Consider the following 56502-nt stretch of genomic DNA (forward strand, 5'->3'; position numbering starts at 1 on the left):
CTCTATATGCTGGCAATGGCAGGTCGAAGTTTCAGTGAGACCTGACAAGGGAGAAGTGCGCCCATTTCCGCAAAAGTGGAAATAAATTCAGGAGTATAGCGTCGAAATTCGACGTAATCATTCAGTTTGGAACGCCTCTTGAATCCCTTTTCGCTGAATTCCTCTTCCTGCGCCATTTGTTCAGAGGTTCCCTAATATTATGCACCGGCGGCATGAGCGTGGACCCGGATGACAAAACGCCGCTCGCTATTAAAAACAGCGGCGCGAAGGTCGTCAGCTACGGCGCGCCGGTGCTGCCGGGGGCCATGTTCCTTGCGGCGTACATGCCGGACGGTCGGCCTGTGTGCGGCCTGCCGGGCTGCGTCATGTACGCGAGAAGAACCGTATTCGACCTTGTCCTGCCCCGCCTGCTCGCGGATGTGCCCGTTACGGCGGACTGGCTGGCGGGTCTTGGAAACGGCGGACTGTGCCTGAACTGCGAGGAGTGCCGTTACCCGAACTGCAGCTTCGGCAAAGGAACCTGAAACGGAGGGCGAAAAGACATGGATTTTACACATATTGATTCAGGCGGGAATGCGGTAATGGTGGATGTTAGCGGAAAGACCGCGACGAAGCGGCGGGCCGTGGCGGCGGGACGCATCCGCATGAGCGGGGAGTGCTTTTTGGCCGTTCGGAACGGAACGGCCAAAAAAGGTAATGTTCTGGGCGTAGCGCAGGTGGCCGGCATTATGGCCGCGAAGCGCACAGCCGACCTGATTCCGCTGTGCCACCGGCTCAACCTGACCAACTGCCGGGTGGAGTTCACCCTGCATCCGGAAAGCAGTGAAATCGAGGCGGTATGCACCGTCTTCTGCGAAGGTCGGACAGGCGTGGAGATGGAGGCGCTTACCGGCGTAAGTGTTTCCCTGCTCACCGTCTACGACATGTGCAAAGCCGTTGACAAGCGGATGGAAATGGGAAATATTCATCTGGTGGAGAAGCACGGCGGCAAAAGCGGAGAGTTTTATTTTGGAAACGAGGAGCGCCCATGACGGACCGGCTCGGGAGAACCATCGATTATATGCGGGTTTCCGTTACCGACCGGTGCAACCTGCGCTGCAAATACTGTATGCCGCACGGCGTCCGGCTGGCGCGGCACCGCGATCTGCTTACCTATGAGGAGCTGCTGCGCGTATGCCGTACGGCGGTCGGGCTGGGGATTGTAAAATATAAGCTGACGGGCGGCGAACCGCTGCTGCGGCGCGGTTTCCCGGAGTTTGCCGCGCGTGTCAAGGGGTTGAACGGCGTGGAACAAGTGACCCTGACCACAAACGGACTGCTGCTTGCCCCGCAGCTGGACGCGCTTTGCAGTGCGGGACTGGATGGCGTCAACATCAGTCTGGACACCCTGCGCAATGAGGAATACAGCGCCGTTACCGGAACGGACGGCGTCTGTGCGGATGCCGCTCGGCAGGCAGTCGAGCTCTGTGTTCGTCGGGGGATGCGGGTAAAGGTGAATGCGGTTCTGCTGGCGGAGACCTGCGCGGACATCGTGCCGTTGGCCGCTCTGGCACGGCAGATGCCGGTGGACGTCCGGTTTATCGAGCCGATGCCGATCGGCGAAGGCGCGGCGGTGAAAGGAATTTCAGCGGAGATTGCCCTGAGCCTTTTGCGCCGTCAATGGCCGGATCTTTCCCCCACGGAAGAAAAACGGGTCAACGGTCCGGCGCGGTATTATGCCAGCCGGGAGCTGACGGGGCGTATCGGCTTTATCAACGCGGTCAGCCATTGCTTCTGCGCAAGCTGCAACCGGGTGCGCTTGACAAGCACCGGGCTGCTCAAGCCCTGCCTTTGTTACGATACGGCGGAGGACCTCAGGGCGCTGCTGCGCGGCGGAGCTTCCGACGAAGAACTGGAAGCCGCTGTCCGGAGGACGATTGAAAAGAAACCGCGGGCTCACTGCTTCAGCCGTGCGCAGTATGTCACCGAGCACCGGAGCATGAGCCAGATTGGAGGATAAAAGATGGGAAAGGTACTCGCGGTATGTATCAGCGAAAAACGGGGTATTCAGAAACAGAATGTCGGGACCGGCATTTTTTCTCCCGATTGGGGAATCGAGGGCGACGCCCATGGCGGGCACTGGCACCGACAGGTCAGCCTGCTGAGCGCGGACAGGATTGAAGCTTTTAACCGGCAGGGCGCGGGGGTAATCCCCGGGGCTTTCGGGGAGAACCTCGTGGTTGAGGGATTTGACTTCAGCTCTCTGCCTGTGGGCACGCTGCTGCGCTGTGGCGGCGTGCTGCTGGAAATTACCCAGATCGGGAAAGAGTGCCACAAGCACTGTGCGATCTATCAAAAAACGGGACACTGCATCATGCCCCGGGAGGGCGTGTTCGCGCGCGTGCTGGAGCCGGGATCCATCTCCCAGGGAGATGAAATGACGGTCGAGGAGCGCCGGGCTCCCCTGCCCTGGCAGGCGGCGGTGATCACTCTGTCGGACAGGGGGGCGCGCGGAGAAAGGGAGGACAAAAGCGGTCCCGCTATTGCGGGGAGACTGCGGGATGCCGGCTACGAAGTCGTGGAAACACTGCTGCTGGCCGACGAAGCCGAGCCGCTCCGCCGGCAGCTGGTTCGTCTGTGCGACCAGCGCCGGCTGGATCTTATTCTCACAACCGGCGGCACGGGCTTTGCGCCGCGCGACGTTACTCCGGAGGCGACGTTGGCGGCAGCGCAGCGCAGCGCGCCGGGAATTTCCGAGGCAATCCGGGCGGCTTCCCTGAAGATCACGCCGCGGGCTATGCTTTCCCGGGGGGTATCGGTGATCCGGGGCAAAACGATCATTATCAACCTTCCCGGCAGCCCCAGGGCCTGTCAGGAGAGCATGGACGTTTTTTTGGATACGATTCCCCACGCGATGGAGCTTCTGCGCGGCACGGCAGGCGACTGCGCCCGCTGAAGGACAGGAACAAACGTGTAAAACCGCGTTTGAATTAATTTTGCGAACAGCAAAAAGGAGAGTGGCATATGAAAAAGATCTGTTCCCTGGTGATGGCGATGGTCATCGCGCTTAATACGACTGCCTGCGGCGGTTCCGCCGGTTCAAACGCATCCTCCGCAGAAAGCGTTTCCCCATCCTCGTCCTCCGCGCCCGCGGCGGAAAAAGTGGAGCTGGTCGTGTTTGCGGCCGCGTCCATGACCGAAACTTTGACGAAAATAGGCGAACAATATCAGAAAGCCGAGCCGAACGTCAAGCTGACCTTTAACTTTGATTCCTCCGGCACCTTGAAAACACAGATTCAGGAGGGGGCAGGCTGCGATCTGTTTATTTCCGCCGGGCAGAAACAGATGAACCAGCTGGATATCACGGCGGATAAGACCGTAAATACAGAAGGCCTTGATATGATCTCGAAAGGCAGCCGCATCAATCTTCTGGAAAATAAGGTGACTCTCTGTGTGCCAAAGGGAAATCCGAAAAAAATTAACAGCTTTGACGAGCTGGCCAAGAAGCTTTCCTCCGGCGGCGTGCTGATGAGCATGGGTAACAGCGACGTGCCCGTGGGTCAGTACACGCAGAAAATCCTTTCGTATTACAAGCTGGACGAAAAAGCGCTGGCAAAATCGGGTTCCATTACTTACGGTTCAAATGTAAAGGATGTTACCACCCAGATTATCGAAGGCAGCGTGGACTGCGGCGTGGTATACTGTACGGACGCCTTCAGCGCGGGGCTGACTCCGGTGGACTATGCGACCGCCGAAATGTGCGGACAGGTCATTTACCCCGCCGCCGTTCTGAAAGCTTCCAAACATGCGGACGCGGCGAAGGCGTTTTTAGATTATCTGACCACAGACGAAGCCATGACCGTATTTAAAGCCGTAGGGTTTTCAAAAGCGTAAAACAAGGCGTACGGGTTACTAACGGAAGCATCGCTTCTGTCCGTAACCCTGAAAGGAGGGGACTATGGACTGGTATCCTTTATGGAACTCGCTGCGTATCGCTGCCGTCAGCTGTGTGCTGGTGTTTTTTTTCGGCGTTTTTGCCGCCTATTACATCGCCCGTCTGCCCCGCGCGGTCAAGGGAATTCTGGATGTGCTGCTCACTCTGCCCATGGTGCTGCCGCCGACTGTCTGCGGGTATTTTCTGCTGCTTTTATTCGGTGTGAAACGTCCGCTGGGCGTATTTCTCTCGCAGTTTGGCATCCGGTTTGTCATGACCTGGTACGGAGGCATCCTTGCCGCCGCCATCGTCGCCTTTCCGCTGATGTACCGAACCGCCCGGGGCGCGTTTGAAAGCTTTGACGAAACGCTTGCCTGCGCGGGTAAAACCCTTGGGCTGTCCAATTTTTATATTTTCTGGCGGGTGCGCATGCCGAACTGCCGTCAGGGAATTCTGGCCGGAACGGTGCTGGCCTTTGCCCGAGCCCTGGGCGAATACGGCGCCACCAGCATGCTGATCGGATATACGCCGGGGAAAACAGCCACCATTTCGACTACGGTTTACCAGCTCTGGCGTACCGACGACAACGCCGGGGCCATGCGCTGGGTTCTGGTCAACCTGGCTATTTCCACCGTCGTGCTGCTTGCGGTGAATCTGCTGGAACAAAAAAACAAAAAGGTGGTGCGCCGCTGAATGCTTCAGGTGGATATTCAAAAAAATATCGGCTCCTTTTCCCTGTGCTCCCGGTTTGAAGCCGACGGCGGAATCATGGGAATATTGGGGGAATCGGGCTGCGGAAAAAGCATGACACTGCGCTGTATCGCAGGAATCGAGCGTCCGGACCGGGGCCGAATTTTACTGGACGGCGAGCCTCTGTTTGACAGCGAAAGGGGAATCGATCTTCCTCCCCAGAAGCGTCGGGTGGGGTATCTCTTTCAAAGCTATGCTCTTTTTCCGAATATGACCGTGCGCCAAAATATTTTATGCGGCCTGAAGAACGAAAAAGCGAAAGCCAAACGGAATGAGATTTACGGGCAGACCCTGACGCAGCTGGAATTAAACGGACTGGAGGACCGCCGCCCCGAGCAGCTGTCCGGCGGCCAGGCCCAGCGGGCGGCGCTTGCCCGCATCCTTGTCAGCAGGCCGAGACTTCTGATGCTGGACGAACCGTTTTCGGCGCTGGACAGCCATTTGCGGGTTCAGCTTCAGATGCGGATGCTGGAGCTGCTGCGTGAGCTGGGGGGACCGGTGCTTCTTGTGACACACAGTCGTGACGAGGCATATCATCTTTGCGGACGGATCGGGGTGATGGGCAACGGCGTCTTTCTGACCTGCAAAGAAACGAAGGAGCTGTTTGCCAACCCTGAAAACCGGCAGGCGGCGGTGCTTACCGGCTGTAAGAATATCACCGGGGCCCGCAAGACGGGAGAATTTGAGCTGGAGGCGCCTGGCTGGGGTGTCCGGCTGAAGACGGCCCTGCCGGTGCGGGACGATGCGTGCGCCGTGGGAATCCGGGCCCATTATTTCCATCCACGGTCGTCCGGAAACCGTTTCCCGGTCCGGTTTACCGGTCAAATGGAGGAGCCCTTTGAAAGTATCCTCAGCTTTCACTACGAGGGGCAGGCGGCGGGTACGCCGGACCTCTGGTGGCGCGTCCCGAAAGGGAAAATATCATCGCCCCTGCCCGCCGAATTGGGCGTTGCCCCGGCCAACGTATTCCCACTTTATCAATAAAGGAGAAATAAAAATGGAAAAGCTGCTTCAAATTTTATCGGAACGGCAAAGCACCGGATTGAAAAGCATGCTGGTTACCGTGGCCGACAGTACCGCGCATGTGCCGCGTCATGCCGGGTCCTATATGCTGGTGGGCGAAGAGGGACGGCTGTACGGTACTATCGGCGGGGGACTGCTGGAATACCGGTGTATCCAGCTGGCAAAAGATATGCTGACGGTCTGCGAAAGCGGACTGCGGAAGTTCCGCCTCGCGCCCAATGAGATCGCGGATCTGGGAATGACTTGCGGCGGCGACATGGAGGTGCTGTTTACCCTTTGGCCTGACGAAGAACTCTACGCCGCCGTCTGCGCCCGGCTCGTCGGACTGCTGAGCAGGCATAGGGAATGCTGGTGGGCGCTGCCGCTGGACGGTTCGGTTCCCTTCGCGTTCGAAAAACGTCCCGAAGAATTTACGCACGGCCAGATCCGGGGGCGGGCCGCCGAGGGTGGAAAGCCGTGCTTTGTGGAAAGGCTCAATACCTCAGCGCGCGTCTGCATTTTCGGCGGCGGCCATCTGGCGCAGGAATTGGTTCCGCTTCTGGTGCATTTGGGCTTTCGCTGCGTGGTCACAGACGATCGACCGGAATTTTCGGCAAAAGAGCTTTTCCCCGGTGCGGAAGAAGTGCTTACAGCGGATTATTCACACCTTGCGGACAGCGGCATTATTTTGCAAGAGCAGGACTGTGTCTGCATTATGACAAGAGGGCATCTGGGTGATACCGACTGCGAGCGCTTCGCCCTGAAAAGTCAGGCTTCCTATATCGGTGTCGTCGGCAGCGCGTGCAAAGTGGCGGCCGTACGTGAAAAACTGCTGAAGGAGGGATACTCGCACGCCGAACTCGATCGGGTGAACAGCCCCATCGGAATTGACATTCACAGCGAAACCCCCGCCGAAATCGCCGTCAGTATCGCGGCCCAACTGATCGAGCATCGCGCCAAATTTATCATTTGAGAGCAATTTGTGCCTGAATTGCTTTTGGCCTGAACGGGGTGTATCTTTTCGGATATCTGGCCTTTGCGGGGATCCCGCGCCTTATCTGAAAACGGACACGGGCGCCGGCGCGCCGTGATTTCTTTGTTCCCCGGAAATTTCGCAAAAAAAGACTCTCCGCCTTTTTTGAGGCGGAGTCTTATTTTACTGTATGATTGCGAAATGCGCATGGGTATGTAGGAAAGATTTAGCATGCCGTTTTAATTCTCACAACGCTGCAGGGCGGGATTTCAGCCGTTATCTCTCCCTTTTTCACAGTCAAACGGTCAAACGCCCTGATCTTCACGGTATCCGGAGAAGCAAAGCTGTTATAAGCATGACTGTCATCCGTCAGGATCGAAGCGGTAACGCGGCCCGCTTCCCAACCTAAAATCCGGCATTCCGCCAAATCGGTTTCGTCCAGTGAAGTGTTGACAATAGTCAGGTTCAGCTCGCCGGCCTCATTACGGGACGCCGAAACGCTTATCTGAGGAATCAGGGCTCCCTGCGTGCCCACTTCCTTCGTCTGCACGTCGGAATCAATCAGCGCCGCATCCTGATGGGCCTGAAAGAGATCATAGATACAGTATGTTGGCGTGAGCACCATTTTCTTTCCCTCGGTGAGAATGACGGATTGCAGTACGTTGACCATTTGGGCAATGTTCGCCATGCGTACACGGTCGCTGTGGCGGTTGAATATATTCAGCGTCAAAGCGGCCACCAGCGCGTCCCGCATGGAATTCTGCTGGAACAGGAATTGCGGATTCGCGCCCGGTTCGGCGTCGTACCAGGTGCCCCATTCGTCCACAATCAGCGCGACCCGGTGACTCGGATCGTAGCGATCCATGATCTGCGTATGCTTTTCAATGAGCCGCTCCATTTTCAGAGCTTTTTTCAGCGTCGTGTAATATTCGGCCTCGGTAAAATCCAGGGCGCTCCCCTTCACATTGTTGAAGTCTCCGGGGACCGTGTAGTAATGAAGGGCGATAGCGTCCATGTAAGGCCCGGCCAGCTTCATGACCGTGTCCGTCCAACGGTAATCCTCTTCATTCGGACCACTGGCTATTTTAAAGAGCTTGTTGCCGCCAAAATCCTTCAGGTACGTCTGATACCGGCGGAACAGATCCGAGTAGTATTCCGGGCGCATATTGCCTCCGCCGCCCCAGCTTTCGTTGCCGATTCCGAAAAACTTTACCTTCCAGGGCTGTTCCCTGCCGTTTCGCATGCGCAGCCGGGTCAGGGGGGACCGGCCCGGAAAGGTGAGGTATTCTACCCATTCGCTCATTTCCCGAACCGTTCCGGAACCCAGATTGCCGTTGATATACGGCTCGCAGCCTACTTGACGGCAAAGCTCCAGGAATTCGTGCGTGCCGAAGGAGTTATCCTCCACAAGCCCGCCCCAGTTGCTGTTAACCATCTTTTTCCGTTTTCTTTTTGGCCCGATGCCGTCCTTCCAGTGGTACTCGTCCGCAAAGCAGCCTCCCGGCCATCTCAGCACGGGAACACGGATGTGCCGCAGCGCCTCCACCACATCGGTCCGGATCCCGTTTACGTTTGCGATTTCAGACTCCTCTCCGACATAGATCCCCCCGTAGATGCAATGTCCGAGGTGCTCGGAAAAGTGCCCGTAGATGTTTTTGCTGATTTTGTTTAACAAATGTTCCGCGTGAACGATAATTCGGCTCATAGCTTCAGCTCCCAATCGTTTTCAACCTTTGACGGCTCCGGCAATCAGGCTTTCCTGAACCTGGCTGCTGCACAGCAGATAGATGATAATCGTCGGAATCGTCGCCACCATCAGTCCGGCCCCGATGACGCCCCATTGCGTGATATACGTTCCAACCATCGACATCATCCCGACGGTCAGCGTCTGATAACTCTGATTGTTGATAAACGTCACGGCGAACATCAGCTCGTTCCACGATGACAGATAGGTGAAGATTGCGACCGTAGCAAGCGCGGACCGGATCTGGGGCACAATGATATAAAAATAGGTTCTATAAATACCGCAGCCGTCTATCACGGCGGCCTCTTCCAGCTCAAGCGGTATCCCTTTGAAAAAGCTGCCCAATATAAACACCGCCATGGGAAGCGCGAACGCGGAGTACGGAAGGATCAGCGAGGCGTAGGTATTCAGCAGCTTCAAATTTTTCAAAACCATAAACAGGGGAAGCAGGGCCGCGTGAATCGGCACCATCATGCCAACCAGAATCAGGGTCATGGTAAATTTGCTGAGCTTCCAGTTCATCCTGGTGATCGCATAGGCTGCCATGGATGAGAGAAATAAAACCAGAACAATGGTGACGGTGGTCACAAAGGCACTGTTCAGAAAAAACTTAATTACGTTTCCCTGATTTAAAGCGACCGCATAGTTTTGCCAGCGGAATGTGCTCGGCAGCCCCGCGACATTGCCGCTGAAAATTTCACTGTTGTCTTTCAGGGAAAAGAATACGAGCCAAATCAGCGGATAGATTTGCGTGACCGCCACAAAAATCAAAAAGATTTGAAGAAGAACTTTTCCGACGGATCCGGATGCCCGCTTCGTTGTATCCATGCTATCACTTCTCATTCCGTTTTAAAGAATTTATTAATCAGTAAGGTAAAGGCCAGACACTCCACAATGATAAACACCGAAAAAGCGCTTCCGTAACCGTAGCGGTAGGTATCGAAAATCGTCGTATACATCAGAGTGCTTGGTACCTCGGTCGTAAAGAACGGCCCCCCGTTGGTCAGGACATAAACCAAATCGAATACTTTTAATGCGCCGATCATGGAAAAAACCAGACAGACCTTGAGAATCGGCTTCATCAGCGGGATGGTGACGGAGAACGCAATGCGCGCGGACGACGCGCCGTCTATCCTGGCGGCTTCATAGATGTCTTTGGAAATGGACTTGGCCCCCGCGTACATCAGCAGCATGTGGTAACCGACATACTGCCACAGCGTCGGGACAAAGGAAGCCGCCAGCGCCGTACTTGTCTGGCCCAGCCAGTCCTGCGCAAGGTATCCCAGCCCCACCGATTTCAGCAGGGTGTTCAAAAGGCCGTAATCGGCGTTGTAGATCTTCGACCACAGCTGCGCGATGACCACGGTTGAAATGAGAACCGGAATAAAATACACCGTCCGGTAAAAACCTTCTCCCTTTACTCCGGAGGCAAGGATCAGGGCCAGCAAAAGGGAGATCGGAAGCTGTATGAAAATGGAGGCGCCGGCAAACAAAAGGGAATTTTTCATAGCGTTCAGCGCGCGTGTGCTTGTAAACATTTCTACGTAGTTCTTCAAACCGATAAAGGCGCCTCTGCCGACTCCGTTCCAGTCCAAAAGGCTGTAGTAGCTCGAGACCACAATCGGGACGAATACAATGATAAAAAACAGGGCAAGAGTTGGTATGACAAAAATGCAAATTGCTTTTTTGTTTGATAAAACAGAATTCATAAAACAGTTCTCCTACAAAAGAAGTGGTCCAGGTATTTAATTACCAAGACCACATCTTTACAAGTTTTGTAAGATTGTCAGAACGTCAGTTCCGTCGCCTTAAGCTGAGCCATTTGTTTGCAGAAGTCTTCCGGGGTAATTTTGCTTGCCAGAAGTTCCGCTATCAGGTTTTTGTGGATCTCTGCGGATTCTGCGGGAAGGATATTGTCCCACCATGTGATGAAGGAGGTTCCCGTGTCGAGCAGCTTCGCATCCGTCTTGTCAAGAGTCGAAAGCTTGGAGGTATCCAGGGAATCCGTGTTCCAGCAGGGCAGTCCAGCGCCCGCAAGGTAGCCCTTGGAGCCCAGTTCCTCACTCAGGTATGTTAAAAATTCGGCAGCCTCTTTCGGATTTTTAGTGCTGCTGTTAATATAGAAGCCATCCTGCCCGCCGCCGTAGAATTCGCTTGCCTTGCCCTTGCCGTCCGTAAAAACGGGGAAAATGACAACCTCGACATTGCCCTTTGTTTTTGAAGAGTCATCTTCAATGCCGGCATTTACCCAGTTGGCTTGGAACAGCATCGCCGCGTTGCCCGCGTTGAACGCGGCCAGCATCTCGTCGTAGCTCATGCTGAACATGCTGCTGTTGAACATTCCGGCTTTGGCCAGCTTCTGCATTTTGTTGGCCGCCTCTATGAAATCAGGGGAGTTGAACTTGGCGGGATCCTTAAACGCCGCGATGCACGCATCGTTTCCGGCCTGGCGCATCGCCATGATATCAAACCAGTACATGCCCGGCCAACGGTCTTTTTCGCCGATAACCGCCGGGGTGATGTTGGCTGCCTTGAGCTTTGTGACCGCCTCAAGAAGCTCGTCAAATGTCGTGGGCACCTTTGCTCCCGCTTTTTTGAACAGCGCCGTGTTGACATAGAGGTTGGCAAGGTGCGTATAACAGGGCAGCGTATAAATTTTACCGTTTACCTGACAGCCACTCAGCATACCGCTGCGCATTTTCGACTTGGTTTCATCGGAAACGTACTGATCCAGAACAAGGACGTTTCCGGCTTGAATATAGGGCTGCATAAAACTGCCGCCGCCCATTCCGTAGAACACGTCCGGCGCCTCGTTTGCCGCCAATGCGGTTTTTATTTTCGTCTTATACTGCTCTCCGGTCGTACCGGTGCGCTCCACCTGAATATTGGGATGATCCTTATTCCACTGGCTTACCACTTCGGGAAGAATTTTCGCCGTCGGATCAGTCTCGCCAACGGACTGGTCCCACAGTGCCAGCTTGATTTCACCGTCTCCTCCCGCAGCTGCCGAACCTGCCGCCGGACCGGATGCGGCCGTCTGGCTGGATCCGCCGGAGCAGGCGGCCGTGCTGCATAAGATGCCCAGTGCCAAAACAACACCGGCAGTTTTTCCGATAATCCCTTTCATACTCTGCCTCCTTGTAATTGCCTGCGTGTAGCGGAAACCTTTGACGGTTCGCCGGCTGCAGGCGGTGCGTTTCCTAATGCTGCTCCTCAAGATACACCTCCCCGGGAGCTTTTTTCATCATTCTGGAATCCGATATCATTTTATAAGAACCGAAACTGTAAATCCATTCAAAAAAAACGCACAATATTTCAAAATTCAGGCATTGCATTTTGTGCCCTTTCGATATTCGTTGACTGATTTACCGGTTTTTTTCTTAAATAGGATGCAAAAATAATGAGGATCGGCGATGCCCACCTCATCGCCGACCTGATAGCCTTTCAGCTCCGTTGTCTTCAGCAGGATTTCCGCTCTTTTAATTCGGATATCCGTCAGGTATTCCACAAAAGTCTGGCCTGTCGCCTTTTTAAAAAGGCGCCCTAGATGTCCGGGACTGACGAAAAAAGCGGCGGCGGTATTGACGAGGCTGAGGTCGGGGCTGGAAAGATTTTTATTCAAAAAATCCTTAACGCGTTCGATCAGATAACCGGCCTTGGTGCTGTTTTTCGCATTGATGGAACCGGAAAGGGCGGCGATGTGAGCTTCCAGCTTCTTTTGAATATCCGGAAGATTGTCGGAAAGCAAAACCGCAGCCAGAGTGTCTTTGTTGAGAGTGTCCCCGCCGTTGATTTTCTGCTCGGCCTCAATGTTTTGGCATTGCGCGATAATGTCCATGGCGGCCAGACGCATCTGACTCACTTCCGAAAACGGGAAGCGCAGAATCTCCTTTAAAACGGCTGCTGCTTTTTCTGCGGCGCCCGCGCTGATATAAAAATGCAGTTCTTCCAGCAATTCCGGGTTCGAACGGTACTGCTGTTCGCCGGACTCCACAACATCCTCGTAGCACACGACCTGATTCTTTCCCACAAATGTTTTATAGTTCAGGGCACGGCACGCTTCCCGATACCCGATAGGGATATCTCTCAGACTGGAATGCCGGTTTCCGACGCCGATGCAGACAAAGCATTTGAGAGAATGAATCAGGTCCTTCTTAAGCAGCTCGCAATCGACGGCAACGTCCCGCCCCCGGACATCCGTTATGACAACGATCTGGTTTTTATTGTCCATAAAAACAACCGACTCCGGACTTCCGCTGAAAAAGGCTTCCACCCTTTTCCGGCCGTCCATGCTCAATAAAAGATTCTGTTCCTGCGTCTGTTCCGGAGTGGTCAACGAGAGTTCCAGAACCGCAATCCGCAGAAGATTTCCCTCTGTGAACGGAAGGTTGAAAAACGACTGCTCTTCCAGAATTTCGCTGGCAGATAGACGCTGCAGGATCCATCTGTTCAGAAACTTTTCCCTTAAAAAGGGCAGGCTTTGCCGCAGCTCTTCCTTCAGCTTTTCAAATTCCTGTTTTCTGGTTCTTTCTTCCTGAATTTTTTTCTTGAGCCGCTCGGTGACGTTCAGCAGCTCGGCGGCGTGAATCGGCTTCAAAATGAAATCGGCGATGCCTAGTTTAATGCTTCTCCGTGCGAATTCAAATTCATCATGACCCGTTATGATCACGATTTTTATCGCCGGATGCTTTTCCGTGACCATCCGGCTGAATTCAATCCCGTCTATAAACGGCATGCAGATGTCCGTAAAAACAATGTCCGGCCTCAGCGTATCCACCATATTCAGGGCCTCGTGCGCATCTGAGGCTTCACCGACTATGGTCATGTCCTGCTCCTCCCAGTTAATCCTTTTTCTTATCAAATTCCGGATCAAATATTCGTCGTCCACGATCAATACTTTTATCTGCTCCATCTTAACCCTCACCTTTTGGAATTATTATCGTGATTCTGGTCCCTTTTCCCGGTTCACTTTCCAGCTGGACGCAGTCCTGGCTGCCGTAAAAAATTCGGATACGTTCCATCGTTCCCCACAGGCCAAAGCTTTTGCTCCGGCTGCTTTTCTCCTGATTCAGGATCCTGCCGATTTCCTCCCGGGACATTCCGATTCCATTGTCGGCCACACACAGGCACACGGTTTCTCCCGAATCACGGACGGCAATTTTTATAATACCGGATGTTCCCTTCCGCCTGATGCCGTGATACAGGGCATTTTCGACAAGAGGCTGCAAAACGAGCTTCAGAATCGGGTATTTCAGGCAAGAATCCTCTATCTCATACTCCGCCTCAAACAGATCCTGATACCGTACCTTTTGAATGCTGAGATAATTACGCACCATCTCGATCTCTTCTCCGATGGAAATGATATCCCTTCCCTTGCTTACGCTGATGCGGTAATAATTCCCGAGAGATTCGACCAGACCGCATACCTTTTCGCTTTCTCCGGAAAGAGCCAGCGACGAGATGGAGTCCAGCGTGTTATACAGAAAATGAGGCTTGATCTGTGCCTGGAGTGTATTCAATTCCGCTTTTCGGATTGTTTTCTGCTCCTCAATAATTTTATCCAGCAGTTTATGAATCTGCCGTATCATCGCATTGTAGCCGTTGAAGAGCTGCCCGAATTCATAATTTTGCGGCTGCACTTTCACTTCAATAAACCGGCCTTCGTTCACATTTTTCATCGATTGCAAAAGCTGACGGATCGGCGTTATGGTGTTTTCTGAAATAAAAACCGAGCTTACGAAGAAGACAACGCCGTTGATCAGCAGCAGCAAAAACGCGAGCAGAACAAAGGATTTGTTTTCCATACCGGCGGTTCCGTAAGGCATAAGGCTTATGTATTTCCAACCCTGTTCCTCGTCGGAGAGATAAGAGATAATGTATTTCTGCGAGTCCAGATCGAGCACCATACAGCCGGAACCGCCCTGAGAGATCTTCTGTTGAATCCCGTGACCGTTGTTCAAAAGAATATGCTTAAACGACAGGATGCTTGGTATGTCCGCGGTGCTCGGAACAATGGTTTTGTTGTTTTCATCCAGAATGACCACTTGCATGGAATTATCGTTCACCACATTGGAATAAGCCTGCAGGAACGCACTCTCCGGTATGTTGATGACCATGATGCCCAGCGAGCTCATCGTATTTACATCGCGGAGCTGACGGATGAAGGACACGAAATTGCCATTCTGGCTTGAAAACGCTCCGCTGCCGTTCAAACGCAGTATGTATTTCCCCTTTTTTTCGATAGTCTCCCGATACCACGAGGCGTCTTTAATATCCTTTTTATTGAAAGCAGGCGAGATTTGCTTCCCAATGGAAAAACAGTTGCCGGAATTGTCAAAGATATTGACAGAATCGATAATCGGCTCCGCCTGCATCAGATTATAAAAATAATAGCTCACTTTTGATTGTACCTGCAGGTTTGAATAGATATTCCCCTGCCTTAGTAAATTCTGCAAATTATTATCAGAAAGCATCATTTTCGAATAGTTGTCTATATCTTCAATCATGAAGTCAACATTCGTTTTAATGGAGGTAATTGTTTTGACAGTCGCCTGATTTACCCGCTTCTGGGCAGACTCGGAAGAGAGCTTGTTCAGAGCCGTGCTGCTTAAAGTGACGGTGAGAATCAAAATGAAAAAATACGCCAAAGGAATTTTTATAGACAATTTGTTGGGTAATTTAAAAAAATACTTTTTCAAATGAACCCCCCCAAGTTTTATGTCGCACGACAAGAAGCTTCTAGCGTTATTTTCATCCCCGCCGGGGACCTTCCCGACGGAGAAAATTCCTCAATTCATTTCGGCAAAACCGTTGTGATCCATTGATCGGCAGCTCCGGCCGTACGGCTACTTCGCCGTTCGGCTTGTTTTTCCGCCATACGTCCTCGCCGAATTGAAGCAGCTCAACCCGGCTGAATATGGAATCCCGAGGCATGCTCTCTGAGAAAGCGGACTGCCCTCGACAGATCGATCATAGGCTGCCTGTTCAGCGGTCCCTTCATCGACAGGTTGGTGGTGCAGGTAAGCACGAACGTGTGACAGCCTTTCTGGTAGAATTTCATGGCTACAAGCTCCGCCGCGCTCCATAGCTCATAACAGCCCTCTTTCACCCCCGCTCTCCTTCTACATATTTCTACTAAAATTGTCCTCTTGTGAAATAAGTTTTATCCATTTTGCATACACTTTAAAAATTGTAACATTTAAGTTCCTCATTAACAAGATAAATAGCAGGCAATTTATTTCAAAATATGAACATATGGCAGGCCTTGAACGGAAGCCGGCGCCGACGGCGTCCAAGGCGCTCCCGCATCCTTTTATCAAAAATTTTCATATTGACAAAAATTGATATGACGCATATACTATACATATCAAATGTTTTTGATATGAGGTGATTGCTTGGCAACGGTCTATGAAAATCACGCGCGGGTATTCAAGGCGCTCTGCGACGAGAAGCGGCTGAAAATACTGGAGCTGCTCCGCAGCGGGGAAAAATGCGCCTGTGTTTTGCTGGAGCAGCTGGACCTGGGGCAGTCCGGGCTTTCCTATCATATGAAGATTTTAGTCGAATCCGGCATTGTGGAAAGCCGCCAGGAGGGCAAGTGGACGCACTACAAAATCAGTGAAAAAGGCAGTGCTTATGCCGGTGACCTGCTCAGGGAGCTGACAACGCCGAACGCGGCCGCAAAAGAAATCTGCTGCAAAAAATAAAGCCATCCTGAAGCGATGGCTTTTTACAGGCAATACAAATCAAATTTATTTGATTTGATGTTTCATAAAGTGAGGTGGTTCCCGCAATGGAGATATTGAAAACAGTCTGGGATTTTTTCCAGAATCAGATTCTGGGCATGAAATGGCTGGACCGGCTGATCGGCGGCGGGCTCGCGGCAATGGGCCTTGACACATCCACACGGCTGGTCGGCAGCATTGAATTTTTCCTTTACGATGTCATTAAGATTACAATCCTGCTTTGTTTTCTGATTTTCCTGATCAGCTACATTCAAAGCTATTTTCCGCCGGAGCGCAGCAAAAAAATACTCGGGCGGTTTCACGGTGTTTCGGCGAACTGCGTTTCGGCGCTTTTGGGCACGGTGACGCCGTTCTGTTCCTGCTCCTCCATTCCGCTGTTCATCGGCTTCACCTCCGCCGGGCTTCCGGTCGGCGTGACCTTCTCGTTCCTGATTTCCTCCCCCATGGTGGACCTGGGCTCTCTGCTTTTGCTGATGGGCATCTTCGGCGCAAGGGTGGCGGTCATCTATGTGGCGGTCGGCCTGGTGATCGCGGTCGTCGGCGGCACGATCATTGAGAAGCTTCACATGGAAAAGTACGTGGAAAGCTTTATTATGACGGCGGGCAGCGTGAATATCGAGTCGCCGGACCTGACCAAAAAGGACCGCCTGACTTACGCAAAAGATCAGATGCTGTCCACCTTCAAGAAAGTGTTCCCCTATATTCTCATCGGCGTGGGCATCGGCGCGGTCATTCACAACTGGATTCCGGAGGAATGGGTGTCGCTTGTGCTGGGAAGCAAAAATCCCTTCGGTGTTGTTCTTGCGGCCCTGATCGGCGTTCCGATGTACGCCGACATCTTCGGCACGATTCCGATCGCGGAGGCCCTGCTGTACAAGGGGGCGCAGCTTGGCACGATTCTGGCCTTTATGATGGCCGTGACAACGCTTTCCCTGCCGTCCTTGGTGATGCTGCGCAAAGCGGTGAAACCGAAGCTGCTGGCGCTGTTCATTGCCATCTGCACCGTCGGTATTATCACCGTGGGCTACTTTTTCAACGCGATTCAGGGAATCCTGATCTAAACACATTGAATCATTGAAAGGAGTTTTATTTATGTCATTGTTTAAAAAGAAAGACCGGACGGAAGAAACGCCCTCCTGCGGCTGCGGGGGAAACTGCGGCACGGAAAACACGGCGCAGGCCGCGGGCACGGGCGGCGGGAACGCGAGCGTCAAAATTCTGGGCAGCGGCTGCGCAAAGTGCAACCAGCTGGAAGCGGCGACCAAAGAGGCGCTTCAGCGGCTCGGCATGGATGCGTCGATTGACCACGTGACCGATTTTACCAAGATCGCCGCCTACGGCGTCATGTCCACCCCCGCGCTGGTCGTGGACGGGAAAGTGGTTTCCTTCGGCAAGGTCCTGAAAACCGAAGAGGTCGTGAAAATCCTGCAAAAGGTCCGATAACACCCGATGAGAGTTTCGTTTCGGGCCGTTCATGGAAAGGAACCCTAACAAAATGAGAAAAGTTGCGTTTATCTGTGTTCACAACTCCTGCCGCAGCCAGATTGCCGAGGCGCTGGGCAAGCGGCTTGCGTCCGATGTTTTTGAAAGCTATTCAGCGGGAACGGTGCAAAAAAGCCGCATCAATCCCGACGCCGTCCGGCTGATGAAGCAGCTTTACGGAATCGATATGGAGCAGAACCAGCGCCCGAAGCTGCTCGCGGAGCTGCCCCCCGTGGACGTGGTCGTCACCATGGGCTGCAACGTGGAATGCCCGTATCTGCCGTGCAGGCGGCGCGAGGACTGGGGCCTGCCCGACCCGACCGGCAAGGACGACGCGGAGTTCCTTACCGTCATCCGGACGATCGAAGCAAAAATCGCAGAGCTGGCGGAATCCTTACGACAGGATTCCTAACGCTGCGGAAAATGGGAAAGGACACGGCACTGCGGCCGCGTCCTTTTTTGTTTTCCGCAGCCCGGCCATTCGGCAGCGGATAAACCCCGCGCAGCCGGCTGATAATAGCATCAAGCCTGGAACCCGATTTCAAGGGATTCGCCGGAGGGGTGAATTTAAAATGAGCGCAACGAAACTGGAAGAATACAACCGAAAAAGAAACTTTGAGAAAACGTGGGAACCCGAAGGAAAACCGGTCCCGGCCGGAAAGCGCCTGAAATTCGTCGTTCAGCATCACCTTGCCCGAAAGGACCACTACGACTTCCGCCTGGAATGGGACGGAGCTCTCTTAAGCTGGGCGGTTCCCAAGGGGCCGTCTAGGAACGTTCGCGACAAGAGGCTCGCCATACGGGTGGAGGACCACCCGCTGGAGTACCGGAACTTTGAAGGAACCATCCCCAAAGGCCAGTACGGCGGCGGAACCGTGATGCTCTGGGACGAAGGCTTCTGGGAACCGCTGTCGGAGGTCGCGGAGGGCCTTCGCGCCGGTTCCCTGAAATTTGTTCTGAAAGGAAAACGCCTTCAGGGGAAATGGGCTCTGGTCCGCTTGAAAGCGAAAGCCGGCAAAGAGGAAGACAACTGGCTCCTGATCAAAGAAAAAGACGGGTACGCGAAAGATACCGACGGTATTTCCGGTTTCGTCACAAGCGTCCGAACAGGGCGCTCCATGGAGGAAATCGAAGCGGGAAAAGAAGAAAAGATCACGCGGAACCCCTTTCAAAGCGCCGACGCGCAGCTTGCAAAGCTCGTTGCGGCAGTTCCCGAGGGTGAGGACTGGCTGTACGAAATCAAATACGACGGATACAGAATTCTGGCGTACGCGGAGGGCGGCGCCGTCCGTCTCGTCACCAGGAACGGCAACGACTACACAGAGCGGTTTCAGGAGGTTGCGGATTCCATCGCCGCCTGGTCAGGCGGCAGGGCAATGGTACTGGACGGAGAAATGACGGTCGCGGATTCGCGTGGCAGGACGGATTTTCAGGCACTGCAAAGCTACCTGAAAAACCCGGGAGACAAGCAGCTCACCTATCTCGTCTTTGATGTTCTGGCGCTGGACGGCGAGGATTTGAGAGAGCTCCCCCTGACCGACCGCAAGAATACGCTGGAAGCCCTTTTGAACGACGCGCCGAAAAACCTCCGCTACAGCCGGCATGTCGAAGGCAACGGGAAAAAAAGCCTGCTTGCGGCCTGCAAGTTAAATCTGGAAGGAATCGTGGGAAAAAAACCCGGCTCCGTCTACAGCGGGACAAGAAACGGCGACTGGATCAAGCTCAAATGTGAAAAGCGGCAGGAATTCGTCATCGGGGGATATACGCGGTCTGAAAAAAGGCTCGGCGGGATCAGCTCGCTTCTTCTCGGCGTCTACGAAGGAAAAGATCTGGTTTACGCGGGACGCGCCGGAACGGGGTTGAGCGAAAAAAGCATGAGAGAGCTAGAAGAAAAATTCGAGCCGATCAAACGGGAATCGCCGCCGTTCCGGCAGGCGCCGAAGACGAAGAAAAATGAAACCGTCACCTGGCTGCAGCCGGAAACGGTCGCGGAGATTCGATTTGCCGAGTGGACGGAAGAGCATCTGTTAAGGCAGGCAAGCTTCAAGGGCCTGCGGTCGGACAAAAACCCCGAGGAGGTCAGAATGGAAGAGCCGAATTCCGAAAAAGACAAGAGCGCGGAGGGGCCGAAGACACCGGCGCCCTCCGGCGCGGCAAAATCGTCATCCGACGGCGGTGCCGCGGTTATGGGCGTCAGGATCAGTAATCCGGAAAAGGTTCTGTTCGAGGATTCCGGAATCACCAAAGCGGACGTCGCCCGGTATTACGCGGCGGTGTCGGAGCGCATGCTGCCCTACGCCGCAAACAGGATTCTCAGCATCGTGCGCTGCCCCAAGGGAATTTCCGCGGCCTGCTTTTTTAAAAAACACCCCGGCCCGGGCAGCAAGGGAGTCGTAACCATTCCGGTTCAAACCGGAAGCGGAGAGACGGAGGATTATTTTTATCTTGAAAACGCCGCCGGCCTGATTTCAGAGGCGCAGATGGGCACGCTGGAATTTCACATTTGGGGAAGCCGGGTCGAAAACATTGAAAAGCCCGACCTGATGGTATTCGATCTGGACCCGGACGAGGGAATGGAGCTGGCAGGGGTGCGGCGGGGCGTGCGGGACATCAAAAGCGTACTGGACCAGCTTTCGCTGACCTCGTTTCTCAAAACCAGCGGGGGCAAGGGTTACCACGTCGTCGTCCCTTTCCAGCCCTCCGTCGGTTGGGATGCCTTTCATGATTTTGCAAAACGCACCGCGGAGCTGATGGAACAAAAATGGCCGGATCGTTACACGAGCAATATCAGAAAAGAAAAGCGGAAAGGCCGGATTTTCATCGACTGGATTCGAAACGGCAGAGGGGCCACCAGCATTGCCCCCTACTCCATCCGGGCGAGAGCGGGGGCTTCCGTCTCCATGCCGATTGCCTGGAAAGAGCTCGACACGGTCGCCCCCAACGGAATCCATATGGCGGAAGCCCTGAAACGCATCAAAGAAGAAGACCCCTGGGATGGCTTTTTCCGGCTCAATCAGCGCCTGAAATAATCGGAAAGCCGGCGCAGGCGCACACGCCTCGCTTCTGCAAAAAATCCTGTAGCCCAAACGGTTACAGGATTTTGCTGCGTATTTAACCGCCGGCCTCAATTTTTCCGGCCACTTCCTCCGGCGTCAGCCCGCTCGCGTTGATGACAACCGCTTTCGTCCTGGCCTCCTCATACCCGAGAAAATCGGAATTTTCCCCGGAAAGCACGATCGCGTCGTAATTCCGCAATTTGGAAGCAGACTGCTGTTCGTCCAGATTGATTGATTCCACATGGTACCCTTTTCCGGCCAGGTAGTCCCTGACCGGCGTAAGATCTTTTTGTATTGCGATAGTCCCTTTCATGCAATCACCTCGAATTTATTATTTGTCCCGAAAACAGTTCTATCCATCATTCTCGAACCAGCTTTGAGCCTTCCTTTTCAAAGGCGCTGAACCGATGCCTTGCCGCACAGGAATCAAAAAAGTTGATTCGCCTGATACTCCATTCAATACGAATATAAAGTGGATTCGGAAATATTTTTTTTGCAGCGTTCATGCTCTATTGACATTTTCTGAAAAATCACATAAAATAAACATATGAACAATAGATCATATGATTGGATGTTTGATGCTTTATGACCAACAATGACAAAACAGGCCTTTCTTCTTTGGAATCAGCGCCGAACCGAACCGACATCGAAATGCCGGACGATGAAATCCTTTACGATCTGGCGGATCTGTTTAAAATTTTTGCCGACTCCACGCGCATCAAGATTCTTTACGCGCTGCTGGAATCGGAGCTGTGCGTCTGCGACATCGCGCAGCTGCTCGGCATGAACCAATCCGCCATTTCCCATCAGCTCAGGGTGCTCAAGCAGAGCAAGCTGGTCAAGTACCGCAGGGAGGGCAAGGCGATCCTCTACTCCCTTGCGGACGGCCATGTGCGCGCCATTCTGGATCAGGGCATGGAGCATGTCGGCGAATAAAGAAACAAATGGAGGTTACAACCATGAAAAAGCGAATTAAGCTGACGGATCTTGACTGTGCCGCGTGCGCGGCGAAAATGGAAGAAGCCATCCGCAAAATTCCGGGCGTTAACAGCGCGACCGTCAGTTTTCTGACACAGAAGCTCACGCTGGACGCGGACGAAAGCCGTTTTGACGAAATTGTGAAGCAGGCGGCGGCCGTCTGCAAAAAGATTGAACCGGACTGCAGGCTCAATCCGTAACACACCAAAATCAAAGCAAGGAGCGGCGAAATGAATCACAAACAAAAAAGAATGCTGCTGCGCATCTGTGTAAGCGCTGTTCTTCTCGTCCTGTTACAATTCATTCCGACAACCGGTTTTTTTAAACTTCTTCTTTATCTGATTCCCTACGCCGTTGTCGGCGGTGATATTCTCTGGAAAGCGGTGCGCAATCTCGCGCACGGACAGGTATTCGACGAAAATTTTCTCATGTGCGTCGCAACGGTCGGCGCGTTCTGGACCGGTGAGTACCCCGAAGCCGCGGCGGTCATGCTGTTCTATCAGGTTGGCGAGCTGTTTCAAAGCTACGCGGTCGGCCGTTCCCGAAAGTCGATCTCCGACCTGATGGATATCCGGCCCGATTCCGCCAATTTAGAGGAAAACGGCGAAATGAGGCAGGTTGACCCGGAGGAGGTTCAGGTCGGCGATATCATCGTCGTCCGTCCCGGAGAAAAAATCCCGCTGGACGGCATTGTGACGGATGGAAGCTCAAGCGTAAACACCTCCGCCCTGACCGGCGAATCGCTTCCGCGTGAGGTGGGGACCGGCGACGAGGTCGTCAGCGGATGCGTCAATCTGAACGGCCTGCTGCGTGTGCGGGTCAGCCGTCCGTTCGAGGAATCCACTGTTTCCAAAATTCTGGAGCTGGTGGAAAATTCCGCCGCCAAAAAAGCGAAAGCGGAAAATTTCATCACCCGCTTTGCCCGCTACTACACCCCCGCGGTGGTCGGCGGCGCTCTGCTCCTCGCCGTGCTTCCTCCCCTGTTCTTCCACGGCGGGTGGAACGACTGGATTCAGAGGGCCTTGATCTTCCTTGTGATCTCCTGCCCCTGCGCGCTCGTCATCTCGATTCCGCTCAGCTTCTTCGGCGGCATCGGCGGCGCCTCGCGGCGCGGCATTCTCGTAAAGGGAGGCAACTATCTGGAAGCGCTTGCCCGGGCGGAAATCGTCGTGTTCGACAAAACGGGGACCCTGACCAAAGGCACGTTTCGCGTGACGGCGGTCCACCCGGAGCAGATTTCCGAGCAGAAGCTTCTCGACTTGGCCGCGCTGGCGGAAAGCTATTCCGAACACCCGATCTCCCGCTCCCTGAAAGAGGCCTGTAAAAAGGAGCCGGAGCGGTCGGAGGTGTCGGACGTACAGGAAATCGCGGGACAGGGCGTGCGCGTGAAAATCGGCGGCAAATCGGTCAGCGTGGGCAACGCCAAGCTGATGGAGCAAGAGGGCGTGCACGGCAGAGAGTGCGAACTGACCGGCACGATCGTCCATGTTGCAGTCGACGGGACGTATATGGGGCATATCGTGATTTCCGACGAAGTACGGGAAGACGCGCCCGAAGCGATTGCCGCGTTAAAACAGCTTGGCGTCCGCTCCTCCGTTATGCTGACCGGCGACGCCAAAGCCGTCGGGGAAGACGTCGCCGCGCGCCTCGGGATCGACGAAGTCCACGCCGAACTGCTGCCCGCCGGCAAGGTGGAGCAGGTCGAGCGCCTGCTCGGTCAAAAAACCGGACGCGGTAAGCTGGTGTTTGTCGGAGACGGCATCAACGACGCGCCTGTGCTCTCCCGCGCCGACATCGGCATCGCAATGGGGGGGCTTGGTTCCGACGCGGCAATCGAGGCCGCCGATGTCGTCCTGATGGACGACCATCCCTCCAAAATTGCGGACGCGATCCGCATTTCAAGAAGGACGCTCCTCATCGCCCGGCAGAATATTGTCTTCGCGCTGGGCGTAAAATTCATCGTGCTGACTCTTGGCGCGCTTGGGTTTGCCAACATGTGGGAAGCCGTTTTCGCGGACGTCGGAGTGTCGGTTCTCGCCATTCTGAACGCTTCGCGCGCGCTGAAAATGAAAGAATAATTTTCAATGAAAAGCAACCTCCCGGCAGGCTGGATCAGCCCGCCGGGAGGTTGCCGTTCTATTGGAAGCATCATTTCGCTTGTATTCTCAGAATTGTTCCGTTCTGATTATCGACGCAGCAAGCGGACGGAAGATGCCCCGGAGCAAGCATTACAGGCTTCCGGCGTCATGGCCTCCTCGTGGCGCAGGCGGTACCAGTCGCCATCAGAATCAGGCTCGCATCCAAGAAACATGACACCGTTGTTGCTTGTGTGCGCACCGACCACGCACATCATGATGTTAAAAGCAGGCGCTTGACAACAAACGTTCGAATCTTTTATAATAGTCATATCTTTTTATACCGCCGAGGTGAAAGACGAAAGGGGAATTCTGTTATGACGCGCTGCGGCTGGTGCGAATCCGACGATCTTTACCGGGCTTATCACGACGAGGAATGGGGCGTTCCCGTTCACGACGACCGAAAACACTTTGAATTCCTGATTCTGGAATCCGCGCAGGCAGGATTGAGCTGGATCACGATTCTGCGCAAACGCGAAGCGTACCGCGCGGCGTTCGACGGATTCGACCCGGAGAAGATCGCGGCCTACGGGGAAGATAAAATCGAGGAGCTGATGACCAACTCCGGCATTATCCGGAACCGCAGAAAAATTGAATCCGCGGTAAACAACGCGCGGCGTTTTCTGGAGGTGCAAAAGGAATTCGGCAGCTTCGACCAATACATCTGGGGATTCGTCGGCGGGAAGCCGGTCGTCGGGCATTACGACACGCTCGATGAGATTCCCGCGAAAACGGAGCTCTCCGAACAGGTCAGCCGCGACCTGAAAAAGCGCGGATTTCAGTTTCTCGGCCCGGTCATCGTTTACTCGCACCTTCAGGCGACCGGACTTGTGAACGATCATCTCGACTCGTGTTTTCGTAAAAAGCTCTGCGCTTCTCAACCATCATAAAGAACACAAAAGGCACGGGAAAACTCTCCCGCGCCTTTTGTGTTCCATGCTTTTTACCAGTCCGTCCGGTCCGGCTCCGCCGTCTCCCGCCCGGAGGCCCCGGGGGAAAGAGGCATCTTCCAAAGCCGGTGGTCCGTGTGCAGCAGCTCGTGCGCCCGGTGGGACAACGGCTTTTCCAGGTAATCCCGATACACGCGCAAAACTGCGGAATTTTCATGGGAAAAGCGGATTTTGCTGCTTTGGTCGAGTCCGTACAGATTTTCATTGCGAACGCCGGCGGGCTCTTCGCCCTCCAGAATCGGCTGCCCGCCGCCCCCGGAGCAGCCGCCGGGGCAGGCCATAACCTCCACGAAATCATAACGGGCTTTTCCGTTTTGCACCGCCTCAATCAGCCGCCTTGTGTTGCCCAGACCGCTCACGACCGCGACTTTCAGCGGCGTGCCGTTCAGGTCGAAAGCGGCTTCCTTCCATCCGTCCATGCCGCGCACTCGACGGAACGCGTCCGGGTCCGGGTTTTTCCCGGCGGTCAGGTAATACGCGCTTCGCAGCGCGGCCTCCATCACGCCGCCGGTCGCGCCGAAAATGACCCCCGCGCCCGATCCCTCGCCGAGAGGCGCGTCAAACTCCTCTTCGCCCAGCTCGCCGGCGCGGATATGCTCCGCGCGGATCATCCGGTCGATTTCGCGGGTGGTCAGCACAATGTCCACGTCATGCCCGCACCCCGCGCTGTTCATGGTCGGAAGCTCGGCCTCGTGCTTTTTCGCAATGCACGGCATGACGGAAACGCAGCAGATTCGTTCCGGTTCGATGCCGAGAAGCTTTGCGTAATAGCTCTTCGCGACCGCGCCGAACATCTGCTGCGGGGATTTCGCGGTGGAAAGCTGACCGACCAGATCCGGGTACTGCGATTTCAGGAAGCGGACCCAGCCCGGGCAGCAGGAGGTAAACATCGGCAGGGGATTGTCCCCGCGTGTTTTCAGCCGCCCCAGGAATTCGCTCCCCTCCTCCATGATGGTCAGGTCGGCGCTGAAGGTGGTGTCGAAAATATAATCGAAGCCCATTTTCCTCAGCGCGGAAACAAGCCGCTTCACAGTCGCCTGTTCCCTGCCGATTCCGAGTGATTCCCCCCATGCCGCGCGAACGGCGGGGGCGACTTGAACCACCGTGACCGTCTGCGGGTCCGCCAGCGCGGCGAAAGCCCGCTCCGTGTCGTCCCGTTCTCTCAGCGCGCCGACCGGGCAGTGGGTGATGCACTGCCCGCACAGCGCGCAGTCGGAATCCTCGATTTTGCGGTTCAGGGACACATCCACCGTCGTGCGGGAGCCGGTATTCGCGACATCCCAGATTCCCATGCCCTGAATCCGGTCGCAGACCTGAACGCAGCGCATACACTTGATGCACTTTGAAAAATCCCGGATCAGCGGAAACTCCCGGTTCCACGGGGAGTACGGCAGCTCCCTGCGGTAGGGAAGGTCAAGGATTCCAAGGTCGTTCGCCATGGACTGCAGGCTGCAGTTCCCGCTGCGCGCGCAGGTGGCGCAGTAACAGTCGTGCTGGGATAAAATCAGCTCCACGTTGGTCCGCCGCGCTTCGCGCACGCGGGGGCTGTTGGTGCGGATGACCATGCCCTCCTTCACCCGGTTGTTGCAGGCCGTGACCAGCCGGTCGGTCCCCTCCAGCTCCACCACGCAGACGCGGCAGGCTCCGATTTCATTGATTCCCTTTAAATAGCAGAGAGTGGGAATCGAAACTCCCGCCGCTGCGGCCGCTTCCAGAATCGTTGCCTCGTCCCGCGCGGCCAGGGGGGTTCCATTGATCGTGACGTTTACCATTTTGCAATCCTCCCCCCTTTGAAAATCCCGTAGCCGAAGTGGTCGCACCGCAGGCAGCGCGAGGATTCCTGCATCGCCTCTTCCAGAGTCATACCGTATTCAATCGCGTCAAAATCAGACTTCCGTTCACAGGCGGCGCGGTCCGTCAGGTTCACTCTCCCGCACGGCGGCCGGTCGCTCAGGTTCGCCTGCGGGATTTCGACGTCCGCCGTGATCTCATGGTTAAAGCCCAGATAATTGTCGATGTTCGCGGCGGCGACCTTTCCGGCCGCGATCGCGCGGATGACCGTCGCGGGGCCGCTGGCGCAGTCTCCGCCCGCGAACAGGTTCGCGACGTTTTCAATTCTGGCGCTGTTTTTCACCTGTATGGCGCCGCGGCTGACCGGAACCCCGAATTCCGCAAACGGGCCGTATTCAATGCTCTGCCCGATGGCGACGACGATCAGGTCGCACGGGGAGCGCAGCTCGCCGACATCCGCGTTTCTCGGGGACGGCCTTCCCGCCGAATCGATTTTCCCGATGATCTGCGGCCTGAGCCACAGCGCGGAAACATTTCCGTTTTCGTCCGATTCAATGCGCGACGGCGCGTGAAGGCTCAGCACCTCGCACCCCTCGCCCACGGCTCCCTCGACCTCCTCCGGCAGGGCGGTCATGTCCTTTTGCCTGCGGCGGTACACAATGCCGACGCGGGACGCGCCCAGCCGAACGGCGGAGCGGGCCACGTCCATTGCCACATTGCCGCCGCCGATCACCGCGACGCTCCGGCCGCTGAAATCCGGATTCTTTCCGTTTCCGATCTCCCGCAGCATTTCGACCGCCGAAACGACGCCTTCGCTTTCCTCGCCCGGAATCCCCAGCTTTTTGTCGGAGTGCGCGCCGATCGCGATATAAACCGCGTCGTATTCGCGCGTCAGGTCCGCAATCGGCAGGGCCCTGCCCACTTCCGCGCCGGTTTTCAGCTTAACGCCGGCCGAGAGAATGGCGTCGATATCCGCCTGAAGCTTTTCGCGCGGCAGGCGGTAGCTGGGAATCCCATATCGAAGCATCCCTCCCGGCAAGGGCTGCTTTTCATAAACCGTGACGCCGTGGCCCATCAGCGAAAGGTAGTACGCGGCGCTGAGTCCCCCCGGCCCCGCGCCGATGACGGCGACCCTTTTTCCGGTAGCCGGGGCCCTTTCGGGGACCGGAACGGTTCCGGCGTGGTCGGCCGCAAACCGCTTAAGCCCGCGGATGTTGACGGCGGCGTCGATCATGTTCCTGCGGCAGCGCGCTTCGCACGGATGCTCGCAGACGTATCCGCAGGAAGCCGGGAACGGATTGTCCTTCCGGATCAGGCGCACCGCGTCCGCATATCTTCCCGCCGCGACCAGAGCGATATAACCGGGAATATCCACCCCGGCGGGGCACAGCGCGACGCACGGCACCGGCTGGTTCAGGCTGCAGGTGCACCGTCCGTTCACAATGTGTTCCACATAGTCCCCGCGGAATCCGCGCACGCCGCGCAGAACCATTCCGGCCGCCTCCCAGCCGATCGCGCAGTCGGCGGTGCTGACAATCACGCGCGCCGTTTTTTCAATCAGGTCCAGCGTTTGCAGGGTGGCGCGGTGCTCCAGAACATCTTCCAGAAGCTTTTCCAGCTGCGCCAGCCCCACGCGGCAGGGCACGCACTTGCCGCAGGTCTGCGCCCTGCACAGCTTTAAAAAGGACGCCGCCAGATCGACCGGACAAAGTCCGGGCGGGCTTGCCGCGATCCGGCGCTCCAGGTCGCGGTAGAGCCCTTCCACCGTCGTCTGGGCTTTGTCCGGCGTTGCAACAACCAGTCTGCTCAAAGTATCTCCTCCCATTTCCACCGTAAGTTTCCAGCATATTGTTAAAATTATAACAATTAACTGCATACTTTACTGCCGTTTGCAGTTTTCAGATCTATTATAAACGAAAACATCTTTCCTTGTAAAGAAATTTTATCTATCTGTTAAAAACTGCATCTTTAGATTCTTCCGCATAAAGATATGTCCGCACGTGATGATTTTAAAAACGGGACATGCTATAATAAGATGAATTACGGCACAGGAGGACTGAGTATGACCGAAACCGGAAGAATGCCGGCGGAATGGGAGCCGCACGAAAGGACGCTGATTCAGTGGCCGGTGCGGAATTCTCTGATACACCCTGAAAATTATGAGGAGGTCTGCGCGGGTTACGCGGAGGCGGCCCGCGCCGCCGCAGAATTTGAACCCGTTACGGTGATCGCGGAGGAAGAAACCGCGCCGCAGGCCCGTCTGCACTGCGGGGATAAAATTGAAATCTTCACCGCCGCGCACAGCGACGCATGGGTTCGCGACAGCGGCCCGACGGTCGTGCAGGAAGAAAGCGGAGCCCGGCTCGGCATCCGCTGGCGCTTTAACGCGTGGGGCGGAAAATACGCCCCGTATGAGCCGGACCATGAAGCGGCGAGCGCGGTTCTGGAGCATCTGGGAATTCCGCGTCTGGACGCGCCGATCATTCTGGAAGGCGGTTCGATTCACACGGACGGACAGGGAACTCTGATGACCACCGAGCAGTGCCTGCTGAACCCGAACCGAAACCCGGACCGGACCCGGGCGGAAATTGAGGACATTCTGAAATCCTTGCTCGGCGTGACAACGATATTTTGGCTCAGGAGAGGGCTCGCGGGCGACGAAACGGACGGGCACGTGGACAACGCCGCGTGCTTTGCCCGGCCCGGCGCGGTGCTTCTGCAGGTCTGCGAGGATCCGAAGGATCCCAATTACGAAATCACACAGGAAAACCGTCGGATCCTGCTGAGCGCGACGGACGCGCGGGGCCGCCGCCCGGAGCTGATCGAAATTCCTCAGCCGCCCGCGCGCCGGTACGGCGGAGTCCGGCTGACCCTGAGCTATCTCAACTTTTATCTGGTCAACGGCGGTCTGATTCTCCCGGTCTTCGGCGGGGACGCCGCCGAAACCGACCGGTGTGCCGTTGAAATTCTGCAAAAAGCGTTTCCGGGCCGTAAGATTCGGACCGTCAACGGGATTCCGCTTGTGCGGGAGGGCGGAAACGTCCACTGCATTACCCAGCAGATTCCGCTGGCGCGCCGGGAATTGGAGGAATGAGCCTGATGAGAAACGTGGTTGTCGCGGCAACGCAGATGAGCTGCTGCGATTCAACGGAAAAAAACCTGATGAAAGCAGACCGGATGCTCCGCGAGGCAGCCGGACGGGGCGCGCAGATCATCCTGTTGCAGGAGCTGTTTGAAACCCCCTATTTTTGCCAAATGGAAGACCCCGCCGTTTACGGCTGGGCCTGTGAAACGGAACAAAATCCCGCGGTGCGGCATTTTCGCGAAGTGGCAAAAGAGCTTGGCGTAGTAATTCCCGTTAGTTTTTACGAAAAGAAAAACAACGCCCGGTATAATTCCATTGCAATCATCGACGCCGACGGCAGCCTGCTCGGTGTGTACCGGAAAAGCCATATTCCGGACGGCCCGGGGTATGAGGAAAAATTCTATTTCAGCCCCGGAGACACGGGCTTTCGGGTCTGGGAGACAAAGTTCGGAAAAATCGGCGTTGGCATCTGCTGGGACCAGTGGTTCCCGGAAGCGGCCCGCTGCATGGCTCTGCTCGGCGCGGAGCTGCTGTTTTACCCGACCGCGATCGGTTCGGAGCCGGAGGCCCCGGAGGTTGATTCCATGCAGCACTGGCAGCGCTGTATGGTCGGCCACGCCGCCTGCAATCTGGTTCCCGTGATCGCCTCAAACCGAGTCGGCGGCGAAAAGGCCGGCTCTTCCTCCATCGAGTTTTACGGTTCCTCCTTCATCGCGGGGCCTACGGGGGAAATTCTGGCGCAGGCCGGGCGAACGGAGGAAACCGTGCTGACCGCGGCGTTCGACCTGGACGCGCTCGAGGCGCAGCGCGCCGAATGGGGCGTGTTCCGCGACCGCAGGCCGGAGCTTTACCGTCCGCTGCTGACGCTGGACGGCATCACCGAAAAATAAGCCGAGGGGGCATGGCCGAAAGCCATGTCCCCTCAGTTTATTTGGAATAACCGAGAATTCCGGAAATTTCCTCCGCGGCCGCACGGATGATCGGCGCGGTCTTTTCAACGAATTTGTCGTCGATATGGAACACGGTGCCCGTCACGGAAAGGCCCGCGGCGATTTTCCCCGTAAAATCACGGACGGGGAACGCGACGCAGCGCGCGCCGATTTCGCATTCCTCGTTGTCGAACGCGTACCCGCGCCGGCGGATCGCTTCCAGCTCCGTGAAAATCGCCTCCGGCTCCGTCATCGTATTCCGGGTAAAGCGTTCCAGTGTTTCTTCGCGGAAAAAAACAGCCAGCTCTTCCCGCGAGCGGTTTAAAAGGAACAGCTTTCCGACTCCGGTGCAGTGCAGCGGCGAACTGCTGCCGATCCGCTGAAGGGAGCGGACGAGCTGATCCGGCCCGTCGACTACTTCGACGTAAACCGCGCGGTTTTCCTGTTCCACCGCAAGGCAGACGGATTCCCCGCACCGTACCGACAGCTCTTTCATCACCGGCCTTGCGATTCTGTTGAGCGGGTTCGCGTCGCGGATCTGCCCGGCCAGGCGGCAAAGCTGAAACGTGAGAAAATATTTCTGCGTTTCCGGGTCCTGCCGGACATAGCCCAGCTTCATCAGCGTGCGCAGAAACCGAATCGCCGTGCTGGGCGGGCAGCCGGTCAGCTCCGCCAGCCGCCTCAGCTGGACGGGCTCCCGGCAGGACGCCATCGCTTCCAGAATTCGAAACGCTTTTTCCACCGACTGGTTTTTTTTGAGCGGATCGCTCCGCTCCGGGATTTCTTCTCTCATCCGATTTTGCAGACGTTTTCCGGCGAGCCGGAGAGGTAAGCCGCCACGTTCGCAAATTCGATTTTCGCGCGCCGCAGCATCGATTCCTCCGAAGCAAACGCGACGTGTGGCGTGAGAAGAATATTTTTCGCGTGCAGCAGCGGGTATTCCTCCGGGATCGGCGGCTCCATGTCGAAAACATCGACGCCCGCACCCGCGATTTTACCGCTGTTCAGCGCGTCCGCAAGCGCCTGATTGTCAACGATCGCGCCGCGCGCGCAGTTAAGGAAAATCGAGCCCGGTTTCATCGCGTCGAACTGCTTTTTGCCGAAGGTTTTTCTGGTTTCCGCCGTCAAAGGAAGGTGCAGCGAAACGATATCGCTTTTTTGCAGCAGCTCTTCCAGCCCGGCGAACCGGATTCCCGCGGCCTTTGCTTCTTCCGACTCATGCCGCGCGCAGCCGAGCACCGTTGCCCCGAACGCTTTGAAAAGCTGCGCCGTGCGCACGCCGATGCGTCCGGTGCCGACAATGCCGACCGTGCGTCCGCAAATTTCGCGGCCGGTCAGGCCCGCCGCCGTCTTTCCGGTTCTGGTCGCCTCGTCCGCGGGGAGAATGTGGCGCAGCACCCCGATCGCGAGTCCCACCGCCAGCTCCGCCACGGTTTCATTCGAATACCCGGCGCAGTTGCAGACGGTCACGCCTTTTTTTCGGCAGGCCGCAAGACCCACATGGTCGATTCCCGTGAACGCGACCGCGAGCATTTTCAGCTTTTCGGCGGCCTCCACCACTTCATCCGGATAGGGGTTGTTCGCGATCATGACGACGTCGGAATCTTTGGAACGCTCCGCCAGTTCCTTTTTGTCGGTTGTTTTGGTGTCGTAATAAACAAACTCATGCCCCGCCTTTGTCAGCTCCGCCGACAGTTCGCGGACCACGCTTTCCGGCACGCCCAGGGGTTCCAACAGACTGATTTTCATCAATATCTCTTCCTTCTTTTCATATTTGATTCAGGCCGTGTTTTTTCTACGGCCGGTACTTGACGGACTCCGCTGTAATCAAACCAGTCCGGAGCTTTTCAAGATTTGTTCCAGCCGGTCTTTTTTCTCCTGCGTAAGAGGGAGCAGCGGTTTGCGCGGGCACCCTCCCTTGTAACCGACAAGGTCGCAGGCATATTTTAAACCCGGAACGCCAAACGCTCCGGTCACCGCCGCATTAACGGGGAACATTTTTTTGTTCAGCTCCAAAGCCTCCTGATATTTGCCCGCGTCGAAGAGGGTTTGAATTTCGGCGCATTCCCGCGGCGCGCAGTTACACAGCGCCATAACGCCGCCGCGGATTCCGAGCGCCAGCGCGGGATACCAGACCGAGGCCGTGCCGACCAGCAAATTGAACTCGCTGTCCAATCCCTCCGTCATCAGCGCGGTCATACGCCCGATATCGCCGGAGCTGTCCTTCATCCCGATGATGTTCGGGTGCCGGCTCAGGCGCGAGACCACCGACGGAGTCAAATTAATATGCGTAAATTTCGGCACATTATAAAGCAGAACAGGAATCTTGCTGCGGTCCGCGACTTCCGTAAAAAAAGCGTACTGGGCATCGTCGCCCATCGCCGCACCGTAAAAACCGGGCGTCAGTACCAAAGCCGCGTCCGCCCCCGCGTCCGCCGCCAGATTTGTCAGCCTGACGGTCGCTTCCGTCGATTCCAGCCCCGTGCCGACCATCAGAAGTTTGTCCTGCGCTTTGTGCTGCTTTGCAAGCCGCACCAGCCCCAGCTTTTCCTCCTCCGTCAAATAAGGCGTTTCACTGTTGGATCCCAGAATCAGGTAGCCCGCAAGGCCCGTCCGGTTCCATTTTTCAAGATTTGCGGCAAACGAATCGTAATCCACGCTTTCATCCTCGTGAAAGGGCGTAATGACGGGCGGAAACACTCCGGTAATTTCAAAATAAGCCATTTGGACTCCCTTCAATTTCACTAAGTAAAACCTATTTTTATTAACTGCAATCATCATAGCATTGAAACAACGATCTGTCAATCATCTCCTGTTTTCCGACGCATATTTGCCAGGATTCGCCATAGAATAAACATGAGGTGATGAGAAAAATGGATTACTCCGGATATCGTGAATTCCCGTTTCCATCCAGATTAAGCGAGGAGGAAGAAAAATTAAGGACCTATTTTCTTTCCCTTCCTGACAACGAACAGCTTCGTCTGCTGAACGGCAGCCGGTCGTATGAGGAGTTTCGCGGCCGGGTCGAGGAGAGAATGACGGCCTAGATTTTTTTCTGTTTTTTCATGGTTCCTTCACGGCTCGTCCATATTTTACCGGTAAACTTTCAATCGTGCCGGCAGAAGCCTTGTTTACAGAAGAATTCTCGCTGACCGCCCTTTCAGAGGGCGGTTTTCCATGGATGAAAAGGAGAAGGCCCATGAGTATTCTTTTCTTGCTGATTTTAATTGGAATCGGCGTATTGATTACGGGTATGGTCTGGAACATCGGCGGTTCCCGGCAGTAACGCCGGGCTGCCCCGCTGCTGATAGAATAAAAGAGGCCCGCCGGATTCGATCCCCGGCGGGCCCGCTTCGATATAGAAATTTTTCTAGTTGGTTTTGTCCTCTGAATTTCCGGTTCGTCTCCCGCCGCTGTCCTGAGGCGCGCCGGCCGCGGCGGCGTCAACCATTCCCTCGCCAACAATATAGGCGACGACCGAGCCGAGCGCCATGATAACCCCTGTAATCTGCGAGGTATCCGTCCCCGGGCTGAGCAGCGCGATGACGCCGACCGCCAGGCCCGCGACGGCAACCCAGAATTTTCTGGAGGACAGCTTTGCCTTCCAATCCATTGAAAAACCCTCTTTCCGCCGGAATCATCCGGCTTTTCATTTATGCAGCTCCTCCCGCAGTTCATCTATGCGGAAGTGAGCCTGTTTGGTTGACTGCTCCAAAACGACGACCCGTTCGACAATCGCCTCGATTCTGGCGCTGTTGGCCGCCTCCTGCTTTGTGATGCCTTCCAGTTTACTGTTGACCTGGCGAAGCACCTCCGCTGTTTTTCCGTCCTCACGGGCTTCCGATTTCATTCCCCGCAGCAGCGTAACCAGCAGCGCGAGAAAAGCAACCGAAGCGCTGATCAGGGCGATCCAGTTCTGCACCGACAAAGTCATCACACCTTACGTTACACGGTAGACAAAACGTTTCAGGGGTTTTTCCCCCGGCGCTGCCGTATAGATTCCCGTTTCCGTTCCGGGCCCGCCCACGGCGACCAAAGCAAACAGCTGCTCGTTTCCGTTTCTGGGAAATGGAACGACCGTGACGATTCCCCCGGTTCCCGCCGTTAAAGACACTTGCCTCGGGCAGACGGTTTTTACCGTGTAAAATTCCCCGTGCGGGCGGGACAGATCCATGGTGGTGTCGATTTCCACGCTTGTCGCGGCGGCGGAAAAGTCACGGAAAACGGCGTCAAGATCCACCCTGCCGGAAATGCCGGGCACCGTCCCGAAGCTTGTCGTCTGCTGCAGCGCGCAGTCCGCATCCGGCCCGCCGCTGTAATCCGCAAGCCACAGGCTCCACAAACCAAGCGTCTGCGGCGTAAACACATTCAGCCGGTAATCGTTGTTCAGGTACAATACCGCGTTCCAGCCGTCCTGTTGGGCCGCGGCCAGAAATGTGTTGACCATGCTGTTGATCAGTTTGCCGGACGGCGCGGTTCCATGCACCTTTTTATAATAGTTGACAGAAGAATATTCATAGTCATACGCGACAAACAGAATCTTCCCGCGATACGGCTCGATCGTCTTTTTACATGCGGCCCATTCCGCAAGTGCGTCCGCTTCCGAATCCGCGTAAGAAAACCAGTACACGGCTGTTTTCAGGCCTGCCGCAGCCGTACCGGCAATATTGTTTTGAAACCGCGTATCCATCTGCGAAGGGCTGTTCCCGTAACCGGCCCGCAAAACCGCCCCGCGAACGCCGGAGGCCGCGACCTGCTTCCAGCCGATCTCTCCGTTGTGAGCGGAGACGTCGATCCATTTCTCATTCAAATCAAACGCCCCGCTTTCCGAAGCGCATCCCGCTCCGCGGCAATTTCTACTGCGGAGGTTTCCCGAATGCCGTCGATTTCACGGACTTGGGCGTTCTCCGCGCGGGCTGTCTGCTCCGATGTCATGCCAAGGGCCAGGGCTTTGATAATCTCATAGCTTTTCTGATCAGTCACAATACAAGTCTCCTTTCCTTGCAGGCCTCTCTTTAAAATATGTCCCGTATCGGGCGCGCGTGCGGAGGTCCCCCTTGAACCAGCCGCCAACATTCCCTTTTCATATTCCCCCTCATACAGCGCCGTTTTTGCATTCGATCAGGCAAAAACAGGGCGCGGAACGAAAAAAATCGTTCCGCGCCCTGTTTCAGGTTTTTGATCCCTGAATTTGATTTTTCAGGTAATCGGCAGCCGACTCAAGCAAATCGGCGTCGTTTTGGTAGGTGATCCTTTTCTTTGCCTCGTGAAAAGGGTACCACCCGGCTTCCAGAATTTCCTCCGCCTGCGTTTTCAGCCGGCTGTCCCCGGCTTCCGCGACAAAATAGACCACGTCCTTCCAGACGCCCGCCGAAGGACTGTAGGAGGCAACCCGGCGAAAGCCCGTGTCAAGCGCGACGCGCAGGCCCGTTTCCTCCCTGATTTCGCGCAGCGCGGTCTGTGCCTCGGTTTCCCCGTTTTCCACATGACCCTTGGGGAAAGACCAGTGCCCGCCGTTGACATGCCGGATCAACAGGTACCTGATTTCTCCGCCGGTCCGTAAAAAGACGACCGCTCCGCAGGATTTTTCCTGTTTCATCGTTTCACCCGCTTTTTTAAAAAGGTTAGCTTTTTTTCAACCGAGCCGTTTCGAGCAGGCTCTCCACTTTCTCTTCCGTTTCCAGATCATAGTCCCCGGTAATGCCGGACCTGTGATAAACCACCCCGGCCGATTCGTTTCGTTCCAGCAGATCCATCAGACTTTTTTTCCCGTATTTTGCAAGGAACTTTGCAAACGCAGTGACCTTCGGTTTTTGAAACATCCGGTTTTCACAGGGAAACTCCGCGCATTCCCAGCAGCCGTTCAGTCCCTTTTCCCTGCAGCAGCGAAAAGACTTGCACCAGTCCTTTTCGCGGCAGCCGTCGTTTCTGCAGCCGGCACAGGTTTCATTTTTGCCGCACAGGCAGCAGGCAAGGCCGCAGTATGCGACTCCTTTTGCACGATCCACCCCGGCACCTCTTTCTCTGTTTCCGGCGAACAGCCTCAGCTTAATTTCTTCATTTCATGTTTCAGGTTCGCGTTCTGATAGGTGGCTCGAATCGAAGATACGCTGGCGACCAGCATCAGCAGATAACCCATCGCAAGGTCCGAAAGAACCGATCTCGACACGGAGTCGTCCTTCATGAATTCCGGAATTGCCCGGAACGCGTCGAAAAACGTAATGTCGTATTCCGTTTTGAACTCGTTGTAAATTTCCAGCGCAAGGGAGACGTTTTCGGCAAAATAGAGCATTGCGACCGCAATCAGAAGAGAAATCACCATTCCCGCGGCATTCAGCTTGCCGCCGAACTTTTCATATCCCTTCATGCAGCAGACCGCCATGACAAAGCCGACGATCCCGGCAATATAGCCCAGCTGATAGACAATGACCCACAGCGCGACGCCGATCAGGGAGCCCAGCAAAGCCCCGACGATTCCGCCGGCGATATTGCTCTTTTGCTCTTTTAAAGACTGCTTCGCCATGGAAAGGTCGGACTGCGCCTTTTCAAAGCAGCCGCCGCACAGGGAGGCACACTCCCCGCCCAGACTGTAAACGCCCAGATTTGTCTGGGCCCCGCAGTATTTGCAGCAGCTCACCATCGAGCTTGACCTGCAGACGCTTAAAACGGAGTTCAGGACCTCCTTTAAGGCTTCCATCCTGTTTTTCCCGTTCGACTTCACCTGAACGGATGCGCCGACGCCGTCGAAAACGGCGGATTTAACCGCCGGATTGGACTGGGACAGGCCAGCGAAATAATCCTGAACCGCCTTTGCCTGTTCCGGGGTGCCGCCGTTTACATAAAACCGGATTTCAAAAACGCGCACGTTCGGCACATTCCTGATGATCATTTGATACCCCTGATAATATCCAAAAGCGCTCATTCGCTTTTGGTCGTAGGTCATCCCCGTGTCCTGTGCCAGTGTTTTCAGGCTTGCTCTCATAATATCCCTCCGAATTGTTTCAGCCCTCGCCGCCGCATATCCCCCGCTTCGGGCCGTTTGGTAATTTCCTATAAAAGTATCGGTTCGAAATCTGAAAGATGAAGTTTCGGAAAGAGATATTTTCAATTTTCATCGTATGGTACAGTCACATCTGCATCCGGATTTAAAAACTGTATATGTTAACCGCTGTTTTCTATTTTTGACGCCGCCGCCATGCTGCCATCCGGTTTTCAGTCGGCGGAATCGGAGTCCGTATAGGCGTCCAGATCCGGAACGATCTGGTCGGCGTTCAGCCATTCGCTGTTCGGGCGGCAGATCATCCGCGCGTCGATATAGGCCTGCTGAAGCGTCAGAATCGTCTGGCCCTGATAGTTTCCGGCGCGGGTCAGCTCCACGACGAGCGCCGCGTCCGCACGGCCCTCGCTGACCAGACACAGCGGCAGCATCAGGCTCATGACGTTCCGGGTCGGAAAAAAGCAGGGAATCGCCGTCTTATAGTTCCAGCGAACCTGTTTTCGCGCAAGATTGATCGCGTCTTCCAGCCGGTTTCGAAGCCGGTTATAAAGCCGGTTGGAATCCGAAACGATATCCCGCAGTTGCGCATACAGGTTCTTTTTCGCCTTTGGGGAACGCTCGGCCTCGATTTCATCCAGCAGCTCCAGCGCATCCGGTTCGCTGTGCAGCTCCTCCCGGAGAAATTCAACCGGCAGCCGGGCGATATTATCCAGCAGGATATGGTCATAATCGGTGTGCAGATCCTTTTCCAGGTCGAACAGAAGATCCTCTTTGCGTTCGAAATAAGAGGCGGGCTGCGGCAGGGGATTAAAATAATTTACAAGCCGCTTTCCCAATCCTCTGCCGCCCGCCTTGGAAAAGCCGATGAAGCGCCATCTGTTTTTCTGCCTGTCGTCGTTTGGTTCAAAGCACGCGTAAATATCGTCGTAATGCGGCGTGACCATGCCCGTGTTGAAAGCCGCGAACCGCCCGTCGTCGCTGACGCTGACCTTGTCCTCCAGCTGAAGGCGGTAAAACGTGTACTGCAGATAACTTCGCAGCATCAGCTTACTGTTGGGATCCTCCCCCTGAAAATACCACTTTTCGGGCAGCGCCATTTCCGCAAGGTCGCTGAGCACGTTGTCCCAGAAACCCATAAAGGCGAAATTTTCAATCGCCTTGCCCGGCGTGCTGTGCTGAACGCCGATAAAGTTCAGGAACCATCCGTTTTCCCCTTCGAAACGGGAGGGCTTGATTCCCGCGATCATCGGCTCGCCGCCGACCGCTTTCAGGGAAAGCGGAAAGGTATAGGCATTTTCCCTGACCGTAAACGTGCCGTTTGCCCTCGCCTCCCGGTAGGACTCCTTCATCCGGTTCAGAATTTCTTCGGACGGCGCCGCTTCCTCCCCGGTGATCAGCTTATTCAGAATGGCCAGCGTTTTATTCGGCAGAATGATCTCATTCATCGTTTCCGGCAGCTGCTGAAAAGCTTCGGGGCAGCCGGTTGAATTCCGGCCCCTTTCATGGTCCCAGGAGGGAACCCGATGAAGCGTGACCAGGGTGGCGGGGACGCCGTTGGTGACCGTGTCCTGAAGCGTCATGAACTCCGAAAGCTGCCGGAGCAGCTGCTTCATCTTTACAAATCCGTACGTTTCCTTGCGATACCCTTCGTTTGTCATGACAAGGCTGATTGACGCCATGGGCAGAGGCGTTTCCGCCGGAAATTCGTCGATCAGCAAATCATAAACGGCGCGCTTGTCCGATTCGCCCAGCGGCTTTTCGAGGGGTTCCGCCTCCGGCTTCTCTCCCTCCCGCGGCGCGGGCAGACGCTCCGCTTCCTCCTGCACGGCTTCTTCCTTCCACTCATGCAGCGTAACGGTATAATTCATGTTCGTGCCGGTGCGGACCTGGCTAAGCGAAGCGCATTCGGGCATCTCCTCCAAAAGCTGACGCATTTTCGGGTATCCGAAGTCCTCGCAGCCGATCTGATTTTCACTCAGATAACCCCCGACCAGAGCCATCAGATACGGAGTTTCAAACTCAAACCGTTTTACCAGAACGTTGTATATTTTTCTTTTCTCCGCCGTTTCCAAAATTCCCACTTCTCCCCAGATAAGCACTTATTGTACTTTGTTTTATTATACCGCTTTTCCCCGGTGTGAACAACCGAAGATTAGGGCGAATTCCATGCCGGCCAAGTCAGGCGGCTCCAGGGTTCAGCCGACGGCCGGGACCCGAAAAATCCTGTGCAGCCCCATTCTGATATTGAGACTCTGCTCATGGGCAGCCGGCTTTTCCGAAAGAAGGCTAATCTCATTCCCATCAACGAAAAGCTTCGTGAAGAGCGGGTTCGGCGCATTTACCGTTTCACGCCACTGTTCGCCATGCCTGTCATACACGCCGGCAAGATTGATGCCCGTATATTCGGATTTTCTGTATTCCTCTATTGTCCCGCGGCATCCCATATAGCCGTTTCCCGTCATAAATTTATTGCCGTTGCCGATTATTTTATCGCGCTCAAAGCCCTCTTCGCTTATAATCCAGTCCATTTTGCCACACCTTCAAAATCAAGTCCTGTTGCTGCCCCTCCGGGGAAATTCCACACCTTTTTCGGTGATCCGCCGCTTTTCGCCATAAAGCAGCACAGAGACTTCCACTCCATTGTCAGCCCTGATTTTAAGACTTTTTTGATCGATACCGATGAAAAGTACGGATCCCCTGTAAGCAATGCGGAAACTGTACGAATTCCACTCCTCCGGTATCATCGGATTCAGTTCAAGCAGCTCGCCGTCGCTTCGCATCCCGAGCACTTTTTTAACAAGCGTACTTTTCTCTGATTTTGTCAGATTTACAACGCATTTCAGCCCGATATAGCGGTCATCACAGCAGACTGTTTTCTCTGCGACTTCTTTCGAATCAAGACTGAACCCGGAAAAGATGCGGATTCCGGTTGTCAGGGTGCGGCCTATGATAGCCGCCCCAAGCCCACACTGCTCTTTCTTGATTTCCTGCCAGTAATTATATTGGCTGGACTCATGAACAAGCGAAAAATCAAGACCAAGCTCAATCACAGTATCGCCTGAAAAATTAAGAGGTGTTACACTTATGCGCTGATAGCCCTCGTCCGCTTTCTTCATGCTGAGGAAACTGTTCGGACTACCTAGATTCAGGACGCTGACTATGTAATCCCGCCAAAATGTAATACCTGCGTCCACTGGCGGTTTAACATTTCAGGCGTGATGCCACCAAATATGATAAAATCGAGTATCCTCTTTGGGCTTTCATCCTTATTGACGCTTTTATTATCTTGTTGAAGATGCACAGTCAATAAGACTTTAATATCGCACTAATTAATTATTAGGGTAAATTCAATTTTCGCCGAATTGAAGATTGACGATAAGAAATATATTGAAATAAATCGTATCAGGCAAATCAATTGACAGATATCCATATATGTAATATTATGGTAATTAGCAATAATGTTACATATAATTCAAGATTTTCCATTTACTGCTGGCACCCATTATATTTCGATCAATAGCTAATCCCATAAACGCTGTGATTTATTCGATCAATAAGAAGTATGGCTACCGCCATATTAGACAACACAGTATAGAAATTGTTCATGAAACGCCACTTTTCTAGGACGGCGATGAAGCAAGGCATGAGTTTGGTTTTTGGGGGATAAAACAATAGATATCCCCAATGCAACGAATACAGAATAGACGCATGCTTCATATTCAAAAAGGAGGGAGGTAAAGGAATCCTCACCCATACGAATTTATTATATCATCAGCCTCTTCGGCTGTTAATACCAATCTATCTTAATTATTATAGTAGGAGGTTTCAAAGATGAAAAGGTCAAAAATGTTTTTCTCTGTTTTTTTAACTGTAGCGGTTCTTGCTATTATACAACCGGTTTATGCTGCTTCACCAAACCGAAATTCGGCTAATCCAAACATGAAATCGGCTGTTAAGGTCCTTTCGATTGATGAATCAGAACCAATGGCAATCAGCGACATAATAAATCAAAAAAAGCCATGTTAAATACAAAAGACAGTGATTCTGGTAATGATATTATAAAAGGAGCAAAGCTAACAGAAAATAAACAGGTCAAAGATTCTATCATGAGTCCAAACGCTAGTGGTCCTGATCTGGCAATTGGAAGCATTACTACCAATCCATCTACTCAACCATTTTCTTATACAAATTATACTAAATTCAGTGTACCAGTTGCGAATATAGGAGATACAAGCGACACAAATGTAACAATAGCTACACTAATCGACGGTGAAACAGCATGGATAGATAACTTCGGTACTTTTGCATCAGGCTATGGCGGCACATATACTGTTTCGATTAGCAAATTATGTGGATCTCATCGAATCGATATTGAAATAGAGGGTGACACTACTGAAACGAATTCTTCAAATAATAAAAGTGGTAGAAATTACACGTGGCAAAGTGTTATAGATTTGGCCGCAATAGCTCCGACACAAGTTGAAGATCCTTTAATTTGCACAGAGGAATTTCATGTAAAGGCACCTGCAGTAAACTATGGAGACATTTCAGTGACAGGCGTACGAGTGGATTTCTACTTACCCGGAGGTGTCACAGCCAATACGACAGTGGATCTTCCCGCGAAAACAGGAAGAATCCTCACACTAACATTAACCTATTATGCCTGTGGGGGTGGACAATTCAGTGTAGAGGTAGATAAAAATAAAAATATTAACGATGTGGATCGGTCCAATAATTACACCACTAAACAATTCTATATTACTCCAGAAGAAGATGCTGTAATAGGAAGATATCAGGACCCGATCAAGCTAAAATTTGCCATTGCTCCCAGCGCACAGGACCTGACAGTCCTTTCCTACAGTGATATCAGCAGCGCCATAAATAAATGGAATGGAATTATTAGTACAGTCAAAATAGACTTTGTTGCGAATGTCGGTAATGAGACCCCAGATGATTACAACGTTGTTTTGAATGCTTATCCTGGAGATTCGCAGGATTTTATTGCAGAAACAGATGCAATGATAATTAATGGCCAATGGATTGATACAGGCTTGCGACGCATGAAATTGAATTCATACTATTTTAATGGAAATGACAGTACTATAGGAAAAAAAGAATTAATAAGAACCGTGGCGCATGAAACAGGCCATATCTACGGCTTAGATCATCCGACATGTCAAAGTCAAGCCATTATGTTTCAGTCAGCGTATCTCGATTCGGGTCTTGCAAGTTATAATATAGAGTTACATGACAGTGCAAACTTAAAATACCTGTATTCATAATTATAGGGGGTTAAAATGATGAAAAATCGTATTACGTTATTACTTTATTCCACTATTATCGCAATCTCCCTGTCGGCATGTCAAGTCAATTCTACGGAGCCTTCCGGTCTGGGGCAAAAGCCCTTAGCGGCAGATCAGGTTCAAGTTGTAACAGGAGATTCCTTGTATGATCCCCAGACATTAGATGAAGAGGAGAAGCTGGCGGAATATATTGTAGAAGGCAAGATACTTGACGACGCAAAGCAAAAACTATATAGCCCTGACTCAAAATCAGTAACCTTTGGAATTACAGCTTCCTCATTTCAAATTTCCCGTGTATTTAAAGGAAACCTAAAAGAGGGTGACACAATTTCAATCGCTGAAAGGTATTATACTGTTGAAGAAAATGGAAAAGCAGTACGTTATGAGCTCGGGTATGGACCATCTATGCCCAATAAAGAATATATCTTTTTCCTAATTAAAGATGACGACAGTAATGAGTTTCTTCGGGGCTTTTACACGCCTTCTGGTAAGGAAACAGGTCGGTATCCGGTAATTAACTCTGATGAAAAGAACTCGTTCAACGTGAAATCGCTAACAGATGGCGAACTGAATCTTGTTCAGACCAAACCTGATGTCTATCGCAACATTTATAATGAAGTAATCAATAAATACATGAAGTAGTGCTTTCACACGATAAGTTTTTGTAGCATTCGATGCCCGGCAAAAGTTCGTGCCTCGCAAAGGGATGAGGGTTTTCGGATCAACGCCATTCGAGACTTGGCATGAATAACATTGCTTACAGTCATAGGCGTCACATTCGCAGCCCTTGCGATATCCTTGATCGTAATCATAGAGTCTCCTTATATCGTGTGCGTTGATTGAGATTTAACGTTATACTTATTTGTAATATACTTTATTCCAATTCGCCGGGTAAGTAAATAACAACCCAATAATTCTTCAAAGGCGCTTCCATAGGTTTGGGATGGAATATCGGGCTAAACCAGCAGCGCCGTCAGAAGCAGCGATATCATTTCATCAAGAAGGTGTGGATTCTGGTCATAGTTCAAACTTGCCTGAGGATTATGGATTACATAGAATCGAAACATATCAATTAAGTTCAGCATAGCGTCCGTCGTAATCGTATCTTTGATGGCGCCTTCGCTTTTTCCCTGTTCAATCAGGAAAACTATGGCCTGCCTGATTTTTTCCAGTTGGTCTTCCGTCGTATTTTCTTCTGTTTTTAACTGGCTGCGCAGGGATTCTGCAACAAAATTGGCGGAATAATTTCTAGAATAGACCGCCACGGTGTAAAAAAATTTTTCAATTTTCTTTTGGACCGTTTCTTCACTGTTTATAACGGACAGGATGGTATGGTAGTAATCTTCCCAAAGAGTTTTCATTAATTGATTTTTTAGATTTTCCTTACTTTCAAAGAAATTATAAATGGACACCTGTGAAACGGAAGCCCTTTTTGCAATTTCTGCAATGCTCACTTTATGGTAGCCATATTGTTTGAACAGCTCCTTCGCTGCAAGCAATATGGCTTCTTTTTTTTCTTTACGCCTTTTTTCGAATCCGTTCATACCGCACTTCCAAAATTATGAAATATATTAATGAAACTGTTTTATAAATATTAAATAATTATAAAATATGAAATTTATTAATCATTATATATTATAACTATTGATTATTCAATAGCCGGAATCTATAATAAGCACAACGTTTTATGAAATATATTAATTGGTATGTTTCATAAAATAAATAAATTGGAGGTCTTCCATGATGGAAAAAACAAAAAATGAAGCAGAATCCGACGATTTGGTCCAAGAGGTGCTGCCTGACGTTTGGAGAATTGAGGGATTTTTGAGCGGCAATTTCTGGGGCAGAGCACCGTCTTCCACAACCTATGTCCTGAGGGACGAAGATAAGGTTTACATCATCGATCCGGGAACGCTTCCGTACTGCAAGAAAAAGATACTGGACCTGGTTGATCTGTATGAAAAAAAAGGGGTCGGGGAAGTCGTTATGCTGATCACCCAGGGCCATTTTGACCATGCTGCCAACTGCGACGTTGTGAAGGAAACTGGGCTCCCCTGGAAATTCTATCTTCCTGAAGAAGAAATCGGAACGACAAGAAGTATGATTACGGATATTATGAACGATTACGAGGAACTGGAAAAATGGGAAGATGTATTCTCTACGGAGTTCCCGGGAAATCCGCTGTTCGAAATGACCGAAAAGAAATCTCACCGCCTGACGAAGAACGTGATGAGAGCAATCGTGGAAGAAACCGTGGGTCATGACGACAATCATATGGTGGATGAGGCGACTATTTTAAAGCCAAGCTCAAGAATCACCCGGCAATACGGCAGCGTGACGCTTACCGGGTGGGAGCTGGGACGGTTCTTCATTTCCTTTGACGGCTCTCACTCCCGCGGGCATGTCTGCGTCTATGATCCGAAATACAAAATCATTTTCAGCGGGGATACCACGATTGAAATTAATCCGCCGTTTCTGTACAGTTCCATGGATAAGCTGATCGACATAACCGATAAATACAGGACGATGGCGCATGAAGGCTTGATTGTTTATACCATGGACGCCCACAGGTCCCATGACATGAACAGGGTGCTGAAGGCAAAGGGGGTTCCGGTCAACCAATACGAGCTGGAAATGTACACCGCCAACAGTGCGGACAGCGAGGCCTTCTTTGACTTCTTCTGCACGTACTATAAAGAGATGAAAAAAGAGATTCTTGCCGCGCATCGCCGGGTCGGCCGGGCAACCATTGGGGAAATCGTGAAAGAACTGCTCAAATCCGATAATGAATCCGTAAAATTCAAGGCTTCCCTGAAATGGCCGGAGCTCCCGTCGCGGCTGGACGCCGCTGTCGCTGTTGTCCTGCGGGACGCGGGCGCCGTTCCGATTGAAGCGGACGGAAAAATCGTGATTGACCCCGTTGGCTGAACAGAAGAGCATCATCTGTGACAGCATGCATCCTAAAGCTTTTCCGAACTTAGATTGCAAATATGGACATAAGAAAATTCTACAATGCAACTGGAATTGCTGTAAGACTGTTTCATCATACATAAACCATCTTATCCCGGTTCGAAGACGGCTAAATGAACATGCGGGCCGCTTTTTTCTTTTTCGTTGCGGATTCTTGCATTTCAATCCACGCACCCCGCGAGAGGTGCGACGGTTCAAGTCCTGTCACCCGCACCACCACGGCTTATTTCAATCCACGCACCCCGCGAGAGGTGCGACCACGGTACTTCATCGTCATACGGCCCGGAATACATTTCAATCCACGCACCCCGCGAGAGGTGCGACTAGCGACATTGGCGGGATCGTCTTTGGCAGTCGATTTCAATCCACGCACCCCGCGAGAGGTGCGACGCGTCCACAGTAACCGGCAGCAAACCGAAGTTCCGATTTCAATCCACACACCCCGCGAGAGGTGCGACATAATATCCTTGCATTCTTTGCGCCGGAGTAAGATTTCAATCCACGCACCCCGCGAGAGGTGCGACATACATTATTGTTTCCTCCCACAAACCGCATTATCATTTCAATCCACGCACCCCGCGAGAGGTGCGACCATAATCCGTGCGGCCCACTGGACCATCAGGCGCATTTCAATCCACGCACCCCGCGAGAGGTGCGACTGATGTAGATTCCAATTTTTTACTTCGCTTTGTAATTTCAATCCACGCACCCCGCGAGAGGTGCGACGGCAAGCGTTTTGATGATTTGTCTGAAGATATGAATTTCAATCCACGCACCCCGCGAGAGGTGCGACATATCGTCTTTCCTTTACTGTAAATTAGGATACAATTTCAATCCACGCACCCCGCGAGAGGTGCGACAACCGTATTTATTGCACTTGTTTTCTATGCGTTTATTTCAATCCACGCACCCCGCGAGAGGTGCGACTTTGATTGCAGTGGATCAGGATGGATTGATAAAAATTTCAATCCACGCACCCCGCGAGAGGTGCGACGGCTGTAGAATCAAAATTGTTTTCACTGGTGATAATTTCAATCCACGCACCCCGCGAGAGGTGCGACACGATATAATCGATTTAAACTGTTTCCAGTACACATTTCAATCCACGCACCCCGCGAGAGGTGCGACTATTTCTTCTTCTTCTTGTGTTATATCAGATTTACATTTCAATCCACGCACCCCGCGAGAGGTGCGACTTGTGTTGCTGATCATTGCAAAGCTGCTTGATGATTTCAATCCACGCACCCCGCGAGAGGTGCGACTCACCTATGATTATACATAAATTATGATTATTTTATTTCAATCCACGCACCCCGCGAGAGGTGCGACCATAGTCTGATGTACTTGCTTGTGGTTTTTGCCATTTCAATCCACGCACCCCGCGAGAGGTGCGACCGGGAATAACAGTTTACCCTTATACGTCTGCAAATTTCAATCCACGCACCCCGCGAGAGGTGCGACCCGCCATTGTAGGCAACAAAGCCAGCGCTCCGGGATTTCAATCCACGCACCCCGCGAGAGGTGCGACCCCTTCTAACTGCGTTTGCTCGGTATCGGTAACATTTCAATCCACGCACCCCGCGAGAGGTGCGACTTTTCTTCGTAGTCTGCAATGTTGCCGCCGTATGATTTCAATCCACGCACCCCGCGAGAGGTGCGACTCGAACAGCAGGACGTTTAAAGGCTTGCATATGAATTTCAATCCACGCACCCCGCGAGAGGTGCGACTTTATTCCAACATTCTGTGTCACTTGTCTATGAAATTTCAATCCACGCACCCCGCGAGAGGTGCGACGGACGCTTGGCATCACGACGGCTATGTACATGTATGATTTCAATCCACGCACCCCGCGAGAGGTGCGACTCTATATATTGTGCATATGGAGTTGCATTCCGCATACGGGGCGGACAACAATAACAAGTAATCTATCTGCTATGAAGATTCCTTTATGGAGATGGACAAAAACTAATCCGCGAACCGCACGGTATTTTTGCAGTCACCGCACGTTCGCACTCAGAAAATCAACACCCCCTCGCTGTCATATCCCGGTTTCACACCGATATGCTCAACACGCTTTTTCCAGTTATCCCCCAAATAATAAAAACGCAGGCTGTCCTTGTCAGGGTCAATCAGCTTGATAAGACGGTCTTTCATCTGTAAAAATTTGCCGTAGTCGAGATTAACCTCAAACACCGAATTTTGTACCCTCTGACCGTAATTGACACATTCTTTTGCGACTTTTCGCAGCCGTGTTTTGCCTTTTTCGGAAGTGATGTTCACGTCATAGGCGACAATGACAAACATATTCTACCCCCAGACAAGATTCGGATAAGTCTCGATTTCACCCCGAATATATTTGGCCAGCAGATTTGCCTGAACATAGGGAAACAGACCGATTGGCGCTTTTTCTTTCGTAAATGGATGTTTTACACATTCGTTCTTTTTGTTCTGCCATGCGGTAATGACTTTCTTTCGGCCGTCATCATTGAGCCATACTGCCCCGCTGACCTGCTTATCAAAATCACTTTTTTGCACGATTTTCAGATTGACCATCGTAAGGACCAAACGCTCAACCAATGCCCGGAATTCCTCCATGATATCGCACGCGAGAGAAGCCCTTCCCGGGCGCAGTGTATGAAACAGGCCAATATAGGGGTCGAGACCGACACATTCGAGAGCAGACGCAATATCATTAGTGCAGATCGTATAAAGAAAGGAAAGCATGGCGTTGGTTAAATCAAGAGGTGGGCGCTTTGTTCTTCCGGAAAGTGAGAAATCCTCTTTTTGCTGGGTAAACAGCGAGTCGAACACATCAAAATACGCTTTGGCGCTCTGACCCTCAATCCCCCGTAATGCTTCCGGTTCCTTTTCCTGAAGCAGCTTTTTCTGATTCTCTTCAAGCAAATCAATACAGCGGGACAGCTTGCCGCCGGTGTCGGTTTGCGGATAATCGCGACGCGAACGCATGAGTAAATTGCGTGTGTTCTTCAGCTTTGCGGTGATCAGATTTTGGATCAGCTCCGTTTGTCTTTCCGGATCGGAGAACGTCTCCATTTGCTGTTTGCGCAGAAAGACATTGCCTTTCACCTGCCCGGTTACTCTGGCAAGGAACCTTCCGCCGGGAGAGATAAAGCACAGCCCGATCCGTTCTTCGGCGCATTTGCCCATCAGTGCCGGACTGCAGCCGGGATAGTTCATGCAGACAACGCTTTCAATATTGGAAAGCGGCAGTCTTGCGGCCTCTTTCCCATCTAACAGCATCACAATATTTTCCCCGTCCAGACTGAGGTAGGCCTCCTGATGGGTGATATACAGCGTGTTAAGCAGTTTTCGCATGACGGCGCTTTTCCCCCTTTGGCATGCAAATATCCTTTAAGGAGCATCCGCCGCAGTACTGGCCGTCCCGGATGGGAGGAATGACGCCGGCTTCTCGCAGCGATTTCATTTCTGAGAGGGTCGATTTTAAAAATGCGTAATCATCCTCGCGAAAATCAACCCGTATTCTTTTTCGGGTATCCGCGTAATAAAAGAAGGTTTTACAGTCTGTTTTGAAAATACTGTCCGCACAGATCTTCTGTGCCAGAAGTTGCATCGCGTCCTCACGCCGAAAATCACCGGCTTTGGGAGAACGCACCTTGTATTCGACAATGGTAAGCTCAAAGCGTTCCCCATATTTCCCGATCAAGCATCCTGACGGAGAGCGGCGAAGTTCAAGGCAGTCGATCACGCCGAAAAGCCCCCAGTCGTCATTGTATACCCTGACCGACCGTTCCACGATTGCGCTGCGGGCCGCACCGCGTTTGCCGGCGTCCACGTTTTCGTGTATCAGATTGCCCCTGCAGACAAACACATTTTCGGCCCAGCTGCAATCGGTTTCCATCAGTCCCCACCGGTGCGGGCAGTAGAGGTACTGCTGAACCGACCGGATATCTGTTAACGTGTCAGAACTTTTCAATGATCTCTACCCCTTCGGGCATAGACTTATCAATCGTAATGTTGTAATTGCTGAATTTACGGGGAATCTCTACTCCGCTCTTCTTTTCGATTGCTATTTTGTCGAACAGCAGATGGGATGGTGCATTGCCGAGGGCCGAGTCGTGCTTGAAGACATACAGCTTCCGCATGCACAGTTTGCCCCGTGCCGCGCTGTGGTCGATTTCAAACATGTTTTCGATACTCCGCCAAAGCAGTGCAAGGTCGTCTTCACTGAAACCTGTTTTGTTGGCAAGCAGCGCGGAAACATATCCTTCCGCCCGGTAAAGGCCATAGGGGATAAAATTCTTCTTCCCCATGGTATTTCCCTTTTCGGACTGGTCGGATTCTGTGGTAAGCGCCTGACGGGTGATGGTGATCTCCTGCGGAAGCACCGGGTCGATACTGCGCGCAAAGTTGATCTGAACCGGTCCGCGAACAATGCCGCATGGGTCGTCACCGGTGCTCATGACGGCGCCAAAGGTTCGCACGTCAAAATAATTTCTGCAGATGTAATCCCGAGCCTGTGCTACCGCGTTCTGGTCTTTGCCCTTCTGTTTCGTTTTAAGATTGCAGGCATCGTATGCTTCAGTATACTTTGTGTTCAGGGCCCGGTCGTTTTTAATGAGAATATTGTAGCCGGGCTTTCCCTCCTGTGTGGCCTCGACATAGTTGCGGATTTTACGTTTGAGGCATACGTCGGTCACAATGCCGATACTTGTTTCGGCGTCGACACGGGGCATATTGCCCGCGTCGGGGTCTCCGTTGGGGTTGCCGTTCTCCACATCAAAAAGCATGACGAACTCGTACCGGTTATGCAGGCTCATTGTCTTTCTCTCCTTCGCTTTTCGTTTCAAACATTTTTTCTTTTTGCTGGTAATATCCAAGGATAAACATCCCCTGCTTTTCCATGTTCATGGCCTTGGGGAAAGAGTCGCCGAGATTACTTACAATTTCCTGAATGATTTTCTCAAAGAAAATTGCATTGCCTCTGTCCAGTTTCCCGAAATGGCTCTGAGAAAGTTTCATTAAGCGGGGGAAAACAAGATACGGCGTACTGCAGGCCGAGGAAAAGAACCTGTCCTTAATCGTGGTGTTGATACCCGGAAGCGCCTTTTGCTGAATCATTTCCAGAACGGCAAAGAGTCTGCCGCAGTTGTAAGCGCCGTCCGTGTTCTGCGTGTTCAACATAGTAAATTCGCTCCTTTTTATAAGATCCATGCGTGTCAGGCACGCCTTGATCATCCGTACGCGGTCACGACTGACCGCATAAAACTTTTTCGCCGCGTCGTCCTGATCTGTTTTTGCCCGGCGCACCGCTGTTTCGAGCATAAAACGGGGATAAGGGGAGCCGCGGAGGATGCTTTGCAAGATTTTCGTCGAAAGGTCGGGCGGCAGCGGGTCCTTGGAGGCAATCGGTGATTTCAGTGCTTTGCTGATGAGCCAGATCGGCATCTGTTTGTCCGCCGGAGAGAGCTGCATATCCCTGTGATGCTGCTGAATACGGTCCATTATCGTTCCGAAAGAATTGTGTTCGAATATCTTGATGGCCAAACGGCTGCTGTTTGGTTTCACGCCGAGAATGTAAAACTCCGTGCCTTGATCGATCCCAAAGCCTTTCCAGTCGGCTTCCTTGCCCTGTGAAAGCTGACTGAAAACAGATGCAAGCGCCTGTTCCTGCGATTGACGTTCGTTCCGCTCCGCTTCGGATGGATCTTCCGCCGGCAAAGAGAAAAAACCAGCCCCGGTGTTGAATGCCTGCAGATACGGCTTTTCGGATTCCGCCGTCATAGCCCAGAAAAGGAGCGTCATACCGTCAAGCATCTGTTTATGAGCCGGTACGGAAGTGAGATAATTGAACGCCTTGGTATATTTCTCCATAATCTCCTGTGACACGGAACTGTTATAGGATTCCCTTCGGCCATAAGACCAGAAAGCCGGCGACTTTAGGCAAACAATGTTCACGCCGGTGGCAAGCCCGCCGGATATTCCCGTAAGATTGTCGTGGATCCGGGCAATCTGGCCATACTTTCCGCTGATGCTGCACTGCCCCAACACCGCGTCGGCCGGGATCGGCCTGTTCCGCCAGTCGTTTTCCCACTTCTCTTTTACCTGCGCTTCACGACTGAGCGGTCTTTGTGCAGCTGGGTCTTCCTGCGACGTGACAATGAATTTCGCACCGCCGTATTTTTTGCCCAGTGCCGTAAGGAACGGATTGTCAAGCTCGTTTTCCGGGTTCCAGTTTTGCAGGAAGATTTTATATGCGTCGATGATCGGAGAGCTTAATCCCTCAAGAAACGAAAGATTTTTCTCTTTGCATTTTTCAAAGGCGAGCAGGGAATTCTTCGTCGCCGAAAGCTTTTCATTCTTCTTGTCCCACTCAATGCCAAAAAGGTATTTTTCACGGTGGTCTATGGTTTCAGCCGAGATTCCGGGCACCGAGTTTCGAAAAGGAAAAAACTCGTCCCGCGGAACTTCCTTCTCTTTTTTTCCGTTGAGCACAGCTTTTGTGTACGGCAAAATCTCTTTTATGGTTCCGTTGGAATGTAACACCAAATTATAATTCACGCCAACTTTGCTGTAACCGTCCGGCACAAGGCCGCTGTCCTTCTGCCGGCACAGACAGTCGTAGTATTTGCTGAGCGCCCTTAACATAGCAGCCCCTTGGCATACTTCGCCACATCGATAACACCGTTTATCATATGGGGGCGGTAAAAGCGCGGTTCAGCGGAATCCAGACTTTTGCCGGTTTTATCTTTTTTATACTGAAGATCGTAAAGCATATACCCGAGGTCAACGTCGCCCGTGATCGGGCTTTGCGGAATTTTGTCGGTCAGCGTGATTCGCGCGGGAAATTCCCTGCAGCCGAGGCACGGCTGAGCGAAATGCTGCCCTTTACGGAGCCGTCGCAGCAGAATGTTGCAGCACTTTTCCGGGGTCTGATTCTCGTCTTTTTCGTCCGTCAGCTCAAAGTGTGCCTCAACGCCGTAAAGAACATTTTTCAGCAGAAGGCTCGCCCGCTGGCTGATACATTCCTTTGTATAAATGCTGATGTCGTCTGCCATGCCGTCCATCTGCTTTTTCACAGCAGATGGAAGCAGTTTTTCGCTGACCTCGTTTCGCCTGATGTTGACGAACTGCACGGGCCTCAGCACATAGATCGTGTCAATGATGTATTTCATACCAGGGTGCCAGTAGATATTGGAAATTAGTCCGGTCAAAGCGCTCGGCGTCGGCACATCGTAGGAAACTCGTTCCACTTTCATCTCAGGCCTGCTGAAAAGTGCGTAGTCGCCTTCGATGAGAATCTTGATTCCGTAACCCATTGGAAACCTCCTTAATCTTTCTTATCATAGGTAATTTCACCAGATGTCGGCTTCATTGTTTTCAAACAGAATTCCGCTTTCTCTGCTGTAATACCGCTCGCAGCCAAGGTAGCGGATTCCTTTTTCGTCACAGACAGCGCCGGCCTTGGTCAGTTTCTCAAATTCGTATGGGCGCAGCGAAATTGAATACTTCTGGAGCCGCCTCACGGCGGCCATCCCGCCGTAGGCGGCAGCTTTCAGCAGCGGCATAACCGTCTCCCTGTTTTCTTCGGTAACGATCACGAGCGGCTGCGTGTTTTCGTCAATCAGGCGAAAATCGCGGGCATATCGGGCGTAATTGAATCCGAATCCGTCAATGCCGCAGGAAGCGGGGGAGAACGCCGCTTTGAAATCCATCGATTTTCTGCTGTCAAGCGTATAGGCATAAAGCCGGTTAAAGTAAAACTCGACTGCTTCTGGAGAAGCAACATCGTCATATCTTTGAAACACTTCGCGGCAGAACGATTGCTGAATCATAAATTCATTGCTTTTGGGCCGCAGGTCTTCCTCCTCAAACTCAAAGGCGTATGTTTTGCAGTCCCGCTTTTTGCCCTCACGGTTGCAGCGCCCGGCAGTTTGGAGCAGATTGTCAAGCCCTGCAAGTTCGCGGAAAACAAGGTCGAAATCCAAATCTACGCCTGCTTCGATAAGCGATGTGGAGACCAGGCAGAAATGTTCGCGATTTGCAAGGGAATCCCTCACTTCGGCGATGACCCTGCTGCGGTCGTCGTGGGTCATGTAGGTCGAGAGATGATACTTTTTCCCCGGCAGCAGTTGATAAATCCGTCTTGCGGCCCTGCGGGAATTGACAACGATGAGCGAATTTTCAGCCTCCGCCGCGAGACCTGCCAGCTTTTCCGACGAGCGCCGTCCAAGAGATTCGATTTTGCAGCGGTCAAAAATGGGAAAACTGCTTTTGTCTTCCGTCAGGTCGAGGGATTTTACACCTCCGCAGCCGAATTCGCGCATCCATGTGTGAAAATCGGGCATGGTGGCCGTCATGAAGACCGCTTCGCAGTGATATCTCTGGGTCAGAATCCGCACAGCTTCCAGACATGGCTGAAAAAACAGGCTGGGGAACATATGTGCTTCGTCGAACACGATGACGCTGTCGGCAATATTGTGCAGTTTGCGGAGCTCGCTGCCGCGGTTGCCGTAAATCGATTCAAAGAACTGCACGTTGGTTGTCACAACAATGGATGCGTCCCAGTTTTCAGCCGTTCGTTTGAGTCTTTTGCGCATAGCGGCGTCTTGAACGGATTCGTAATCAAAGTTGCAGTGGTGTTCCAAAATGGTTTCGGCTCCAAAGATGTCTTTGAACACCTTCGCATTCTGTTCAATGATGCTTGTGTAAGGAATCACATAGATAATGTGCTTTTTATGAGACCGAATTGCTCTTTCGAGCGCGAACTGCATGCTGGTGAGCGTCTTGCCGCTTCCCGTGGGCATATGAATCAGATAAATGTCGGCCTTTTCATCCGCGTGTGATATGACCTGCCTGCGCAGAGCCTCACGGGCTCGTTTGACGGGAGTATCCGCCTGAAACTGCGCAATATGCTGATTCATCAGATCGCAGCACGCCATGAAGTCTGCATGAATCCCCCGTTCCTTTCGGCCGCTGCAGAATTCTTCCGTGTCAAGATAATCGGCATCGGTCAGACAGGAAAACATCATCCGTGTCCAAAAAGCGTATTCTTTTTTAATATCGTCCGCGCTGCTGCCGTTCCTGCAAACGGCATCTTTCGCGGGGAAGGCGTTGATTTCAGTTAGTGCAAGCTCGCCTTTGCAGGCGGTAAAATCCTGCTGTTCTCTTTTCATGCGTCCGAGAAGTGTCGGTTCGTCTTCCGAATCGGTTCGGTTGCCCACATCCGGCAGACCGCTGTGGTGCCCGGCAATGCAATATGCCCCCGACTCCGGCCACTTCATTTCGAGCCAACGTCTTGCTCCGGCAATCGAGTGCTCCACAGACAGCTTTTCACCGTGCAGGCGGCGCTGAAAATCGGTCTGGTATTTTCCCGCATCGTGCAGCAGTCCGAGATCTTCGGCATATTCCTCCGTGCACCATTCCGCAGAAAATTTCTTTACAAGCTTTGCAACATTTTCGGAATGTTCTTTTATGGTCTGCCACTTTTCCTCGTTTTCCCCTTCAAGGGTATGTGCATAGTAAACCGGACGTTCCATAGTTATCTCCCACATGAAAGCCTTAATTTCCATTTATGTAAGTACTTGGCAGCACATGATATAGCCCGTCTCTGTCAGCAGTCGAACTCCGCATTTTTGCTTAAAACACGTCGTTGCCGGGCTCCTGGGCAGAAGCTCTAACCATGCTTAGCACATACTTCCTTTTATCATTATATTCTCACAAAACAGTAAATTCAACGAAATATGCTAAGAAAAACTTAAAAATGCGGAACCAGTTCCGCATTTCATAAAAACGGACGCCTCCGGTTTTTATCTCGGAAGCGTCCGTTACTCTTTTCTATTCAGCAGAACCGCGGGCTGCACCGCAAAACTCCCGAACCTGTTTTTCAGCCGGTCCACCGCGCGGTCCAGATGTTTCAGCCGTTCCCGGCCCGCCTCATCCCGGTACAGGTTCCCCTGGGAAGGAACCGTGTCCGGAACAAGATCCGTCATGCTGATTCCGATGCTCCGGATTGGCCGTTCCCATCGGTAACCATCCAAGTTAATGCCTTATAATTTCTATAACGAATAAAGGAAGCCATTATGCTTCCTAAAAATTCTTAATAAAGGTTAAGTGGAAATATACTGCATTTTATGGGCCCAAGTGATATAAAAATAGGAGAAAATAAAATAACCCTATCAATAACTTACATTAGCTGTAAAGAATTTTGCGGATTCTTTACACTAATCAAAACGTAAAAATACGTTACGTTCCGAAGACTAATTAGTCATCAACAGGGTTGGTTTTCTGTGTTACATTAATGGTAGCATGGTAATCATATACTTGTCAAGAATCTTGAACGTAACAGTTTTATCCAGACTGCGTTCAGGCTCTTGCTTTTTTATATCCCTTTTTACAAAAGCAAGATCGTGGACGTACCAGTTCACGATTTCCACAACGACCGGTTGTGTACCTCTTGTCTCTGACCTTAAAAAGCCAGTTGCGTGAGGTTGGCGCACTTTGAAAACTTTAAGTAAACCAAAACCAACATTTGAAGTACCAGTTCAAATGTTCGCGCTGATTTGCTTGCAATATGCTTGCCGAAAGAATACCGGAGTTTATTGGATCGAACCATTTCAAGTTGCGCGATGATGAGCAAATATATAAAAGAGGTGATGAAAGCTCGGAGCCAACCTCTGAACTCCCTGATAACGTGAACAACTTATCTGCACCAGAAAT

At 52.8% G+C, this 56502-nt stretch carries 56 protein-coding genes, 1 pseudogene and 1 CRISPR repeat array; of the genes and pseudogenes, 24 read left to right on the plus strand and 33 right to left on the minus strand.

Features of this window, described 5'->3' with window-relative positions:
- Nucleotides 1–188: 188 nt before the first annotated feature.
- The 8 genes and pseudogenes from CAFE_RS11990 to CAFE_RS12025 all read left to right on the plus strand — a co-directional run.
- Nucleotides 189–524, plus strand: a pseudogene (locus CAFE_RS11990) (molybdopterin-binding protein); the annotation flags it as partial.
- Between the two features lie 18 nt (nucleotides 525–542).
- On the plus strand, nucleotides 543–1031 hold the full coding sequence (moaC, locus tag CAFE_RS11995; protein ID WP_066643929.1) for a cyclic pyranopterin monophosphate synthase MoaC: 489 nt from the start codon (nucleotides 543–545) through the stop codon (nucleotides 1029–1031).
- A complete protein-coding gene (moaA, locus tag CAFE_RS12000; protein ID WP_156990788.1) occupies nucleotides 1028–1999 on the plus strand; it encodes a GTP 3',8-cyclase MoaA in 972 nt (323 codons plus the stop codon). The genes moaC and moaA overlap by 4 nt, the downstream gene beginning before the upstream one ends.
- Nucleotides 2000–2002: 3 nt before the next feature.
- Nucleotides 2003–2935, plus strand: a complete 933-nt coding sequence (locus tag CAFE_RS12005) for an MOSC domain-containing protein (RefSeq protein ID WP_156990789.1) — start codon at nucleotides 2003–2005, stop codon at nucleotides 2933–2935.
- 68 nt (nucleotides 2936–3003) lie between these two features.
- Nucleotides 3004–3873 carry a molybdate ABC transporter substrate-binding protein gene (gene modA, locus CAFE_RS12010; RefSeq protein WP_156990790.1) on the plus strand — a complete coding sequence of 290 codons (870 nt, stop codon included), beginning with the start codon at nucleotides 3004–3006 and terminating at the stop codon, nucleotides 3871–3873.
- A 64-nt stretch (nucleotides 3874–3937) separates the two neighbouring features.
- Nucleotides 3938–4606 (plus strand): molybdate ABC transporter permease subunit, encoded by a 669-nt coding sequence (gene modB, locus CAFE_RS12015; protein WP_066643925.1) that lies wholly within the window; start codon nucleotides 3938–3940, stop codon nucleotides 4604–4606.
- Nucleotides 4607–5647: a sulfate/molybdate ABC transporter ATP-binding protein gene (locus tag CAFE_RS12020; protein ID WP_156990791.1), complete on the plus strand. Its 1041-nt coding sequence runs from the start codon at nucleotides 4607–4609 to the stop codon at nucleotides 5645–5647.
- 13 nt (nucleotides 5648–5660) lie between these two features.
- Nucleotides 5661–6638: an XdhC family protein gene (locus tag CAFE_RS12025; RefSeq protein WP_156990792.1), complete on the plus strand. Its 978-nt coding sequence runs from the start codon at nucleotides 5661–5663 to the stop codon at nucleotides 6636–6638.
- A 226-nt stretch (nucleotides 6639–6864) separates the two neighbouring features.
- Here CAFE_RS12025 and CAFE_RS12030 read toward each other — a convergent pair whose 3' ends face one another.
- The 7 genes from CAFE_RS12030 to CAFE_RS12060 all read right to left on the minus strand — a co-directional run bounded on the left by CAFE_RS12030 (nucleotide 6865) and on the right by CAFE_RS12060 (nucleotide 15490).
- Nucleotides 6865–8343 carry an alpha-N-arabinofuranosidase gene (locus tag CAFE_RS12030; RefSeq protein WP_156990793.1) on the minus strand — a complete coding sequence of 493 codons (1479 nt, stop codon included), beginning with the start codon at nucleotides 8341–8343 and terminating at the stop codon, nucleotides 6865–6867.
- Between the two features lie 21 nt (nucleotides 8344–8364).
- Nucleotides 8365–9210 carry a carbohydrate ABC transporter permease gene (locus tag CAFE_RS12035; RefSeq protein ID WP_156990794.1) on the minus strand — a complete coding sequence of 282 codons (846 nt, stop codon included), beginning with the start codon at nucleotides 9208–9210 and terminating at the stop codon, nucleotides 8365–8367.
- 11 nt (nucleotides 9211–9221) lie between these two features.
- Nucleotides 9222–10091 (minus strand): carbohydrate ABC transporter permease, encoded by an 870-nt coding sequence (locus CAFE_RS12040; protein ID WP_066643920.1) that lies wholly within the window; start codon nucleotides 10089–10091, stop codon nucleotides 9222–9224.
- 77 nt (nucleotides 10092–10168) lie between these two features.
- Nucleotides 10169–11509, minus strand: a complete 1341-nt coding sequence (locus CAFE_RS12045) for an extracellular solute-binding protein (protein WP_156990795.1) — start codon at nucleotides 11507–11509, stop codon at nucleotides 10169–10171.
- Nucleotides 11510–11704: 195 nt separating this feature from the next.
- Nucleotides 11705–13294 carry a response regulator gene (locus CAFE_RS12050; RefSeq protein WP_156990796.1) on the minus strand — a complete coding sequence of 530 codons (1590 nt, stop codon included), beginning with the start codon at nucleotides 13292–13294 and terminating at the stop codon, nucleotides 11705–11707.
- Between the two features lies 1 nt (nucleotide 13295).
- On the minus strand, nucleotides 13296–15080 hold the full coding sequence (locus CAFE_RS12055; protein ID WP_156990797.1) for a sensor histidine kinase: 1785 nt from the start codon (nucleotides 15078–15080) through the stop codon (nucleotides 13296–13298).
- Nucleotides 15081–15283: 203 nt separating this feature from the next.
- Complete coding sequence (locus tag CAFE_RS12060; RefSeq protein WP_066643917.1) at nucleotides 15284–15490, minus strand: hypothetical protein; 207 nt, start codon at nucleotides 15488–15490, stop codon at nucleotides 15284–15286.
- Nucleotides 15491–15776: 286 nt separating this feature from the next.
- Between CAFE_RS12060 and CAFE_RS12065 the strand changes: the two genes are divergently transcribed.
- From CAFE_RS12065 to ligD, 5 genes are all read left to right on the plus strand, one after another.
- Nucleotides 15777–16088 (plus strand): ArsR/SmtB family transcription factor, encoded by a 312-nt coding sequence (locus tag CAFE_RS12065; RefSeq protein WP_066643916.1) that lies wholly within the window; start codon nucleotides 15777–15779, stop codon nucleotides 16086–16088.
- A gap of 86 nt (nucleotides 16089–16174) precedes the next feature.
- Complete coding sequence (locus CAFE_RS12070; protein WP_156990798.1) at nucleotides 16175–17188, plus strand: permease; 1014 nt, start codon at nucleotides 16175–16177, stop codon at nucleotides 17186–17188.
- A gap of 31 nt (nucleotides 17189–17219) precedes the next feature.
- A complete protein-coding gene (locus CAFE_RS12075; protein ID WP_156990799.1) occupies nucleotides 17220–17570 on the plus strand; it encodes a thioredoxin family protein in 351 nt (116 codons plus the stop codon).
- Between the two features lie 52 nt (nucleotides 17571–17622).
- Entirely contained in the window at nucleotides 17623–18021 is a 399-nt protein-coding gene (locus CAFE_RS12080; protein ID WP_156990800.1) for an arsenate reductase ArsC, read from the plus strand.
- A 160-nt stretch (nucleotides 18022–18181) separates the two neighbouring features.
- Entirely contained in the window at nucleotides 18182–20638 is a 2457-nt protein-coding gene (ligD, locus tag CAFE_RS12085; RefSeq protein WP_156990801.1) for a DNA ligase D, read from the plus strand.
- 82 nt (nucleotides 20639–20720) lie between these two features.
- Here ligD and CAFE_RS12090 read toward each other — a convergent pair whose 3' ends face one another.
- Nucleotides 20721–20978 (minus strand): YkuS family protein, encoded by a 258-nt coding sequence (locus tag CAFE_RS12090; protein WP_066643911.1) that lies wholly within the window; start codon nucleotides 20976–20978, stop codon nucleotides 20721–20723.
- Nucleotides 20979–21316: 338 nt separating this feature from the next.
- Here CAFE_RS12090 and CAFE_RS12095 point away from each other — a divergent pair, with 338 nt between their 5' ends.
- The 4 genes from CAFE_RS12095 (at nucleotide 21317) to CAFE_RS12110 (ending at nucleotide 24668) form a co-directional block, all read left to right on the plus strand.
- A complete protein-coding gene (locus CAFE_RS12095; protein WP_407926871.1) occupies nucleotides 21317–21601 on the plus strand; it encodes an ArsR/SmtB family transcription factor in 285 nt (94 codons plus the stop codon).
- Nucleotides 21602–21624: 23 nt separating this feature from the next.
- On the plus strand, nucleotides 21625–21843 hold the full coding sequence (locus tag CAFE_RS12100; protein WP_066643909.1) for a cation transporter: 219 nt from the start codon (nucleotides 21625–21627) through the stop codon (nucleotides 21841–21843).
- Between the two features lie 30 nt (nucleotides 21844–21873).
- Nucleotides 21874–23721 (plus strand): heavy metal translocating P-type ATPase, encoded by a 1848-nt coding sequence (locus CAFE_RS12105; RefSeq protein ID WP_156990802.1) that lies wholly within the window; start codon nucleotides 21874–21876, stop codon nucleotides 23719–23721.
- 374 nt (nucleotides 23722–24095) lie between these two features.
- Nucleotides 24096–24668: a DNA-3-methyladenine glycosylase I gene (locus CAFE_RS12110; RefSeq protein ID WP_066643907.1), complete on the plus strand. Its 573-nt coding sequence runs from the start codon at nucleotides 24096–24098 to the stop codon at nucleotides 24666–24668.
- 53 nt (nucleotides 24669–24721) lie between these two features.
- Here the strand turns inward: CAFE_RS12110 and CAFE_RS12115 are convergent, their stop codons facing one another.
- Entirely contained in the window at nucleotides 24722–26500 is a 1779-nt protein-coding gene (locus CAFE_RS12115) for a [FeFe] hydrogenase, group A (RefSeq protein ID WP_156990803.1), read from the minus strand.
- Entirely contained in the window at nucleotides 26494–28329 is a 1836-nt protein-coding gene (locus CAFE_RS12120) for an NAD(P)-binding protein (RefSeq protein WP_156990804.1), read from the minus strand. Before CAFE_RS12120 ends, CAFE_RS12115 begins: the two co-directional genes overlap by 7 nt.
- Nucleotides 28330–28581: 252 nt before the next feature.
- On the opposite strand from CAFE_RS12120, the gene CAFE_RS12125 reads away from it, so the two are divergent.
- Complete coding sequence (locus tag CAFE_RS12125) at nucleotides 28582–29613, plus strand: agmatine deiminase family protein (protein WP_207645021.1); 1032 nt, start codon at nucleotides 28582–28584, stop codon at nucleotides 29611–29613.
- Nucleotides 29614–29618: 5 nt separating this feature from the next.
- Nucleotides 29619–30494, plus strand: coding sequence for an N-carbamoylputrescine amidase (aguB, locus tag CAFE_RS12130; RefSeq protein WP_156990805.1), 876 nt, complete (start codon nucleotides 29619–29621; stop codon nucleotides 30492–30494).
- Nucleotides 30495–30531: 37 nt separating this feature from the next.
- Here the strand turns inward: aguB and CAFE_RS12135 are convergent, their stop codons facing one another.
- From CAFE_RS12135 to CAFE_RS12145, 3 genes are all read right to left on the minus strand, one after another.
- The gene (locus CAFE_RS12135) at nucleotides 30532–31326 is read right to left on the minus strand and encodes an IclR family transcriptional regulator (protein ID WP_066643904.1); all 795 of its coding nucleotides are present in this window, start codon (nucleotides 31324–31326) and stop codon (nucleotides 30532–30534) included.
- Nucleotides 31323–32282, minus strand: coding sequence for a 2-hydroxyacid dehydrogenase (locus tag CAFE_RS12140; RefSeq protein ID WP_066643903.1), 960 nt, complete (start codon nucleotides 32280–32282; stop codon nucleotides 31323–31325). The genes CAFE_RS12135 and CAFE_RS12140 overlap by 4 nt, the downstream gene beginning before the upstream one ends.
- 78 nt (nucleotides 32283–32360) lie before the next feature.
- Nucleotides 32361–33257 carry a dihydrodipicolinate synthase family protein gene (locus tag CAFE_RS12145; protein WP_066643902.1) on the minus strand — a complete coding sequence of 299 codons (897 nt, stop codon included), beginning with the start codon at nucleotides 33255–33257 and terminating at the stop codon, nucleotides 32361–32363.
- Nucleotides 33258–33406: 149 nt separating this feature from the next.
- Here CAFE_RS12145 and CAFE_RS19695 point away from each other — a divergent pair, with 149 nt between their 5' ends.
- Nucleotides 33407–33580 carry a hypothetical protein gene (locus CAFE_RS19695; RefSeq protein ID WP_166525134.1) on the plus strand — a complete coding sequence of 58 codons (174 nt, stop codon included), beginning with the start codon at nucleotides 33407–33409 and terminating at the stop codon, nucleotides 33578–33580.
- 323 nt (nucleotides 33581–33903) lie between these two features.
- On the opposite strand, the gene CAFE_RS12150 is transcribed toward CAFE_RS19695, so the two are convergent.
- The 10 genes from CAFE_RS12150 to CAFE_RS12195 form a co-directional block, all read right to left on the minus strand.
- Nucleotides 33904–34146, minus strand: a complete 243-nt coding sequence (locus CAFE_RS12150; protein WP_066643901.1) for a hypothetical protein — start codon at nucleotides 34144–34146, stop codon at nucleotides 33904–33906.
- Nucleotides 34147–34182: 36 nt separating this feature from the next.
- Nucleotides 34183–34461 (minus strand): hypothetical protein, encoded by a 279-nt coding sequence (locus tag CAFE_RS12155; protein WP_066643900.1) that lies wholly within the window; start codon nucleotides 34459–34461, stop codon nucleotides 34183–34185.
- Nucleotides 34462–34473: 12 nt separating this feature from the next.
- Nucleotides 34474–35343, minus strand: coding sequence for a GH25 family lysozyme (locus CAFE_RS12160; protein ID WP_156990807.1), 870 nt, complete (start codon nucleotides 35341–35343; stop codon nucleotides 34474–34476).
- Entirely contained in the window at nucleotides 35340–35516 is a 177-nt protein-coding gene (locus CAFE_RS12165; protein ID WP_156990808.1) for a hypothetical protein, read from the minus strand. Before CAFE_RS12165 ends, CAFE_RS12160 begins: the two co-directional genes overlap by 4 nt.
- Nucleotides 35517–35703: 187 nt before the next feature.
- The gene (locus CAFE_RS12170) at nucleotides 35704–36132 is read right to left on the minus strand and encodes a bis(5'-nucleosyl)-tetraphosphatase (RefSeq protein WP_066643898.1); all 429 of its coding nucleotides are present in this window, start codon (nucleotides 36130–36132) and stop codon (nucleotides 35704–35706) included.
- A 25-nt stretch (nucleotides 36133–36157) separates the two neighbouring features.
- Nucleotides 36158–36541, minus strand: coding sequence for a DUF3795 domain-containing protein (locus tag CAFE_RS12175; RefSeq protein ID WP_330593973.1), 384 nt, complete (start codon nucleotides 36539–36541; stop codon nucleotides 36158–36160).
- A gap of 35 nt (nucleotides 36542–36576) precedes the next feature.
- Complete coding sequence (locus tag CAFE_RS12180; protein WP_066643896.1) at nucleotides 36577–37515, minus strand: hypothetical protein; 939 nt, start codon at nucleotides 37513–37515, stop codon at nucleotides 36577–36579.
- Between the two features lie 230 nt (nucleotides 37516–37745).
- Nucleotides 37746–39602 carry a DUF3825 domain-containing protein gene (locus CAFE_RS12185; RefSeq protein ID WP_066643895.1) on the minus strand — a complete coding sequence of 619 codons (1857 nt, stop codon included), beginning with the start codon at nucleotides 39600–39602 and terminating at the stop codon, nucleotides 37746–37748.
- Between the two features lie 123 nt (nucleotides 39603–39725).
- Nucleotides 39726–40058 carry a hypothetical protein gene (locus CAFE_RS12190; RefSeq protein WP_066643894.1) on the minus strand — a complete coding sequence of 111 codons (333 nt, stop codon included), beginning with the start codon at nucleotides 40056–40058 and terminating at the stop codon, nucleotides 39726–39728.
- An 18-nt stretch (nucleotides 40059–40076) separates the two neighbouring features.
- A complete protein-coding gene (locus tag CAFE_RS12195) occupies nucleotides 40077–40646 on the minus strand; it encodes a glycosyl hydrolase family 65 protein (protein WP_156990810.1) in 570 nt (189 codons plus the stop codon).
- 715 nt (nucleotides 40647–41361) lie between these two features.
- Here CAFE_RS12195 and CAFE_RS12200 point away from each other — a divergent pair.
- From CAFE_RS12200 to CAFE_RS12210, 3 genes are read left to right on the plus strand one after another with little or no spacing between them, the layout of a single operon-like run.
- The gene (locus CAFE_RS12200; RefSeq protein WP_156990811.1) at nucleotides 41362–41556 is read left to right on the plus strand and encodes a hypothetical protein; all 195 of its coding nucleotides are present in this window, start codon (nucleotides 41362–41364) and stop codon (nucleotides 41554–41556) included.
- Entirely contained in the window at nucleotides 41550–42812 is a 1263-nt protein-coding gene (locus tag CAFE_RS12205) for a zinc metalloprotease (RefSeq protein ID WP_156990812.1), read from the plus strand. Before CAFE_RS12200 ends, CAFE_RS12205 begins: the two co-directional genes overlap by 7 nt.
- A 15-nt stretch (nucleotides 42813–42827) precedes the next feature.
- Entirely contained in the window at nucleotides 42828–43475 is a 648-nt protein-coding gene (locus CAFE_RS12210; protein ID WP_156990813.1) for a hypothetical protein, read from the plus strand.
- Between the two features lie 5 nt (nucleotides 43476–43480).
- On the opposite strand, the gene CAFE_RS20675 is transcribed toward CAFE_RS12210, so the two are convergent.
- Both CAFE_RS20675 and CAFE_RS12220 read right to left on the minus strand, forming a co-directional pair.
- Nucleotides 43481–43645 carry a LacI family DNA-binding transcriptional regulator gene (locus CAFE_RS20675; RefSeq protein ID WP_083210133.1) on the minus strand — a complete coding sequence of 55 codons (165 nt, stop codon included), beginning with the start codon at nucleotides 43643–43645 and terminating at the stop codon, nucleotides 43481–43483.
- A 144-nt stretch (nucleotides 43646–43789) separates the two neighbouring features.
- Nucleotides 43790–44377: a TetR/AcrR family transcriptional regulator gene (locus tag CAFE_RS12220; protein WP_156990814.1), complete on the minus strand. Its 588-nt coding sequence runs from the start codon at nucleotides 44375–44377 to the stop codon at nucleotides 43790–43792.
- A gap of 196 nt (nucleotides 44378–44573) precedes the next feature.
- Between CAFE_RS12220 and CAFE_RS12225 the strand changes: the two genes are divergently transcribed.
- The gene (locus tag CAFE_RS12225) at nucleotides 44574–45761 is read left to right on the plus strand and encodes an MBL fold metallo-hydrolase (protein ID WP_156990815.1); all 1188 of its coding nucleotides are present in this window, start codon (nucleotides 44574–44576) and stop codon (nucleotides 45759–45761) included.
- Between the two features lie 200 nt (nucleotides 45762–45961).
- Nucleotides 45962–47667: direct repeats of the CRISPR family, unit length 33 nt; unit sequence ATTTCAATCCACGCACCCCGCGAGAGGTGCGAC.
- A 150-nt stretch (nucleotides 47668–47817) separates the two neighbouring features.
- Here the strand turns inward: CAFE_RS12225 and cas2 are convergent.
- From cas2 to CAFE_RS12265, 8 genes are all read right to left on the minus strand, one after another.
- A complete protein-coding gene (cas2, locus tag CAFE_RS12230; protein ID WP_066646502.1) occupies nucleotides 47818–48108 on the minus strand; it encodes a CRISPR-associated endonuclease Cas2 in 291 nt (96 codons plus the stop codon).
- Between the two features lie 3 nt (nucleotides 48109–48111).
- Nucleotides 48112–49140: a type I-C CRISPR-associated endonuclease Cas1c gene (cas1c, locus tag CAFE_RS12235; protein WP_066646514.1), complete on the minus strand. Its 1029-nt coding sequence runs from the start codon at nucleotides 49138–49140 to the stop codon at nucleotides 48112–48114.
- The gene (gene cas4 / locus CAFE_RS12240; protein WP_156990816.1) at nucleotides 49124–49759 is read right to left on the minus strand and encodes a CRISPR-associated protein Cas4; all 636 of its coding nucleotides are present in this window, start codon (nucleotides 49757–49759) and stop codon (nucleotides 49124–49126) included. The genes cas1c and cas4 overlap by 17 nt, the downstream gene beginning before the upstream one ends.
- The gene (cas7c, locus tag CAFE_RS12245) at nucleotides 49746–50603 is read right to left on the minus strand and encodes a type I-C CRISPR-associated protein Cas7/Csd2 (protein ID WP_066646523.1); all 858 of its coding nucleotides are present in this window, start codon (nucleotides 50601–50603) and stop codon (nucleotides 49746–49748) included. The genes cas4 and cas7c overlap by 14 nt, the downstream gene beginning before the upstream one ends.
- Complete coding sequence (gene cas8c, locus CAFE_RS12250) at nucleotides 50590–52431, minus strand: type I-C CRISPR-associated protein Cas8c/Csd1 (RefSeq protein WP_066646526.1); 1842 nt, start codon at nucleotides 52429–52431, stop codon at nucleotides 50590–50592. Before cas8c ends, cas7c begins: the two co-directional genes overlap by 14 nt.
- Nucleotides 52425–53102 carry a type I-C CRISPR-associated protein Cas5c gene (gene cas5c, locus CAFE_RS12255; RefSeq protein ID WP_066646528.1) on the minus strand — a complete coding sequence of 226 codons (678 nt, stop codon included), beginning with the start codon at nucleotides 53100–53102 and terminating at the stop codon, nucleotides 52425–52427. The genes cas8c and cas5c overlap by 7 nt, the downstream gene beginning before the upstream one ends.
- A gap of 36 nt (nucleotides 53103–53138) precedes the next feature.
- On the minus strand, nucleotides 53139–55322 hold the full coding sequence (gene cas3, locus CAFE_RS12260; RefSeq protein ID WP_166525135.1) for a CRISPR-associated helicase Cas3': 2184 nt from the start codon (nucleotides 55320–55322) through the stop codon (nucleotides 53139–53141).
- A 288-nt stretch (nucleotides 55323–55610) separates the two neighbouring features.
- Nucleotides 55611–55823, minus strand: a complete 213-nt coding sequence (locus CAFE_RS12265) for a hypothetical protein (RefSeq protein WP_156990818.1) — start codon at nucleotides 55821–55823, stop codon at nucleotides 55611–55613.
- Between the last annotated feature and the right edge of the window lie 679 nt (nucleotides 55824–56502).

Source organism: Caproicibacter fermentans (assembly GCF_009746625.1).
In the GTDB taxonomy this organism is placed as follows: domain Bacteria; phylum Bacillota; class Clostridia; order Oscillospirales; family Acutalibacteraceae; genus Caproicibacter; species Caproicibacter fermentans.

What these genes read in the sequence shown, in the direction of transcription:
- moaC (WP_066643929.1), top strand. Translation starts at nt 543, where the DNA reads ATGGATTTTACACATATTGATTCAGGCGGGAATGCGGTAATGGTGGAT.
- moaA (WP_156990788.1), top strand. Translation starts at nt 1,028, where the DNA reads ATGACGGACCGGCTCGGGAGAACCATCGATTATATGCGGGTTTCCGTT.
- CAFE_RS12005 (WP_156990789.1), top strand. Translation starts at nt 2,003, where the DNA reads ATGGGAAAGGTACTCGCGGTATGTATCAGCGAAAAACGGGGTATTCAG.
- modA (WP_156990790.1), top strand. Translation starts at nt 3,004, where the DNA reads ATGAAAAAGATCTGTTCCCTGGTGATGGCGATGGTCATCGCGCTTAAT.
- modB (WP_066643925.1), top strand. Translation starts at nt 3,938, where the DNA reads ATGGACTGGTATCCTTTATGGAACTCGCTGCGTATCGCTGCCGTCAGC.
- CAFE_RS12020 (WP_156990791.1), top strand. Translation starts at nt 4,607, where the DNA reads ATGCTTCAGGTGGATATTCAAAAAAATATCGGCTCCTTTTCCCTGTGC.
- CAFE_RS12025 (WP_156990792.1), top strand. Translation starts at nt 5,661, where the DNA reads ATGGAAAAGCTGCTTCAAATTTTATCGGAACGGCAAAGCACCGGATTG.
- CAFE_RS12030 (WP_156990793.1), bottom strand. Translation starts at nt 8,343, where the DNA reads ATGAGCCGAATTATCGTTCACGCGGAACATTTGTTAAACAAAATCAGC.
- CAFE_RS12035 (WP_156990794.1), bottom strand. Translation starts at nt 9,210, where the DNA reads ATGGATACAACGAAGCGGGCATCCGGATCCGTCGGAAAAGTTCTTCTT.
- CAFE_RS12040 (WP_066643920.1), bottom strand. Translation starts at nt 10,091, where the DNA reads ATGAATTCTGTTTTATCAAACAAAAAAGCAATTTGCATTTTTGTCATA.
- CAFE_RS12045 (WP_156990795.1), bottom strand. Translation starts at nt 11,509, where the DNA reads ATGAAAGGGATTATCGGAAAAACTGCCGGTGTTGTTTTGGCACTGGGC.
- CAFE_RS12050 (WP_156990796.1), bottom strand. Translation starts at nt 13,294, where the DNA reads ATGGAGCAGATAAAAGTATTGATCGTGGACGACGAATATTTGATCCGG.
- CAFE_RS12070 (WP_156990798.1), top strand. Translation starts at nt 16,175, where the DNA reads ATGGAGATATTGAAAACAGTCTGGGATTTTTTCCAGAATCAGATTCTG.
- CAFE_RS12075 (WP_156990799.1), top strand. Translation starts at nt 17,220, where the DNA reads ATGTCATTGTTTAAAAAGAAAGACCGGACGGAAGAAACGCCCTCCTGC.
- CAFE_RS12080 (WP_156990800.1), top strand. Translation starts at nt 17,623, where the DNA reads ATGAGAAAAGTTGCGTTTATCTGTGTTCACAACTCCTGCCGCAGCCAG.
- ligD (WP_156990801.1), top strand. Translation starts at nt 18,182, where the DNA reads ATGAGCGCAACGAAACTGGAAGAATACAACCGAAAAAGAAACTTTGAG.
- CAFE_RS12090 (WP_066643911.1), bottom strand. Translation starts at nt 20,978, where the DNA reads ATGAAAGGGACTATCGCAATACAAAAAGATCTTACGCCGGTCAGGGAC.
- CAFE_RS12095 (WP_407926871.1), top strand. Translation starts at nt 21,317, where the DNA reads ATGCCGGACGATGAAATCCTTTACGATCTGGCGGATCTGTTTAAAATT.
- CAFE_RS12100 (WP_066643909.1), top strand. Translation starts at nt 21,625, where the DNA reads ATGAAAAAGCGAATTAAGCTGACGGATCTTGACTGTGCCGCGTGCGCG.
- CAFE_RS12105 (WP_156990802.1), top strand. Translation starts at nt 21,874, where the DNA reads ATGAATCACAAACAAAAAAGAATGCTGCTGCGCATCTGTGTAAGCGCT.
- CAFE_RS12110 (WP_066643907.1), top strand. Translation starts at nt 24,096, where the DNA reads ATGACGCGCTGCGGCTGGTGCGAATCCGACGATCTTTACCGGGCTTAT.
- CAFE_RS12115 (WP_156990803.1), bottom strand. Translation starts at nt 26,500, where the DNA reads ATGGTAAACGTCACGATCAATGGAACCCCCCTGGCCGCGCGGGACGAG.
- CAFE_RS12125 (WP_207645021.1), top strand. Translation starts at nt 28,582, where the DNA reads ATGACCGAAACCGGAAGAATGCCGGCGGAATGGGAGCCGCACGAAAGG.
- aguB (WP_156990805.1), top strand. Translation starts at nt 29,619, where the DNA reads ATGAGAAACGTGGTTGTCGCGGCAACGCAGATGAGCTGCTGCGATTCA.
- CAFE_RS12135 (WP_066643904.1), bottom strand. Translation starts at nt 31,326, where the DNA reads ATGAGAGAAGAAATCCCGGAGCGGAGCGATCCGCTCAAAAAAAACCAG.
- CAFE_RS12140 (WP_066643903.1), bottom strand. Translation starts at nt 32,282, where the DNA reads ATGAAAATCAGTCTGTTGGAACCCCTGGGCGTGCCGGAAAGCGTGGTC.
- CAFE_RS12145 (WP_066643902.1), bottom strand. Translation starts at nt 33,257, where the DNA reads ATGGCTTATTTTGAAATTACCGGAGTGTTTCCGCCCGTCATTACGCCC.
- CAFE_RS19695 (WP_166525134.1), top strand. Translation starts at nt 33,407, where the DNA reads ATGGATTACTCCGGATATCGTGAATTCCCGTTTCCATCCAGATTAAGC.
- CAFE_RS12150 (WP_066643901.1), bottom strand. Translation starts at nt 34,146, where the DNA reads ATGGATTGGAAGGCAAAGCTGTCCTCCAGAAAATTCTGGGTTGCCGTC.
- CAFE_RS12170 (WP_066643898.1), bottom strand. Translation starts at nt 36,132, where the DNA reads ATGAAACAGGAAAAATCCTGCGGAGCGGTCGTCTTTTTACGGACCGGC.
- CAFE_RS12180 (WP_066643896.1), bottom strand. Translation starts at nt 37,515, where the DNA reads ATGAGAGCAAGCCTGAAAACACTGGCACAGGACACGGGGATGACCTAC.
- CAFE_RS12190 (WP_066643894.1), bottom strand. Translation starts at nt 40,058, where the DNA reads ATGGACTGGATTATAAGCGAAGAGGGCTTTGAGCGCGATAAAATAATC.
- CAFE_RS12195 (WP_156990810.1), bottom strand. Translation starts at nt 40,646, where the DNA reads ATGAAGAAAGCGGACGAGGGCTATCAGCGCATAAGTGTAACACCTCTT.
- CAFE_RS12200 (WP_156990811.1), top strand. Translation starts at nt 41,362, where the DNA reads ATGAAAAGGTCAAAAATGTTTTTCTCTGTTTTTTTAACTGTAGCGGTT.
- CAFE_RS12205 (WP_156990812.1), top strand. Translation starts at nt 41,550, where the DNA reads ATGTTAAATACAAAAGACAGTGATTCTGGTAATGATATTATAAAAGGA.
- CAFE_RS12210 (WP_156990813.1), top strand. Translation starts at nt 42,828, where the DNA reads ATGATGAAAAATCGTATTACGTTATTACTTTATTCCACTATTATCGCA.
- CAFE_RS20675 (WP_083210133.1), bottom strand. Translation starts at nt 43,645, where the DNA reads ATGATTACGATCAAGGATATCGCAAGGGCTGCGAATGTGACGCCTATG.
- CAFE_RS12220 (WP_156990814.1), bottom strand. Translation starts at nt 44,377, where the DNA reads ATGAACGGATTCGAAAAAAGGCGTAAAGAAAAAAAAGAAGCCATATTG.
- CAFE_RS12225 (WP_156990815.1), top strand. Translation starts at nt 44,574, where the DNA reads ATGATGGAAAAAACAAAAAATGAAGCAGAATCCGACGATTTGGTCCAA.
- cas2 (WP_066646502.1), bottom strand. Translation starts at nt 48,108, where the DNA reads ATGTTTGTCATTGTCGCCTATGACGTGAACATCACTTCCGAAAAAGGC.
- cas1c (WP_066646514.1), bottom strand. Translation starts at nt 49,140, where the DNA reads ATGCGAAAACTGCTTAACACGCTGTATATCACCCATCAGGAGGCCTAC.
- cas7c (WP_066646523.1), bottom strand. Translation starts at nt 50,603, where the DNA reads ATGAGCCTGCATAACCGGTACGAGTTCGTCATGCTTTTTGATGTGGAG.
- cas8c (WP_066646526.1), bottom strand. Translation starts at nt 52,431, where the DNA reads ATGTTAAGGGCGCTCAGCAAATACTACGACTGTCTGTGCCGGCAGAAG.
- cas5c (WP_066646528.1), bottom strand. Translation starts at nt 53,102, where the DNA reads ATGGGTTACGGAATCAAGATTCTCATCGAAGGCGACTACGCACTTTTC.
- cas3 (WP_166525135.1), bottom strand. Translation starts at nt 55,322, where the DNA reads ATGGAACGTCCGGTTTACTATGCACATACCCTTGAAGGGGAAAACGAG.